General features: G+C 62.2%; 20 protein-coding genes, 1 tRNA gene and 2 pseudogenes. 12 read left to right on the top strand and 11 right to left on the bottom strand.

The window, feature by feature from the left end; all coding sequences use genetic code 11:
- Window positions 1-301: 301 nt before the first annotated feature.
- From ROG8370_RS20220 to ROG8370_RS13685, 7 genes and pseudogenes are all read right to left on the bottom strand, one after another.
- The gene (locus ROG8370_RS20220; protein ID WP_139838159.1) at window positions 302-490 is read right to left on the bottom strand and encodes a hypothetical protein; all 189 of its coding nucleotides are present in this window, start codon (window positions 488-490) and stop codon (window positions 302-304) included.
- A gap of 67 nt (window positions 491-557) precedes the next feature.
- Window positions 558-688, bottom strand: a pseudogene (locus tag ROG8370_RS21665) (sll1863 family stress response protein); the annotation flags it as partial.
- Window positions 689-1241: 553 nt separating this feature from the next.
- Window positions 1242-1604 (bottom strand): hypothetical protein, encoded by a 363-nt coding sequence (locus ROG8370_RS13705; protein ID WP_139838158.1) that lies wholly within the window; start codon window positions 1602-1604, stop codon window positions 1242-1244.
- A gap of 658 nt (window positions 1605-2262) precedes the next feature.
- Window positions 2263-2394: pseudogene (locus ROG8370_RS13700) on the bottom strand (helix-turn-helix domain-containing protein); the annotation flags it as partial.
- A gap of 81 nt (window positions 2395-2475) precedes the next feature.
- A complete protein-coding gene (locus tag ROG8370_RS13695; protein ID WP_085827748.1) occupies window positions 2476-2757 on the bottom strand; it encodes an ATP-binding protein in 282 nt (93 codons plus the stop codon).
- Window positions 2758-3272: 515 nt separating this feature from the next.
- Window positions 3273-3347, bottom strand: a tRNA-Gln gene (locus tag ROG8370_RS13690).
- Between the two features lie 132 nt (window positions 3348-3479).
- The gene (locus ROG8370_RS13685; protein ID WP_085827747.1) at window positions 3480-3974 is read right to left on the bottom strand and encodes an SH3 domain-containing protein; all 495 of its coding nucleotides are present in this window, start codon (window positions 3972-3974) and stop codon (window positions 3480-3482) included.
- A 112-nt stretch (window positions 3975-4086) separates the two neighbouring features.
- On the opposite strand from ROG8370_RS13685, the gene ROG8370_RS13680 reads away from it, so the two are divergent.
- The 3 genes from ROG8370_RS13680 (at window position 4087) to ggt (ending at window position 8059) form a co-directional block, all read left to right on the top strand.
- Entirely contained in the window at window positions 4087-5073 is a 987-nt protein-coding gene (locus ROG8370_RS13680) for a 2-hydroxyacid dehydrogenase (RefSeq protein WP_085827750.1), read from the top strand.
- Window positions 5074-5136: 63 nt separating this feature from the next.
- The gene (locus ROG8370_RS13675) at window positions 5137-6252 is read left to right on the top strand and encodes a THUMP domain-containing class I SAM-dependent RNA methyltransferase (protein ID WP_085827746.1); all 1116 of its coding nucleotides are present in this window, start codon (window positions 5137-5139) and stop codon (window positions 6250-6252) included.
- A 19-nt stretch (window positions 6253-6271) separates the two neighbouring features.
- Window positions 6272-8059: a gamma-glutamyltransferase gene (gene ggt / locus ROG8370_RS13670; RefSeq protein ID WP_085827745.1), complete on the top strand. Its 1788-nt coding sequence runs from the start codon at window positions 6272-6274 to the stop codon at window positions 8057-8059.
- A gap of 19 nt (window positions 8060-8078) precedes the next feature.
- On the opposite strand, the gene cueR is transcribed toward ggt, so the two are convergent.
- From cueR to ROG8370_RS13655, 3 genes are all read right to left on the bottom strand, one after another.
- Window positions 8079-8465, bottom strand: a complete 387-nt coding sequence (cueR, locus tag ROG8370_RS13665; protein WP_085827744.1) for a Cu(I)-responsive transcriptional regulator — start codon at window positions 8463-8465, stop codon at window positions 8079-8081.
- Window positions 8462-10924 (bottom strand): heavy metal translocating P-type ATPase, encoded by a 2463-nt coding sequence (locus ROG8370_RS13660; RefSeq protein WP_085827743.1) that lies wholly within the window; start codon window positions 10922-10924, stop codon window positions 8462-8464. The genes cueR and ROG8370_RS13660 overlap by 4 nt, the downstream gene beginning before the upstream one ends.
- 90 nt (window positions 10925-11014) lie before the next feature.
- A complete protein-coding gene (locus tag ROG8370_RS13655; protein ID WP_085827742.1) occupies window positions 11015-12877 on the bottom strand; it encodes a sigma 54-interacting transcriptional regulator in 1863 nt (620 codons plus the stop codon).
- A gap of 208 nt (window positions 12878-13085) precedes the next feature.
- Here ROG8370_RS13655 and ROG8370_RS13650 point away from each other — a divergent pair, with 208 nt between their 5' ends.
- From ROG8370_RS13650 to ROG8370_RS13615, 8 genes are all read left to right on the top strand, one after another.
- Window positions 13086-14462 (top strand): CmpA/NrtA family ABC transporter substrate-binding protein, encoded by a 1377-nt coding sequence (locus ROG8370_RS13650; RefSeq protein ID WP_085827741.1) that lies wholly within the window; start codon window positions 13086-13088, stop codon window positions 14460-14462.
- A 3-nt stretch (window positions 14463-14465) separates the two neighbouring features.
- Window positions 14466-15299, top strand: coding sequence for a nitrate ABC transporter permease (ntrB, locus tag ROG8370_RS13645; RefSeq protein ID WP_085827740.1), 834 nt, complete (start codon window positions 14466-14468; stop codon window positions 15297-15299).
- A gap of 11 nt (window positions 15300-15310) precedes the next feature.
- Entirely contained in the window at window positions 15311-16207 is an 897-nt protein-coding gene (locus tag ROG8370_RS13640) for an ABC transporter ATP-binding protein (protein WP_085827739.1), read from the top strand.
- Between the two features lie 25 nt (window positions 16208-16232).
- On the top strand, window positions 16233-16703 hold the full coding sequence (gene cynS / locus ROG8370_RS13635) for a cyanase (RefSeq protein WP_085827738.1): 471 nt from the start codon (window positions 16233-16235) through the stop codon (window positions 16701-16703).
- 157 nt (window positions 16704-16860) lie between these two features.
- Window positions 16861-18762: an efflux RND transporter periplasmic adaptor subunit gene (locus ROG8370_RS13630; RefSeq protein ID WP_139838157.1), complete on the top strand. Its 1902-nt coding sequence runs from the start codon at window positions 16861-16863 to the stop codon at window positions 18760-18762.
- A 1-nt stretch (window position 18763) separates the two neighbouring features.
- Window positions 18764-20917: a zinc metalloprotease gene (locus ROG8370_RS13625; RefSeq protein WP_085827736.1), complete on the top strand. Its 2154-nt coding sequence runs from the start codon at window positions 18764-18766 to the stop codon at window positions 20915-20917.
- A 2-nt stretch (window positions 20918-20919) separates the two neighbouring features.
- Window positions 20920-22635 carry a preprotein translocase subunit SecA gene (locus tag ROG8370_RS13620; protein ID WP_085827735.1) on the top strand — a complete coding sequence of 572 codons (1716 nt, stop codon included), beginning with the start codon at window positions 20920-20922 and terminating at the stop codon, window positions 22633-22635.
- Between the two features lie 146 nt (window positions 22636-22781).
- On the top strand, window positions 22782-46532 hold the full coding sequence (locus ROG8370_RS13615; protein WP_085827734.1) for an LEPR-XLL domain-containing protein: 23751 nt from the start codon (window positions 22782-22784) through the stop codon (window positions 46530-46532).
- Window positions 46533-46582: 50 nt separating this feature from the next.
- On the opposite strand, the gene ROG8370_RS13610 is transcribed toward ROG8370_RS13615, so the two are convergent.
- Entirely contained in the window at window positions 46583-47344 is a 762-nt protein-coding gene (locus ROG8370_RS13610; protein WP_170925246.1) for an efflux RND transporter periplasmic adaptor subunit, read from the bottom strand.
- 232 nt (window positions 47345-47576) lie between these two features.
- Between ROG8370_RS13610 and ROG8370_RS13605 the strand changes: the two genes are divergently transcribed.
- Window positions 47577-48374, top strand: coding sequence for a SapC family protein (locus tag ROG8370_RS13605; protein WP_085827732.1), 798 nt, complete (start codon window positions 47577-47579; stop codon window positions 48372-48374).
- The last annotated feature ends 355 nt before the right edge of the window (window positions 48375-48729 follow it).

Below are 48729 nucleotides of genomic sequence, written 5' to 3'. Positions count from 1 at the left end.
TCCGACCAAAAACGCTTCTTCTGACCCTTCTTGCCCGCCATATCCGCCCTCAAGATGTCCACTATCAATAGTGGACACTTATCAACACACTCTATGAAATGTCAGAGCAGCGAGGCCGGACGCTTACTCACGAATCCTGTCGCTTCTGCAAGATGCATCCCCGTGTCTGAGACCAGAGCAACCATCCAGGACATCATCATGAACCCTGCACTCAGACTGTATACGATGGATCGCTTCAATGGGGAGTGCCGCACGTGCGCCCAGAAGCGGCATGAGCGCGTGAGATAGATTGGGGTTGGCCTCAATAATGGGATGCAGGCGTACTCGCCTCTCTCTCGAGACGGGCCTTGCGAAGTCTTGCTGTTTTAACTTGGCTTTTTTCCGCTTCCCCTTCGAGGATTCCCTTCGCAGCGCGCGTGGTTTTGTCCAACGCGGTTTCAGCACGAGGCTTAAGAGTTTTGAACACGGTTGTCTTTGTCAGTGTCGTCATTACAGAGTCTCCTTAAAGTCGTCGTTGTTTTGGGGATGCGCTGCAGACTAATTAGAACCAACACTCCTCATCTGGACGTCGACATGGCGCTGTCGAAAGCATCTGAGATTCTGTCCCAGGCCTTGTCGAAGCTGGACTCGCGGAGTTCCTTTAACTTGGCCTCGGCCTCGTCGCGCTGATGCGCATCTCGTCTAATTGCTATCCGCGTCTGCATATCCTCGTGTCGTCATTTTTAGATGACGGGAATTTCGCCCTTAGCGAACCTTCACGACCCTCGCAGCGACCGGTAGCTTCGAGCCCATCCGAGGATCAGAACCAGTGAGCCGTCCGGAAACTCGACGCGTCTTCATGTTGCTCCGACTACTTCTTTTCGTCGATCAAGTTTGGATCTGTGACCGGCTTGGGGTTGCTTGAATCTTCCGAAGTCGGGCGAGATTGGGACCGCATTCCTTGTCCCCTTGCGCCACGTCGTCTGGACGCGCTCTTCGGTGCAGGTACTGCAAGAAATTCGGCGAGGTTGAACTTGGGCTTCATGGAAAACATGGTCATCGAATAATCCTTTTATGTGGCGCAAGTTTTAGCGCCTCTCTTTGGAATGTGGGGTCTGGCACCCAGTCATACAAACGGCCTTGGGTCAGATTGGCACCGACAAAACTGTTAAAAGACAATTCGCACAGTGCTGGGAGCCTTGAACCTCTGCAGAGTGCACGGTAACCAACGCCTACTTCGCGCGTGGTCACCGTTCTACCACTTAAAGCGCAGACAATTTCTGGGCACATTCCTTCGCTACGCCCGGCGTTGGCTTTTCGGCGCCAGAGAATGTCGCCCAGCCTGCTTTTTCAAGCGAACGGCTTCGCGTGTAGCTCGCTTCAGCCATTAGGGCGTCTAGGTTCATCTCTGCGTCTGAATCGGCCTGAAAATTCATAACACAGATCGGTGAGAGTGCGGCAACTACGGCAGCACTTGCCTCGGCCGCGCTCTGCTTGGCAGCGGTGCCGCCAAGCGTCCAGCCACCCCAGTTGAACCCGATTGTGATTGCGACAACCGCACCAAGGGCGAAGCCCTGCGATAGGCGTTTGAGTGACTCGCCTTGGATCGCTGCGGGAAATTCCATTTTATATTCCTTCCGTCCGATCTCTCGGCACATTGGGAGCGAAAGCTCCTCGGCGCCGTCATACCAGACTGTTTGTGGAAAAGCCGTGCCCGCCCGTATCAGCGCTGCACTGTTTCGCTTATGCACCAAAATCCAAGAAAAGTAAACCTCTGCGCAACCATCAAAAAATGGCTACCGGATCATTTTGCGGGAACGTTAGGATCTCAACCACAGTGACCTGAGCCCCCAAGCTTCCTCCATCTCGCGGAGAGTCTTTGATTGTCAGTCATGATTTATAGCGCTCCGAATGCGTCAATGAATTTCGGTAGGTGTCAGTAAGTTCGCAACGAATTGAATAGCCCAATTCCTCCTATCCCGCACAGCGGAAATTGGTGGTGAAATTAGCAAGCTTCCGCTCTTTGCCCTTCAAACCCAACGATATCTTGTCGCTGCGTTGTCGATCCGATCATTCACCGGCACGGAGTGTTCTTCGGGGTATCTCTGCAACGCGTTGACGTGGTTTTTCATGAAGTCTGAGAATTCGTCACCCGACCCGCCCGTAGCAGCGGCGCGGGATATGAAGAGACCGAGCAATTGCCGGTTCAATATGCGTATGCCTCTTTATTCAGGGGCCTGTCTGTATGCATGAAGGATATCGTGCATCACCGAAAAGTAAAAAGGCAGGCTCTTCGCGGAGATACTTTTTAATGGTGTTGCGAGACAAACCCGTACGTCGCGCAATCTCTCGTATTGGCATTTTGTCACGCAATGCCCAGCGTCGAATAACACTCAAAAATCCCATGTCGATCACTCCATGTCTCCCTGAACAAAACTGTCAGGGCAATGTGTTCACATGGGTCAATTCTCAGTGACAATTTATGGGGCTACCGGGTCAGTTCTCAATGACATTCAACATCCCTGGGCGCATTGCCTCAATGAGTGCTTCTTCAGTCATGCCTTCGCCGTCATCGAGGATACCTATTGCGGGCTCATCGCTCAGCGTTTCGGCAAGAAGCTGAATTGACTTGGCGCCCGCCGTGACGGAATTATCGATGATATCGGCCAGCGCAGTGTCGAGAGAATAGCCAATATCGCGCAAGCTTTCCACGAGGGAGGCGGCGTGAGGCGTCGCGTCTTCTGTGCGTTCGGCGTGCTCCGCATTATGCTTTTTCATAATCAAAATGGCCTGCTAAAAAAGTAGTAACATTCCATAAAAAAACACTTTTTCGAACGCGAGCACAACCCCAAGGTTGAACCGCACCAATTACATTGGAGATCAATAGCTTTTCTTCACGTGATCGCACTTCTTGCAAAGTCACGCTACGGGAAGAGCTGAATGAAGGAAATTGACGTTAGACGGTTGAGAGATCAGGGCTTTAGCGTCGTGCCCGGCTGCACATGCTAGCGACCTCAAGTGCTCCACAGTCGCGCCTCTAAGAGCGCCGGACTTTAAAAGACTAACCGAAGATGGCCAAAGTTCAACCGACCACTCTGGATGCGTCTTTGGTTTTTTGAGTGCGAGGCCCAATTTTGACGCCGTCACGGCCGGCACAATTGGCCTGGCGCGCATTCCGAGTCGTCTGCCGACCTTTGTGCCTGCAAAGTGCCGGATAAGAGGGCTGAATAAGTGTTCCGGAGTCAAAAATTTCGACCGGACTAAGCATTTGAATTTTTTGAAAAAATGGTTGATGGCTGGGGTGGTAGGATTCGAACCTACGATCTCCTGTACCAAAAACAGTTGCCCTACCGCTAGGCCACACCCCAATCGTGTCGCGGTAATTACTCTGGACCTTGGCGCGGTTCAAGAGCGGAAGGCAAAAAAAACGTGTTGAACTGTCGAATGTTGACTATCACTTTGATACTAAAAGAAAAACAACCTGAACAATCGGGTTGATCCTATTCAAACACCTCATCGGGGCCCACGCCCCAGAGCGCCGTTTTGGGGGCCCAGCCGTCATATCCGGCGGCGGAAATCTCGCACCAGTCCAATGCGCATTCCTCGAGTCGCGCAATCACGCCGCTTTCAAGCTGTGCGGCGACCATTGCGCCGGGCTCGGGCTTGGCGAGAATATCCAGCATATCCTGTTCGACAATCGCGGTGCGCACGCCCGACAAAAGCGTGTAATGCACCCAGCCCCCGGCGCCGTCCCGGTCGCGCACACGGCGCCAGTGGCCATGCTCTGCGGTGATCTCAAGCGGCATGTCGCGGCGCTTGAACACCCAGTCGATCCGATGGGTCAGGCTTGGACCGCGCCGCACGTTGCCCTCGGACGCCTTCATCGACACGAACCGCGGCAGCGGCAGGTTGGTGACGGGGCCACGCTCCTGGGCGGCCCCCGCCATTGGCAGCGACAGCACCAGCGCCGTGAGGGCGGCAATACCTGATTTCATGGTCTTTATCCGTTTTATGCTCGACAATGCGCACGGGGTTCTTGTGCCCCGCTCGTTCCTGCGTCACTCTGGCAGCAACGCGCTTGAATTGCAAAGCACAAGGAGGGTCTTGATGCCATCTACACGCCTGAGTGTTGTCGTAACGCGACGCTTGCCGGAACCTGTTGAAAAACGGATGAGCGAGCTTTTCGACCTTACGTTGCCCGAGCGCGACGAGCCGATGACGCGCGCCGACCTAATAAAGGCGGTGAAGGACGCGGATGTTCTGGTGCCGACGCTGAGCGACAAGATTGATGCAGGGGTGATTGCGCAGGCCGGCGATCGGCTCAAGCTGATTGCGAACTATGGCGCGGGGGTGGATCATATCGACGTTCACACCGCGCGCCAGCATGGCATTCTTGTGTCAAACACGCCCGGTGTTTCCGCCGATGATACGGCCGATATGACGCTCGCGCTTATCCTCTGCGTGACCCGGCGTTTGCCCGAGGGGCTTGCCCGGATGCAGGCCGGTAAATGGCAGGGCTGGTCGCCCAACGCCCTGCTTGGCGGGCGCGTTGCCGGGCGCCGTCTTGGCATTCTCGGCATGGGCCGGATCGGTCAGGCGGTGGCGCGGCGCGCGGCGGCCTTTGGCATGCAGATCCATTATCACAACCGCCGCCGTCTGCGCCCCGAGATCGAACAAGAGCTTGGCGCGACCTATTGGGAGAGCCTGGACCAGATGGTCGCGCGGATGGATGTGATCAGCGTGAATTGCCCGCATACGCCCTCGACCTTTCATTTGATGAACGCGCGCCGTCTCAAGCTGATGAAACCCGAAGCGGTGATCGTGAACACCAGCCGTGGCGAGGTGATCGACGAAAACGCCCTGACACGGATGTTGCGCGCGGGCGAAATTGCCGGCGCCGGGCTTGACGTTTATGAGCATGGCACAGAGATCAACCCGCGCCTGCGCGAGCTTGATAACGTCGTACTCTTGCCGCATATGGGCTCGGCCACGCTTGAGGGGCGCATCGAGATGGGCGAAAAGGTTCTGGTCAATATCAAGACCTTTGACGACGGTCACCGCCCGCCTGATCAGGTTGTGCCTGCCATGCTTTGACCGGATGCAGGGCGGCCCGCGTGAGCGCTCGCATCTTGCCGTGAATGGCCCTATGAGGGTGCGATGAGCACAGCCCAACCCTTTGAGATCTTTCTCGCCGCCCCGCCCGGACTCGAGGCCGCATTGGCCATTGAGGCCGCCGAAAAGGGCTTTGGCCCCACCACCGAGCATCCGGGGGGGCTTAGTTTTATGGGCGGTTGGCCTGATGTGCAGCGCGCCAATCTTGAATTGCGCGGCGCCGGGCGTGTGTTGGCGCGGATCGGATCGTTTCGCGCCTTTCACCTGGCACAGCTTGACAAGCGGTCGCGCAAATTCGACTGGGCGGCGTTTTTGCGCCCCGATGTCCCCCTGCGGGTCGAGGTGACCTGTCGCAAGTCGAAAATCTATCACGCGGGGGCCGCCAGCGAACGCATCAAGCGCGCGATTTCCGAGACCCTTGGTGCGCCGCTGGATGATACCGCGCCGCTGCGCCTTATGGCGCGGATCGAGGACGATCTTGTCACCTTCAGCCTTGATACCTCGGGCGAGCCGCTGCACCGGCGCGGCCATAAAGAGGCGGTGGGCAAGGCGCCGATGCGCGAAACGCTGGCCGCGATGTTTCTGCGCGACTGTGGCTATGACGGGAGCGAGCCGGTGGTCGATCCGATGTGTGGTTCCGGCACCTTTCCGATCGAGGCGGCCGAGATCGCGCTTGGGCTTTTGCCCGGACGCGCGCGCCATTTCGCGTTTCAGGACATGGCCGGATATGACGCGGAGGCTTGGGAGGCGATGCGCGCCGGTGGACCGCCGCGCGACACGCCGCTGCGCTTTTACGGGTTTGATCGCGATGCGGGCGCGGTGCGCATGGCCACGGCCAATGCCGCGCGCGCCGGGGTCGATCATATTACCGAGTTCACCTGTCAGCCGATCAGCGCGCTTTTGCCCCCAGAGGGGCCGCGAGGCCTTGTGATGGTGAACCCGCCCTATGGCGCGCGGATCGGCAATCGCAAGCTCTTGTTCGGACTTTACGGCGCCTTGGGCGAGGTATTGCGCACGCAGTTTCGCGGCTGGCGCGTCGGCATCGTGACAAGCGATGCGGGTCTTGCGCGCGCGACCGAGCTGCCGTTTCTGCCGGATGCGACCTCGGTGGCGCATGGCGGGATCAAGATCACGCTGCACCGCACGGGGGCGCTTCGCTAAACCGAAAATGGGGGCAATCATGCGCTTAAAGATGTTGGTGACGGGGATGGTTTTGGCGTTGGCCCTTGGGCCCGCGCAGGCGCAACAGGCCGCCGATGCGATTGCCCCGGAAGGGGCCGCCGCTGGCTTGGCACAGGTGACGCCCCGGCTGGCCGCCTCACGCGCGCTCAAAGATGCGGGCCTGCCGGTCGAGGCCGAAAACTGGATGATCGCCGCCGCCAATCCGCTTGCGGTGGATGCCGGCGCGCGGGTGCTTGCGACGGGTGGCACCGCCGCCGATGCCATGATCGCGGTGCAGGCGGTTCTGGGGCTGGTCGAGCCGCAAAGCTCTGGCCTTGGCGGCGGTGCGTTTCTGGTCTGGCACGACGGGGCGAGCGGCAAGATCACCACGCTTGATGGCCGCGAAACCGCGCCGCTGGCGGCGACGCCCAAGCTGTTTCTCGACGAGGCCGGTCAGCCGCTCAAATTCTTTGACGCGGTGGTTGGCGGGCGCTCTGTCGGCACACCGGGCACGCCGGCCCTGATGGCCGAGGCGCATCGCCGCTGGGGGCGCGCCGATTGGCCGGGGCTGTTTGACGAGGCGATAACGCTGGCCGACGGTGGCTTTGCGGTCAGCTCGCGCTTGGCCAGCCTGATCGCGGGCGACGCCGAGCGCCTGTCGCGGTTCGAGGATACGCGCGATTATTTCCTGCCCGGCGGCGCGGCGCTGCGCGCAGGGCAGACTCTGCGCAACCCCGAGTATGCCGACACGCTCCGGCTTTTGGCGACGACGGGGGCACGCGGCTTTTACTCCGGCGAAATGGCGCTTGATATTGCCGAGCGGGTGCAGCGCACGGGCAAAAGCTCAGGCGTGCTGGCGCCGATTGACCTTGCGATTTACCGGGTCAAGGAACGCCCGGCGGTCTGTGCGCCCTATCGCGGCTACGAGGTATGCGGCATGGGTCCGCCGTCCTCTGGCGCGGTGGCCGTTGGGCAGATTTTAGGCCTGCTAGAGGGCTATGACCTTGCCGCACTTGGCGCCGAGAACCCCGAGGCCTGGCGCCTTATCGGCGATGCCAGCCGTCTGGCCTTTGCCGACCGGGGCCGGTATCTCGCCGATAGCGATTTCGTGCCGGTGCCGGTCAAGGGCCTGCTGGCGGGCGGCTATCTCGCTGAGCGCGCCAAGCTGCTTGGCGGCGATGATGCGCTGCCCGAGGTGAGCCCCGGCACGCCCGAGTTTGATCACGCGCTCAACTGGGGCGATGATCAGTCGATCGAGCTTCCTTCGACCTCGCATATCTCGATCTATGACCGCTATGGCAACGCCCTGTCGATGACCACGACGATTGAAAACGGCTTTGGCTCGCGCCTGATGATGGGTGGGTTTCTGCTCAATAACGAGCTGACGGATTTTTCCTTTGCGACCCACGACAACGGGCGCCCCATCGCCAACCGGGTTGAACCGGGCAAGCGGCCGCGCTCTTCTATGGCGCCGACGATTCTGCGCAAGGATGGCAAGCCGGTGCTGATCATCGGAAGTCCGGGCGGCAGCCGGATCATCGGTTACGTGGCCAAGAGCATCATTGCCTGGGTCGATTGGGGCATGGACGTGCAAACCGCCATTGGCCTGCCGCATCTTGTGAACCGCTTTGGCAGTTATGACCTTGAGGCGGGCACATCGGCGGGCGCATTGGCCGCGCCGCTTGGCGAGATGGGATACGAAGTAGGATTGCGCGACCTGACTTCGGGCCTGCACGCGATTGAGGTGGGTGATACCCTGCTGGGTGGCGCCGATCCGCGCCGCGAGGGGCTGGCTTATGGCGAGTAACGCCTAGGGTCCACACTCGCTAGTCCTGCGCAAGGTCGCGCAGGATCGGGCAGTCTGGGCGATTGTCGCCGGCGCATTCACGCACCAGATGGCGCAGGGTGGCCTGCATGGATTGAAGCTGTTCGATCTTTTCGTCGATGCGGGCAAGATGCTCTTGCGCGAGGCGTTTGACATCGCCGCTATTGCGCTCCTGATCCTCGTACAGCGCCATCAAGGTGCGGCAATCCTCAATCGAAAACCCAAGCGTGCGGGCGCGCCCGAGAAAAGCAAGCTTGTGGGTATCGGCGTGTTGAAACACGCGGTATCCGTTGGTGTCGCGCGCCGGGCGGATAAGGCCGATATCCTCGTAATAGCGGATGGTCTTGGGCGGCAAACCGGTGCGCTTGGAAACGTCAGAGATATTCATGCCGCGCCGCCTTTCATCGCGGGCGCAACCCGGCGCAGGCGCAGCGCGTTCGACAGCACGAAGACCGAGCTAAGCGCCATCGCCCCCGCCGCCAGCATCGGAGAGAGCATCAGCCCGGTCAGCGGATAAAGCGCCCCCGCCGCCACCGGGATAAGCGCAGCGTTATAGGCAAACGCCCAAAACAGGTTTTGGCGGATATTGCGCAGGGTGCGACGCGACAGATCAAGCGCGTTGACCACGCCGACAAGGTCGCCCGACATCAACACCACATCGGCCGCTTCGATGGCGACATCGGTGCCGGTGCCGACGGCAATGCCGACATCGGCATGGGCCAGGGCCGGGGCGTCGTTGATCCCGTCGCCGACAAAGGCCAGCGTGCCGAACCGCTCGCGTAGCGCGGTCAGAGCTTTTACCTTGCCCTCGGGCAGAACCTCGGCCTCGACGTGATCAATGCCAAGATCGCGGGCGATTGCCTCGGCCGTGCCCTGGCTGTCGCCGGTGATCATCGCCACCTTGACGCCTTTGGCATGCAGCGCGTCAATCACCGCGCGGCTTGTGAGTTTGACCGCATCGGCGATGCCAAGAACGGCGGCAAGGCGGCCATCAACGGCGATGTAGATCGCGCTTTGCCCCTTATCGGCGAGAGCATTGGCGGCGGCATCAAGTGCGCTTGTGGCGATCCCCTCGCGCAGCATCAGGCGATGCGCGCCAATCAACAGGTCACGGCCCTCGACCTGCGCGGAAATGCCATGGCCGGGAATGGCCTTGAAGGCGCTTACCTTGGGAAGGGCAAGGTCGCGGCGCGCGGCCTCATCCTCGATCGCGCGGGCGATGGGATGTTCGGACTTGCCCTGCGCGGCGGCGGCAAGGCGCAGGACATCGTCGGGATCCACGCCGGAAGCGGTTTCAATCACGGTGATGCCGGGCGTGCCGATGGTCAGCGTGCCGGTCTTGTCAAAGGCCACCACGCGCACCTCATCAAGCCGCTGCAACGCCTCGCCCTTGCGAAACAGCACGCCGATTTCGGCGGCGCGCCCGGTGCCCACCATGATCGAGGTCGGCGTCGCCAGCCCCATCGCGCAGGGGCAGGCGATGATCAGCACCGAGACCCCCGCCACAAGCGCATGGGTCAGCGCGGGCGCGGGCCCGAAGATCAACCATGTGGCCACGGCGACAAGTGCCACGGCCATCACCACCGGCACGAAAATCCGCACGACCTTATCGGCGAGGGCCTGCACCGGAAGTTTTGCGCCCTGCGCCTGTTCCACCATCTCGATGATGCGGGCAAGCACTGTGTCGCTCCCGACCGCCGTGGCGCGATAGCTTAGCGCGCCGTCGCCGTTGATCGTACCGCCGACAAGCATGTCACCGATGGATTTGGCCACCGGGGCAGGTTCGCCGGTGATCATCGCCTCATCGACATAAGAGCGCCCGTCGATCACCTCGCCGTCAAGCGCGACGCGCTCGCCGGGGCGCAGGTGGATAAGATCGCCGACGGCGACCTGATCAAGCGGCAGCTCGGTGATCTTGCCCTTGCGCTCGACCCGTGCAGTCTCGGGTTGCAGCGCGATCAGCTTCTGGATCGCGGCCCCGGTGCGCCCCTTGGCGCGCGCCTCAAGCCAGCGACCCAAAAGGATCAGCGTAACGATCACGGCGGCGGCCTCGAAATAGACGGCGCGGCTGGCGTCGGGCAGAACGCCCGGTGCCAGAAGCGCCAGTGTCGAATAGGCCCAAGCCGCCGTGGCCCCAAGCGCGACAAGGCTGTTCATGTCCGGTGCGGCCTTGATCAGGGCAGGAATGCCAAGGCGAAAGAACTGTAGTCCCGGCCAGATCAGCACAAGCGTGGTAAGGATGAACTGCACGCCCCAGGATGCGGTCGTACCGATGGTGCCCGCAATCAGCCCGGCCATGCCGGGGATCACGTGGCTGCCCATTTCCAACACAAACACCGGCAGGGTCAGCGCGGCGGCAATCAGGGTCTGGCGGCGGGCGTGATCGGCCTCGGCGGCGCGGCGCGCGGCCTGATCGTCGGGCGCGCCGTCCTTGGGGCGGGCGGGATATCCGGCCTCGGTCACCGCGCGCGCCAGCTGGTTGGCGTCGGTGCTTCCGGCCAGATAGCGCACCTGCGCGGTTTCGTTCGCAAGGTTGACCGAGGCCGACACCACCGTCGGCATCGCCATAAGCGCGCGTTCGACGCGTCCGACGCAGGACGCGCAGGTCATGCCGGTGACGTTCAAGGTCACGGTTTCCTCTCGGGCGGGGTAGTTGGCGGCGCGCAGGGCCTCGGCGATGGCGGCGGCATCCGCGCCCTCAAGATGCATCTGCGCCCGCCCGGTGGCGAAGTTGACGGCCACATCGCTTACCCCGTCGACCCCCGATATCGCACGTTCGGCACGCCCGGCGCAGCCGGCGCAACTTAGGCCTTGAACGTCAATCCTGATCTCGGTGCCGGTGGTCATGAGGGTATCCTGCCTTTCTGGCTTTGAGGCATAGATAGGGGCTCCAGTCACTGGAAGGTCAAGAGGGTGCGCCAAAAATAGATTTGCGGCTTACGGTGCCTTCCACTCCTCCGGGGCGATGTTGAACTTGCGCAGCCGGGAATAAAGCGTCGTCGGCTGCACCCCCATCACCGCCGCCGCGCCATCGGGGCCGGCGACCTTGCCGCCGGTCTCGCGCAGGCAGGCAAGGATATTGCGGCGCACGGCCTGTTGCATCTCGGCCTCGGTCAGGATCGCGCTTTGGTCGGAGGCGGCAAGGCTGTGCCCCTCGCCAAGCTCGACAATGAGTTTGCCGCCCTTCGAGACAATCGCCGCGCGCTCGATCACGTTGCGCAACTCGCGCACATTGCCGGGCCAGCCATAGGCGGCAAGGCGGGTCATGACGCGCTCGGTGATGACCGGCTTGGGGCGGCCAAGCCGTTTGCAGGCCAGCGTCAGAAGATGCGAGGCCAGTTCGGGGATGTCCTCGGGGTGATCGCGCAGCGGGAGACAGGTGATCGGAAAAACGTTGAGATAAAGGAAAAGGTCTTCGCGCAAACGCCCGGCCGCGACCTCTTTTTCAAGGCTGGTGGCGGCGGCGGCGATGACGCGGATATCAAGGTCGCGCGTCCGGTTGTCGCCCACGCGCGTCACCCGGCGATCCTGCAGCGCGCTGAGCAGACGGCCCTGATGCTCAAGCGGCAATTCTCCGATATCGTCGAGGAAAAGCGTGCCGCCATGCGCCAGTTCAAGCTTGCCGGGCTTGTCGCGCAGCGCGCCGGGAAAGGCGCCGCGGATCTGGCCGAAAAGCTCTCCTTCAATCGCGTCGGCACCGACCGAGCCGCACTTGAAATGAATGAGCGGGCGGCGGCGGCGCGGGCTGTCCTTGTGGATGGCGGTGGCGACAAGCGCCTTGCCGGTGCCCGCCTCGCCCGAGATAAGAACGGTGGCGTCGGTCTCGGCCACAAGCTCGATCTTGGTGAGCAACTGGCGGATGGCTGGGGAGGAACCGATGATGTCGTGATGCGCGCGCTCGGAGGTGATCGCCTCTTGCAGATAGGCGTTTTCCTGTTCCAGGCGGTCGCGCAGGCGGGCGACCTGATCCATCGCCTCGCGCAGCTTGCGCTCGTTTTCCTTGCGCTCGGTGATGTCGCGAAAGATCACCACCGCCCCGGCCAGCACCTTTTGGTCGTAAATCGGCGTCGAGACATATTCGACGCGGATCGGTTTGCCATCCTTGCGCCAGAATACCTCGTCCTCGATCCGGTTGACCTGTTCAAAGCGAAACGACTGATAGATCGGGCAGTCATGCGAATGGTAAAGATCGCCGTTGAGGTGGTGATGGTGGATCACCGAATGGATGTCTTGGCCAAGCAGGTCGTCCGATGTCCAGCCCAGCATTTCCTGCGCCGCGCGGTTGAGGAATGTGGTCTTGCCCTCGGCATTGACGCCGTAAATCCCTTCGCCGGCCGCGTTCAGGATAAGCTGGTTCTGGCGCTCCAACTCGGCGAAAAACCCCTGTGCATGCCGCCATTCCAACAGGCCAGAACGGTGCAGGTCAGAGGTCTCGGTGATTTCGGCGTGCCGGTCCAGTTCGGTCAGATCAAGGATCGTCAGCAAAAGCGACGCGGGCGCGCCGTCGATCATCCGCCCGCGCAATTCGGCACTGATCGGCGTGCCGGTGGTGGTGTGAAGGGACAATTCGCGGCTCCAGGCCTCGGATCGGTGCGCGATTTCATCGACGAAGACGATGAACTGCGGCAGGGATTTGCCAAGGAGCGGTGAGAATGCCGCCTCGTGGTCCGGGGCGATCTCAAGCAGGCGCGCGGCGCGCGGATTGGCGGCCAGGATCCGGTCGCGGGCGAGGTCGATGATCACTGTCGCTTCGGGCAGGGCCGCAAGCAGGGAATCGGGGCTGAGGGATAAATCATGCATGAGGCCAGCAGACACTGCTGCGCTGCGGCGAGGCAATACGACATTTCGTAAATTACGAGATATCGTAAATATCGCTCCGGGGAAAATCCACTTCAAGTCTATGAAATATAATGAAATAAAAGGCCTGCACAAATAACAGGCAATGGCCTTTTTTAGAACCGTCGCAGGGGTGATCATGGCTCAACACTAGTTGACAAAAGGACAGATCATGACCATGAAAAGTTTGGGCAACCCGTTTTCCGCGACCTCCGACCTGCGCCATGGCGCCGCCTGTGGCTGTGACAGCTGCAAGGCGGGCAGTCACACCGACACCACCCCGGCGATGACATCCGATGACATGCTGGAACGCGCCGTCGAAAGCGCGATTGTACGCTCTGTGTTCGGACAAAGCGATATCGGGCGGCGCTCTTTCATGGGCATGCTTGGGGGTGGCACGGTGGCCGCCGCGCTTGCCTCGGTGTTTCCGCTGGAACAGGCCAAAGCGGCCATTCTTGATAATCTTGGGCCGCCCGAAAAGACCGATCTCAACATCGGCTTTGTGCCGATCACCTGTGCAACGCCGATCATCATGGCCCAACCGATGGGCTTTTACGAGCGTTACGGCCTCAACGCCAAGGTGATCAAGACCGCCGGTTGGGCGGTGGCGCGCGACAAGTCGCTCTCGGGTGAATATGATGCGAGCCACATGCTTACGCCGATGCCGCTTGCGATGTCGCTTGGGGCGGGCTCGGTGGCAGAGCCCTACATCATGCCCGCGGTTGAGAACATCAACGGTCAGGCGATTGTTCTGTCGAACGAGCATCTGGACAAGCGCGATCCGAAACAGTGGAAGGGTTTCACCTTCGGGGTGCCGTTTGAATATTCGATGCACAACTTTTTGCTGCGCTATTACGTGGCCGAGTTCGGGCTTGACCCGGATGTCGATATCCAGATCCGCGTCGTGCCCCCGCCCGAGATGGTGGCAAACCTGCGCGCGGGCAATCTTGATGGCTATCTCTCGCCCGATCCGTTCAATCAGCGCGCCGTTTGGGAAGGCATCGGTTTCCTGCACATCCTGACCAAGGATATCTGGGAGGGGCACCCCTGCTGTGCCTTTGCCGCGCCGCTTAGCTTTGCGACGGAATTGCCCAACACCTATGGCGCCTTGCTCAAGTCGATCATCGACGCGACGCAATATGCCTCGAAGGCCGAGAACCGCAAGGAAATCTCGGCGGCGATTGCGCCGACCAATTACCTCAACCAACCCGTCGCGGTGATCGAACAGGTGCTGACCGGGACCTACGCCGACGGTCTTGGCGAGGTGAAGCAGGTGCCCGACCGGATCGACTTTGATCCTTTCCCCTGGCATTCGATGGGCGTGTGGATTTTGACCCAGATGAAACGCTGGGGCTATATCGAGGGCGACGTCGATTACCGCGCCGTGGCCGAACAGGTTTACCTGGCCGCCGACGCCAAGAAAGTGATGAACGAGCTTGGCTATGATGCCCCCGACATCACCTATAAATCGCACACCATCATGGGCAAGACCTTTGATCCGGCCAAGCCGGAAGAGTACGTCAAAAGCTTTGCCATCGGAAAGGCCTGATCCATGGGCCGACTTTCCCTCAATCAACGCGCGATGCTTTTGTCGCTGGTGATGCTGGTGGTCGCCCTCCTGATATGGGAGGCGGCTATCCCCGCGCAAAAGGCGGTTGGCGAGCTTACCGAATACGAGCGCCTCACCGGGGGCGGCGCGCCCAAGGCCGGCGTGCCCCCGCCAAGCCAGGTGATCGCCAAGGCCTGGGCCGAATTGTCGAACCCCTTTTATGACGCGGGGCCGAACGACAAGGGCATCGGCATCCAGATCGGCTATTCGATCTCCCGGGTGCTGACCGGCTATGTCATGGCGGCCGTGATCGCGATCCCGCTTGGGTTTCTGATCGGCATGTCGCCGGTCGCCTATAAGGCGCTTAACCCGTTCATTCAGGTGTTGCGCCCGATTTCACCGCTGGCCTGGATGCCGCTTGCGCTGTTCATCATCCAGGATTCAGAGGCGAGCGCGATTTTCGTGATCTTCATCTGTTCGATCTGGCCGATGCTGATCAACACCGCCTTTGGCGTGGCCGGGGTGCGTTCGGATTGGGTCAATGTGGCGCGCACCCACGAGCTGGGTCATTTCAAGACCGCCTTCACGGTGATCCTGCCCGCCGCCGCGCCAACAATCGTGACCGGCATGCGGATTTCCATCGGCATCGCCTGGCTTGTGATCGTCGCGGCAGAGATGCTCGTGGGAGGGACCGGGATTGGCTATTACGTCTGGAACGAATGGAACAATCTTGACCTGACCTCGGTGATCTTTTCGATCCTCATGATCGGGGTTGTCGGCATGATGCTGGATGCGGCCTTTGGCGCGCTTCAGCGGGCCGTGGCCTACGCGGAATAAGGAGCATTTCTATGTCCAAACCCTATCTTTCCATCGAACACCTGACCCAGAGATTTCCCGACGGGCAGGGCGGCACCCTTACCGTGTTTGAGGATGCCACCTTCGGGATCGAGAAAGGCGAGTTTGTCTGCATCCTTGGTCACTCGGGCTGTGGCAAGTCCACCATCATGAACATCCTCGCGGGTCTGGCAGAGCCGACAAGCGGCGTGGTCAAGATGGATGGTTTCGAGGTCTCTGGCCCAAGCCTTGATCGCGGGGTGGTGTTTCAGAACTATTCGCTGCTGCCCTGGCTGAGCACGCTCAAGAATGTCAGCTTTGGCGTCGCGGCGCGCTATCCCAAATGGTCCAGGGCCAAGGTGCTTGAGCATTCGCGCGACTACCTCGCGATGGTCGGGCTTGAGGGCGACGTGATCCACCGCAAGCCTAGCCAATTGTCGGGTGGCATGCGCCAGAGGGTGTCGATTGCCCGCGCTTTCGCCAATCACCCCAAGCTTTTGCTGCTGGATGAACCGTTTGGCGCGCTTGATGCTCTGACGCGGGGCACCATTCAGGACGAGCTGCTCAAGATCTGGGGCGGGACCGAACAGACGGTGTTCATGATCACCCATGATATCGACGAGGCGATCCTTCTGGCCGACCGCATCCTGTTGATGAGCAACGGCCCCTATGCCCGCGTCGCGGAATCGGTCGAAATCACCATCCCGCGCCCGCGCAACCGTACCGAGATCATCGAGCACCCCAACTATTACGCGATCCGCAACCATCTGGTGCAGTTCCTTGGCCAACGCTCCAAGGCGCTTTCGGGCGAGCCGTCGGGCGGCGAGGCGCAACGCCCCGCGCCTGTGCGGATCGACAAGACCGCCGAGGTGGCCGGGGATGAACCACACCTGCGCGCCGTGAACCTTTGAACCCATGACAAGAGGAGAGAAAGAGATGAAAGACAGCTATGAAACCCCCGCTCTTCTGAGCAAGGAAGATGTCACGACGCAAATCCTGATCGCCAAGAAAAAGGCCGGGATGAAATGGGAAGAGATCGCCGAGGCCATCGGCATGTCGCCGATCTGGACGCATTCGGCCTGCATGGGGATGAACGCGATGCCCGCCGACAAGGCCACAGCGCTTGCCAAGGTGCTTGATCTCACGCCCGAGGCCGCCGATGTCCTGACGGAATATCCGACCAAGATCTGGGAACAGGCGGTGCCGACCGATCCCTGCATCTATCGGCTTTATGAAATCGTGGGGGTTTACGGCCCGACGATCAAGGCGATCATGCAGGAAGAGTTTGGCGACGGGATCATGTCGGCCATCGACTTTGACATGACGCTTACCCGCGTCGAGAGCCCCAAGGGCGACCGGGTAAAACTTGAAATGTCGGGCAAATTCCTTGGTTATAATAACTGGTGAATTGACGCAGACTGTGATTTTGTATGGGGGCTGTCTGATGGGGCGGCCCCTTTTTTATTATGTGCATTCCTGGTGACGATTTGGCCTGCGACAGGCGCGACTACCCCCCTATCAGAACAGCGTAACCCGGCGGATGATCGCCACAGGGAGACGCGCGATGGATGGAGACCCGACACAAGCCCGACCGGCGCCGCGCGATGGCGCCGCCGCCGCAAAGGGCGCCGTGGTCGATCAGGCACTTTGGTCGTATTTGCGCGAGGGGGGCGACACCTCGGATTTCGCCAAGGCGTGGCTTGCGCTGCAATGCCAGATAATCGACGGGGTCACGGCCGCCGCCCTGGTGATGCCCGATGCCGATGTCGGCGAGCGGTTCGTGCCGATGGCGATCTGGCCCGACGCGGGCGATCTTGATGACCATCTTGCGGCCACCACCGAACATGCAATGGCCGAAAAGCGCGGCGTTCTGCGCGAGGTACCCAGCGGTGGCGGCATGGTCTCGCTGGCCTATCCGTTTCTGCTTGAGGGGCGCGTGATCGGGGCGGTCACCCTGCGCATGCCCAACCGCGACAGCGCCGGGATGCGCCGGATCATGCGGCAATTGCAATGGGGCGCGGGCTGGATCGAGCTTTTGGATCGGCGCGGCGCGGTTCGCGATATCGCCGCCGAACGTGATCGCGGGCAGGCGGCGCTTGACGTGGTGGTGACCCTGCTCGAGGCCAAGGATCACAAATCCGCCGCCATGGCCGTGGCCACAAGCACCGCCGCCCTTCTGGATATGCAGCGGGTGAGTATTGGCCTTCTCAAGGGGCGCAAGCTCAGTGTTGTGGCGCTGTCGCATTCCGCCGAACTTGGCGCGCAATTGCATCTGGCGGGCGCGTTGCGCCGGGCGATGCTTGAATCGCTGGATCAGGGCGCGCCGATCCTGCGCAGCGCGGCGCGTGATGAAGAAGATGGCGAGCCCGCCTTCGTGTCGCGCGCGCATGGTGACTTGCTCAGTGCGCAGGGTGCGATGTCGGCCTTTACCCTGCCGCTGACCGATGCCGACGATCAGGTGATCGGTGCGATCCTTTTGGAACATCGTGATATCGGCGGCATTCCGGCGCCGGTGCGTGATCGCGCCCGCGCGATTGCCGCGCTTGTCGGGCCGATCCTGCATCAAAAGCGGCTCAATGACCGGTCCTGGCCGGTGCGGGCCCTGCTTTGGCTCGGCGGGCTGTTCGCGGCGGTGCTTGGCCCGGCGCGGCTTGGGCTCAAGCTTACCGTGCTGGCGCTTGCTGCTGCCGTCTACTTCTTTTCGACCGCCACCACCGCCTTTGAGGTGACCGCAGATGCGCGCCTTGAAGGACAGGTGCAGCGGATCATCTCGGCACCGTTTGACGGCTATCTTGTGGATCAGGCCGTGCGCCCCGGCGACCGGGTGGCCGAGGGGGCCATTCTTGCCCAGCTTGATGATCGCGACATTCGGCTGCAACTCTTGTCGACCGAGGCACAACTGCGTCAGCGGCTGGTCGAGATGAATGCCGCCGTTGCCGAAGGGCGGCGCACCGATCAGGCGCTTCTGGACGCCCAGATTGCCCAGGTCGAGGCCGAGCGTGATCTTTTGCGCGAACAGATCGGGCGCACGGTTTTGCGCGCGCCCTTTGCCGGGGTGATCGTTTCGGGCGACCGCACCCAGCAACTTGGCGCGGCGGTCAGCCGCGGTGAAGAGCTATTCGTGGTGGCGCCGCTTGATGATTACCGTCTGCGCCTTGCGGTGGCCGAGGGGGATATCGCCGAAATCGCCCCTGATCAGGTGGGGCAGGTGCGCTTTGCCGCGCGCCCGGATGACACCTTTGGCTTTACGGTCAACCGGATCATGTCGGTGGCCGAGGTCGACCAAGGCCTGAACCGCTTTGCCGTCGAGGGCGCGATTGCGCCGGACGGCGACCGTCAGGGCGTGCTTTTGCCCGGCATGGAAGGCGTCGCGCGGATCGGTGTCGACGAGCGCCTGTTGATCCGGGTCTGGACGCAGGACGCGCTTGACTGGCTGCGGCTTGCCCTCTGGCGCTGGATTCCCTGATATGGCAGCCCCCGGCGCAAACCCGTTTTCCTCGGTCTGGCCCAAGATCGCCCAGCTTCGCCCGGCGCTGCGTTCGCATGCCGAGATTTACCGCCAGCATTTTCGCGGCGGTCTGTGGTATCTGATCGAGGATCGCGCGGGCGGGCGGTTTTTCCGTTTCTCGCCCCAGGCTTATTCGATCATCGGCTTGATGGACGGGCACCGCACCATGGCCCAGATTTATGCCATCGCGCAGGATCGCCTTGGTGCCGATCTTCCGCCGCAGGACGAGATCATCCAGCTTTTGTCGCAACTTCATGCGGCCGGGGTTTTGACCACTGACACCCTGCCGGACCTTGAGGAAATAAGCGAGCGCGCACGCACCACCAAGCGGCGCAAGCTGATGCAGTCGTTTCGCAATCCGCTTGGCATTCGCATTCCTTTGCTGCCGATTGACGGGTTCATTTCCGCGATGATGCCGCTCGTGCGGCCACTGTTTAGCTGGGTCGGGTTGATCCTCTGGGCGGGGCTGGTGATTTCGGGGGTGGTGTCGGCCGGTATCCACTGGCAGGACCTGACCACCGACATCACCGACCGGGTTTTGTCGACGCAGGGCATTGCGCTCTTGCTGATCGCCTATCCGCTGGTCAAGGCGCTGCACGAGCTTGGGCATGGGTTTGCGGTGAAAAACTGGGGCGGGCAGGTGCGCGAGGTGGGCATCATGCTCTTGGTGTTCATGCCGGTGCCCTATGTCGATGCCTCGGCCGCCACCGGGTTTGCGTCGAAATGGCAGCGCATCGTCGTAAGCTCGGCGGGGATCATGGTCGAACTGGCGCTTGCCGCCACGGCGATGCTGTTCTGGTCCGAGATGGAGCCGGGGCCGGTGCGTGCGCTGTTGTTCAACATCATGCTGATCGGCGGGGTCTCGACCCTGTTGTTCAACGGCAATCCGCTGTTGCGCTTTGACGGGTATTACATCTTCACCGACCTGATTGAGGTGCCAAATCTTGGCCAGCGGTCGAACGCCTACCTGACCTATCTGGTGCGGCGCTATCTGTTTGGGCTGTCGCATATAAGCAGCCCGGTCACCGCCCCCGGCGAACGACGCTGGCTGGCGAGCTATGCCATTCTGGCGTTTCTTTACCGGATGATGATCATGATCGTGATCGCGCTTTTCGTGGCGGGAAAGTTCTTTTTCCTCGGCATTGCGCTTGCGATTTGGAGTGTGAGCCTCACGATCCTTTTGCCGATCTACAAAGCCATTCGCTATCTGCTCAGCTCGCCCGAGCTTGAGGCGCGGCGCGGGCGCGCGCTTTGGGGAAGTGCGGTGCTTTTGGCCCTGATCGCGGGGCCACTGCTGGTCTGGCCGGTGCCGGATGCGACGCTGGCGCAGGGGGTGATCTGGATGCCGGGCGAAACCCGCGTTGTGGCGCAAAGCGGCGGCTGGCTGCGCGGGCTGGACGAGCGGCCGCGTGACATCGGCGAAGCGGGCACGGTTCTGGCGGAATTGGAAAACCCGCTGATCGACATGCGCGAAAACGTGGTCCGGGCCGAAATGCGCGAGGCGCGGGTGCGCCTGTCGGCAAGTGGCGCGGGCGATCCGGTGCGCGCGCGCATCGAAGAGGCGCGGATGGATCTGGCGGCCGGCGAATTGGCGCGGATTGCCGAACGGCGCAGCGGGCTGACCGTGCATGCCGCCCATGACGGGCGGTTTGAACCGGTGCTCGGCGCCGATCTTGAGGGGCGCTATATTCCGCAGGGCGAGCTTCTGGGCTATCTGCTTCAGCCCAGGGGATGGGTCGTGCGCGCCGCCATTCCGCAGGCGCGGATCGACCGGGTCAACGGCGAAACAGAGGCGATCGACCTGCGGTTTTCAACCTCGATCGACCGCGTGCATCGCGCCCGTCTTATCGCGCAAACCCCGCGCGCCACCCATCAATTGCCAAGTGCCGCGCTCGGAAGCATGGGCGGTGGAACGATTGCCACTCACCCTGCCTCAAGCGGGATGCAGGCGCTTGAAAGCGTGTTTCTGGTCGATCTGATGGTTGACGAAGACATCGACGCGCGCTTTTTCGGCGAGCGGGTTTATGTGCGCTTTGATCATGGCCGCGCGCCGCTTGTGCAACAGGCCTGGCGGATCGGGCGACAGGTGTTTCTGGATCGGTTCGGGCTTTGAGCATGGCGGGCACACCGGATCGCGGGCGTCTTGCGGCGCACCCCGCCCCTGGCCGTCAAAGAAAGACCGAAGGGTCGCCGCTTGATCAATTCGGGGCCCGGCTTTGGGTCTGGCTCTGGCCGCTCTGGCGGCCGGTGGCGCACCTTGGGTTCTGGCTTGTGGCGCTGCGCGCGCGCGCCATGCGCGATCCCGGAACGCGCGGGGGCGAGGCGGCTTGTCTTGCGCGGGCGGTTATTGCGGCGCAGGGGCGGCCACGCCTCTCAGAGATGTGTCGCGCCCTTGCCATGGCGCGGGGCTGGGCCGTGGCCGAGGCTGATCCCGAGCGCCGCAAGCACTTGATTTTGCTGGCGGGATTGATCCTTGCGCAACGCCCGAGCGGGGTGCGGATTTGTCTGGCGCATGGCGGCGATATTGCCGACGAGGGCGCGCGTCTTGCGCCTGTTTTTGCGCGGCTCGGCGTGCCGCTGGCCGTGATCGAGGATGGCACGCCGCTTGACGAGCGCCAAAAACGGCTGGTCGCGCGCGCCACCCTGTGCAGTCTCAAAAGCCTCGGGTATGATTATTTACGCGATGCGATCCTGCTTGGTGAGGGAGCCTCGGGCTTGCGGCTCGCGACGCGGGATTTGCGGGGCAAGCCGCGTGCCGCCGAGGGCTGGCGGCGCAATCCGGCGATCTTGCTGGCCGATCTTGACCGCGCGCTTCTGGATGATGCGCGCCTGCCGATGACGGCGGGCGGTGCGCGTGATCAGCTTTTCACCGCGACCGAGGCGCGCGCCGCGCTTGGCCTGGCGCGCAGCCTTCAGGAGGGCGAGGATTTTCGCCTTGCCGCCCCCGGTCAGCCGCCGACCCTCTCGGCGCTTGGGCGCAAACGGCTTGCTGCGGCCCCGGCCAAGACGCCCGGCCTGTCGGATGATCCGACGCGCCGCGCCTATCTTGTGACGCTGGCGGTGATGGCGCTTCACGGGGTCAAGCGCGGGCGCGATTACATCGTGGATGAGACGGGGATCGTCACCATCGACCCGCAAACCGGAGAGCCAGCACCGGGGCGCAACTGGGGCAGTGGCGTGCAGCAGATGATCGAGGCGCTGGAGCGCGTGCCGATGACGCCGGTGCAACGTTCGCTGGCGCAGGTTTCGGTGCCCGGTGTGCTTGAGGGCGTGCCGTTGCTGGGCGGCGTGGCGAGCGACCTTGATCACGCAGGGCGCGAATTGCACCTGCGTTACGGTTTGCGGCCCTGGCCGACCCGCGCGCCAGTGGCGCCGGGGCCGGTGGTGTTTTGCCGTGATCGCGCCGCGCAAGACGCACGGATTGACGCGCTTGTGGCCGAGGGCGCGGTTGTGGTTTCCGACAGTTCCGAGCGCCCTGGTGCCCTCAGGGTCGAGACCGCCCTGGCGGGGCTTTCGCCTGTGCCCGACCGGATCGTTCTGGCCGATGTGGCCGAGACCGCGCGCCTGCCGCGTGCGCTGTCAGAGCGCAACGGCGGTTGCCCGGTCAGTCAAGTAATATGTCTTGAAGAATCACCTTTTGCGGGGCGTCTTGGGCCGCGTATTTTGAAAACCCTCTGGCCTGTGTCGCCGCTCCGACAGCTGCGTGCGCGGTTTCATCTCTTGGTCTACCAACAGAAAATGGCGCGCCATTTTGCCAAGCAACGTGCCGCGCAAGTCGATGTGGAGAAACGAAGAAAACGGATTCTTGCGTTTTCCGGGTGCACAGTCTGACTTTGCATGGCTTGGGCGAGCATTGTTTCCATGAAATAGCTTTATTTGATGGGAGATGAGTGTATTGTTAAAAGTAACGTTTTTGTTACTGCCTTTTTTAATGATTTATTTTGAGTGCGCTCACACAGCTTTTATGAGGTTGCCAAATGGCTTTTCCGTTCGGACCGAAGAACGAAATTTCTGATTTCACGCCAAAGCGGCGTTCACGGTCATATACGACAGCCATTCGAGAGATCTTGGCCCGCGCCTCTGAAAAACGAGAGCGGGCCCGAAACCCCAAGCGGAAATTTAACCTTGAGGCGATGGAGCCGCGGATCCTGCTTGCAGCAGATCCGATTTTTGCACATGTGATCGCCGAGGCCGGTGATTACACGCTTGATCTCAACTACGACGCCGACAACGATCTTTACCAGATCCGCTTGCTTGACGATGACACCGGCCTGACGATCGCCAGTTCCGAGCTTGATGGTGTCACCGATATCGACATCACCGGCAGCAGCGGCAACGACAAGCTGACGGTTGATTTCCTGTTCCGGCCAGACGTGCCCTTTACGATTGATTTTGATGGTGGCGATGGCGAGGATCAGCTGGTTCTTGACGGCGCGAAGTACAGCACCGTCACCTATGACCTTGGCGCCGATGGGTCGGGGACCATCACCCAGAGCCAAGCGGGCACAGATCACCTGCGTACCTTCGTTAATGTCGAGAATGTCACTGACCTTGGCAATGCCGATTTCCGGATCGTCAACGATGCGGTGGATGGCCGGGGCGGCACGGTTCGCCTGACCGATGACGGGGTCGAGGATAACGGCGTGTCGCGGGTCGAGATGGGCCCGGCGGGCGCGCTGACCACGCTGGATTTCTACAAACCCAGTGGCGGCGGCACCTATACCAGTGGCGAGCTGACCTTCAATCTTGGCAATGGCGACGATCATGTCGTTTACGAGGGCTTTGACAGCCAGCTGACCGATGCGGGCAACGATCTTGATTCAATCCGCCAGCCGGATGTGATCATCACGATTGACGGTGGCGACGGCGATGACCGGATCTTTGGCCCGGCCAAGGATGTGACATGGCGGATCACCGATGACGACCGCGGCTTTGTCGACGGCGCGTTCTTCCAGAACATCGAGACGCTGACCGGCTCTGACGGCAATGACGACACGTTTTATTTCGAGGTCACCAATGTTCTGACGGTTCCGGGCACTCTTTCTGATGCACCGGGAAGCTTCACAGGCCTGATCGAGGGCGGCGTCGGCGGCGAAGATACCATCGTTCAGCAGGGCGCGATCTTCTCGGCCCCGACAAGCGGATCTTCGGGCAGCGGCACGATCAATTTCGAGACCTTCAATTTCACCGGGATGGAGCCGACGATTACCGTGGGCGGTACGGTTGGTGCCGATGACCTGACGCTTCAGGCCGCTGCGGCGGCGGGGCGCTTCGAGTTGGTGACAACCGGCGGCGCGCAATATGGCGGCGGTGATTTCGCCGCCGGGGCGCCGCTTGTGATCAACCTTGGCTTTGGCGATGATACCTTCCGTCTTGGGGCCGGACTTGAGAACTGGGGCGGAAGCCTCACGGTGCGTGGCGATTTCGGCGCTGACCTGATCGAGATGTTCGAGAATATCTCGACCCAGGGCGGCAATATCATCATGGACGCCGAAGTGATCGTGGTCGGCAACGGCGCGGTGATCGACACCCGGAGTCCGATTCTCGGGGCGGCCAATCACGGCGATATCACCCTGACGGGCGGCGGTAGCTCGGTCAGCGGGTCGCGCTTTGCCGGGATATTCGCAGGGCAGAATCCGTTCTCTGACCCCGCGGAAGAGCTTGAAGGCGCAGGGATTTCCATCGGCGGCGGCGCGCAATTGCTTGCGGCGGATGCCAAGGGCACCGTGGGCGGCCCTGCGGGCGGCGCGATCAGCATCACGGTCGATGCCGGCTTTGCGCTTGATGCGCTTGCCTTTACGCCGGGCCTGAATGAAAAGGTCGCCGCCTCGATGATTGAGATCGGCGATGCGGTCATTCGTGCCGGTACGGTCGATATTTCCTCAAGCGCGAATTCGGGCAAGGCGGTCGAGATCGAGATTGATGTCGACGCGCTTTTGGGGCTGCCGGATGACGAGGCTAGCGATGGCGAAGTTCAGGATGGTGATATCCCGCTTTTGGTGGGCGGTATTCAGCTTTTGGCGTCGGAATTTGAAAGCGCCGTTCAGAACCAGTTTGACAACCTGCCGCTGCTTGGCCCCCTGACCAAGCTTATCCCGGTGCATTTCATGCGCTCGGCGGCGCTTGCCGAGGTCAACCTTTTGGCGGGTCTGTCGCTTTGGGCCGAGGACACGATTGATATCACCTCGGCGGCGACCTCGCTGCTTCGGTTTGAAAATCCGGGGCTCAACATCGGCTTTACCTTTGGTGAATCCGATGCAAGCGCCAAGACAAATGTCGGCACTGGCGTGACTCTTGATGCGGGCGGCGATATCTCTATCGGCTCGAATAGCGACAACACGCTTGATGTCTCGACGAGTATCGTGTCGGGCTTGACCGTTGCGAAGAAGACCAAGACCGCGTCGGACGCGCCGCGCGGCTTTAAGCGGGTCAAGGGACCGGCGCTTGCGATGACGCTTGGCGATGCCACCACCGAGGCGCTGACCGATGTGGCGGCGGGGTCGTCGATCACCGGGGTGAATGTCACCATCGACGGGACCACGACCACCGAACAGGCGGTCAACACCAAGTCGCGTATCGTTCAGCCGCAGGCCAATCAGGGCGAAGCGGTTGCGATCACGCTGGCCTTTCTTGACAATACCGCCACCGCGCAGGTCGCGGGCACGCTTGGCGGCACCGAGGATGTGACCGTTTCCGCAAGCGCGGTGAATAGCGAAACCCTTCTGGATGCCAAGGCCGCGACCAAGGCAAAACCCTCGATCACTGAACAAAGCCCGCAGCAGGTTGCGCAAGACCGCCTTAGCTCGAACGCCGGCGGCGCCGGTGGCAAATGGGGCGGTCCGGGGCAGTTCGGTCTTTCGGCGGCTGTGATCGTTTCCGAGAACACGCTTCAGGCCAACGCCTTCCTGCTTGACGGGGCGTTTGTGACGGCTGGTGATACGCTCACCGTTGAGGCCACCACCGAGGATAACTTCCGCACCGTCGCGATTGGTGGCTCTGGTGCGGGCGCCGCGATTAGCCTTGCGGGCGGCATCAACGTGTCGCAGTTCGACAATGACGCGGTTGCGCGGATTGACGGCGCGACTGTGGTTGCGGGCGCATTGGTGGTGGACGCAGAGGCGATTATCCCCAATCAGGTTGATTTCCTTAACGAAATTCCGGCGTTCTTTAATGCCATCGACGATCTTGGCACGGCGCTTGGCGCCATGCCCTCGATCTCGGGCGCGTTTGGCAACGTCGGCGATAATGTCGACCCACAAGACCCCGAGCGTGCGACGCTGGCGGCAAATCAGTCGATTTCCGCATTTCAGGAATACTATGACGAGTCGCTCGGGCCCGCTCTGACCGGGGTGTCTGATGCGGCGACGCCGTTCCTTGGCTATGCCAACCCGGCCGGTGGTTTGCCCGATAAGGTCGCGACAAGCTATGTCGCCGCAAGTGCGGCTGCGGGCAATTCCGATTCCGGCACCGACGGCAAGCTGGCGATTGCCGGTTCCGTCAATGTCGTGCTTATCCACAACACCGCCAAGGCCGGCATCGGCGACGGCGCACGGGTCACGGTCACCGCCGCCAACGGCGCGCGGGTTGAATCGCTGGCCAGCATCGAGACCGTCGATATCGTCGGTCCGCCCAATATCAAGGCGATGTTCACCGGCGCGACCAAAAGCGATGGCTCCTCGGTGGGCGGCTCGTTCAGCTATGTTGCCAAGACCAACGAGGCCGACGCCTTTATCGCCGATGGCGCACAGATAACCGTTGTGCATGACCTCGTGGTCGATGCCGAAACCCGGCAGTTCGTGATGAACCTGACCGATGCCGGCGGCAGTGCCGAGGATGTGAATTTTCAGGGCAGCATTTCGATCAACGACCACGTGAACACCGCGCGCGCCTTTATCGAGGATGGCGCATCGGTGGATGCGGGCAGCGTGACAGTGGATGCCGAGCATTCGGCAACCATGCTGAGCTTTGGCGTCGCCTTTGCCAAGGGCGGCAGCACCGGCGTCGGCGTCAGTGCGGCGGTCAATGACGTGACCAATGTCACCCTTGCGAAGATCGGCAATGTCGAGGACGGCACGATTCCGACCGATCCGGCGTTTAATGCCGGTGTGCGCAGCGCGGGCAATGTCACGGTTGAGGCCGATAGTCTTAATCTTGGGCTCGTGGTGGCCTTCGCCGCCGCGAAACCCGATAGTGCCTCAAGCACCCCGACCGATCCAGCCGATAACACCACCCCGCCGACGGTGGATCAAAACAGTGTCACGACGGGGGACAGCACCCTTGATGTGGCCGGTGTTGCCGGGCTTGGGATTTCGGGCGCGGTTGGCATCAACATCATCGACCAGACCACCGAGGCGCTGATCAGCGACACGACCGTCACTTCTGGTGGCAACGTGACGCTGCATGCGGGCACCTCGGGGCCGGTGATCGCGGTGTCTGTACCGCTTACGATCATTACCGGCACGCCTGGTGGCGGTGACACGGGTATTGCCGGCGCTGTTGGGGTTACGGTCTTTGACCGCACCACCCGCGCGGCCATCGAGAATGCAACCGTGACCATCAACGGCGGCGGCGACCTCACGGTCGAGGCCGAAACCCGCTCGGAGAGCGTTGGTTTTGCGGTTGGCGGCTCTGGCGGGTCGGCGAGCGATATCGCGATTGCGGGCTCGGTCAATGTGACCGTCGCCAATGACACCACAGAGGCCCTGATCGGCAGCGCCGCAATCGTGACCACCGGCGGCAATGTCGAGGTTCACGCCAACGACTTTGCGGTGAGTGTCAACGTGGCGGGTGCTGCGGCGGATGGCAACAAGACCGCCGTCGGCGCGGCCTTTGACATCGGTATTTTCACCGATTCCGTGAAGGCCGAGATTGACGGCACTGTGACCGCTGGCGGTGATGTCACTGTTAAAGCGGAGAATTTCAGCGTCATTGTGTCCCTCGCGGCGAGCATCGGCAAGGCTGATACCGGGCTTGGGCTTGCCGGGTCGGTTGGCTTTAATTTCGTCGATAGCGATGTGATTGCCGAAGTGGGGGGCACCGTGCGCGCCACCGGCAGCCTTGGGATTTTTGCCCAGGATGAATTGATCGTTGTTGGCGTCGCGGGCGGCTTTGCCAGCGGCACGACGGGTGTCGGCATCGCGCCGGGCGTGTTGGTGGTTGATCACAATACCCGCGCCAGCGTGACCGCAGGCGCCAATGTGGTGACCCTCGGGCAGGGCGCAGGCCTTGCTGTTCAGGGCGCAACCGAACACGGGTTGATCGTGAGCGCCGATACCGATGACAAGCTCTTCATGGTGTCCGTCGCCGGGTCCAAGGCCGATCAGGTCGCCGTGGCCGGCTCGGTCGCGACCACCACCGTCAATGGCACGACCGAGGCGTCGATTGCAGCCGGGGCGCGGGTCAATTCGGACCTCGACGATCCGCTCGTCGACGAGATTGCGCCCAATGCCGCCACCGCACAGGGCGTAACGGTCGATGCACGCGCAAGCACCCTTCAGATCAGCCTTGCAGGCGGGATCGCCAAGGGCAACACCGGCGCGCTTGGCGCGGCCTTTGGCATTCAGACCATGGATCGCGACGTGCTGGCCTTTATCGGCACCGGGGCGGTCGTTGAATCGCGCGCCGGGGTGTCGGTTGCGGCACTGTCGGACGATATCCTGATCAACTTTGCCGTTGGCGGGTCCTCCTCGTCGAGCTTCTCTGGCGCGGGATCGCTGTCGCTTGGCGTGCTGGACCGGACCACGAGTGCCTCGATTGACGGCACTGTGATCACCGCAGGAAGCGTGTCGGTCTATGCCGATAGCAATCTCTTTGGCGGCATGATCGCCGGCGCCGTGGCCCTCAGCAGCGGCGGCAGCGCCGTTGGTGCCGCAGCGGCCCCGCTTGTCACCATCAATCAGACCGAAGCCGAAATTCGCGGCAACGCCCGGATCACGGCCAATGCCGACACGGCATTGCTGCGCACTGTTGATGGCGAGACCCGCACCATGCGCGGGGTTGATGTCTTTGCCAATGACACCATCCTGTCGAACACCGCGGCGATTTCCGGTTCGTCCTCCAGCGGCGGTTTTTCCGGCGCCGGTAGTTTTTCGGGAAGCTTCCTGTTTGGCACCAACGAGGTGATCAACGGGGATAACCCGGTGCCCTCGCTTGACTATGAAAACGCATCCGCGACCGGTAATGCCTCGGTCACCGAGGCGCTGATCGCCGATGGCGCGGTGGTCACGACCCAAGGCAACGTTACCCTGCATGCCAACGCCTTTGCCGAGGCGGCCGCGATCACCGGCGCGGTTGCCGTGGCGAGCGGCGGGGCCGGAATCGGCCTTTCAGGCAGCGTTATCGCGCGCAAGAGTGTGGTGCAGGCCGTGATCGGCAACGCCAGCGTGACGGCAGATGCCATTCGCGGCGCCAGCACCCTGCCGGATGACGGCGGCACGCGCACGGTGCGCGGTGTTGATGTCTCTGCCGATAGTGACCTCGTGATTGTCGGCCTTACCGTGGCCGGCTCTGGCAGCAGCGGCTTTGCCGGCGCAGGGGCGATCTCGATTGTCGTCACCGACGATGAAACCCGCGCGGCGATTGGCGCCGGGGCGGTGGTTGATACCAATGGCAATGTCACGATCGGGTCGGACAGCGATCTTATCATGGTCTTCGGGGCCGGGTCTGTGGCGGTTGGCTCGTCCGGCGCGGTTGGCGCATCGGTCTCGGTTGCGCTGACCCTGTCGCGCACCCTGGCCGAGATCGAGGCCGGGGCGACCGTTACCGCGCGCGCCATTGGCGATGCGACGATCATTCCCGATGACGAAGGCACGCGCGCCATCAACGGCGTCGATGTCTATGCCGACAGCTTCTTTATCGTGACCGGCCTTACGATTGCCGGGTCTGGCGGCGGGTCCGGCATTGCCGGGTCGGGCACCATCAACACGATCGTGCAGACCGACACCACCACGGCCCGGATCGGGGCCCTTTCGGCGGCCGATGGCGGCGCTGCGGTGCCTGCGCTGACCACGGTCACGACCAACGGAACGGTCACGGTCGAAGCCGATAGCGACGCGGTGATCGTGCCGCTTGCGGGCGGCGTGGCGGGCGGCTCCGGGGCGGCCTTTGGGGCGACAATCGTGACCCTGACGCGGGTCGCGGATATCGACGCTCTGATCGGGCGCGGTACGACGGTGACGGCGACGGGCAACCAGGTGAACACCATCACCGATAGCGGCACGGCGCGCAATGTGCGCGGCGTTGACCTGGTGGCGACCTCTTCGCCGGTTCTGGTCTCTGCCGGGATCGCGGGCGCCGTTGGCGGTCAGGGGGCTGCTGCGGGCGTGATCGCGGTGGTCACCGACACCGAAACCGTGCGCGCACGGGTTGAGGGCGCAAACATCAACACCTCGGGCAACCTGAGCGTCTTTGCCGATACGCGCAGCGGGCGCGATGGTCTTAACGGTCGCGAACTTGGCGATGTTGTGATCGAGCCGGTCACCTCGGCGGTTCTTGTGGCCGGGGCCGGTGCGGTTGCCGGTGGCTCCTCGGTTGGCGTTGGTGCCACGATTGGCACCGTCGTTGCCGTGCACAAGGTCGAGGCCGAGATCATCGGCAATTCAAGCATCACCGCGACCGGCGCGCTTGGCAGCACGGATCGCGCGATAAGTGCCTCCTCGAGCCGCACCATCAGCGGTGTCGATGTTGTGGCGCAATCGGGCATCTTCGGCGCGGCGCTTACCGTGGCGGGCGGCGCCAGCGGCAGCGTCGGCCTTGCCGGTGCCTTTGCAAATACCACCATTGTTGAAGAAACCACCGCGCGGATCACCGGCGGCACGGTCAATACCGATGGCAACGTCACGGTTCTGGCCGATAGCGATGTGACGATGGAAAGCCTTGGCGGCGGTGTTGGCGGCGGCGGCGCCGTTGGCGCGGGCCTTGGCGCGGCGGCCTCGGTGCATGATGACACCACGACGGCGGCGATTGACGGCACGGCCACAATCAACGCCAAGGGCAACACCGGCAGCACCCTGATGCCCACCGGCGAAGAGCTTGGGACCGGCAACCATACCCTGAGCGCGGTGCGCGGCGTGGCCGTGTCTGCGGTGTCCGAAGAGGTTATCATCTCGGGCGCGATCGGCGTCGGGGCCGGTGGAACGACCGGGCTTGCCGGATCGGGCGCGGTTTCGGTGCAGACCGAGGTCACCAAGGCGTGGATCGGCGGCAATGTCACGATCAGCGACACCAATGCCAACAGCACGCAGGATCTTTATGTTCTGGCCCGTGACACCGGCACGGTCGTGTCCGGCGGCGGGTCGTTTGCCGGGTCTGGCACGGGCGGCGGCGCCGCTGGGGCCGGTGTGCAGGTCACGGTCAAGGAAACCCGCGCATGGATCGCGGGCGATGTGACAACCAAGGATGATATCGCGGTGCGCGCCCTCTCCGAGGACGAAGCGGTTGTTGTCGCGATCAGCGGCTCTGGCGGGGCGTTTGGATCGCTTGCCGGGGCGGCGTCGGTTCTGTCGATTGACAACACCACCGAGGCGGCCGTCAAGGGCACGGCCACTCTGACCGCGGGCGACAGTATTGCGATCAACGCGCTGGACAACACCAGCACCGACGTGATTGCCGGTGCGGCCTCTGGCGCGATTGCCTCGGGTGCGGGCTCTGGCGGTGTGAGCGTGATCAACAAGACCACGCAGACCCTGATCGAAGCGGGCGCGACCCTCACCGCCAATGGCGGCGGTAGCGGCGTGAAATCCCTCACCGGCGGCGTCGGCGTTGAGTACCTGGCCGAAGCCGGTGACAATGACGTCAGCGTCGGCACGTCGGGCGCCAGCAGCAGCACCGCCTCGGCGCAGGGCTTTGACAATCAGGGCTTTGACAGCGAACGCGTGGCCTCGGCGGATGCCACCAACCTTGGCGGGATTACCGTTCAGGCGGTGTCGACCGACCGGGTCGAGACCTTCTCGGTCAACGGGTCGGGCGGCGGGGCTGCGGTTGCCTTGGGTGGCACGGTCAACGTCATCAACAACATCACCGAATCCAAGGTTGGCGCGGGCGCACGCCTGACCACGATCGCGGCGGGCGATGATATCCGGGTTGCGGCCTCCTCCGACAGCTATGCGCTGAACGTGATGGCGGCGGTTGCCGTGGGTGGCGTGGCCGGTGCGCCGGGCGCAAGTGCCGCCGTCTTTGACAGCCGCACAGAGGCCCGGGTGACCGGGGCCGTCCTGCGCAGCGCGGGCGATGTGATCGTCGCGGCGGATGCCGTCGAGGATGCGCTTGCGGTGACCGTATCGGTCGCGGGCGGGGGCTCCGGCGGGGCCGGGATCTCGGCGAATGCGATCGTCATGAAATCCGACGTTATCGCGGCGATTGATGGCGCGGCTGACGTGATTGCCGACCACAATGTTGTGGTCGATGCCGATCACGACACTACCGCAGACGTCATTGCCGGCGCCGCAGGTGTTGGCATTGGCGGCGGCGGCGTGGGGGCCGGCGTCAACGTGGTGGTGATCGAGAAAACCACCGAGGCCTATATCGCCGGATCGGCGCAGGTCGATGCCCGCGCGGGCGGCGCGGCGGGCAGTGTTCTGAACGGCACGCTGACCGGTACGAATGATACATATGACGATGGCGATGCCCTTGGGCGTCAGTCTGCCGAGGGCGTTCTGGTTACGGCCGAAAGTGCCGAGGATCTGTTTGTCTTTGGTGCGGCGGCGGGTGTTGGCGCAGTCGGGATTGCCGGGGCGATTGGCGTCGTGGTGGTCGATAGCGATACCTCGGCCTATGTCGGCGGCACGGCGCAGGTGAACCAGCGTGAAAGCGGCGACGCGAGCCAGTCCGTGGTTGTCACGGCGGGCAACAAGCTTGATTTCTTTGCCGGTCACGGCGCGCTTGCCCTGTCGCTTGGCGGAAGTGCTGCTGGCGCCTTGGGCGTCGGGATTATCCGTTCGGATACAAGCGCTTATACGGCGGCGGGCACCCGCGTGAACGCGGGTGGCGATGTGATCGTCGGCGCGGCGGAACTGATGAATGTCGACCAGTTGGTGATTTCCGGCGGCGGCGGCGCGCTTGCACTTGCGGCCTCGGTTTCGGTTCTGTCGTTTGGCAATGACCTTAACAGCAGCCAGACGAGCGAGCTTTCGGTTGGCGGCCAGAACGCCATCACCGAATCCGATAGCGCCGCCTCGACCGGTTGGTCAAGCAGCGTTCTGGGTGGTTTTGCAAGCAGCGATGGCAGCGAGAATGTCGACGGCACCGGTCAGCCTTCGGCGACGGCACGCATCGCTTCGGCCACGCAGTCCGGCAATGCGACGGTTGCAAGCAACACCTCGGGCACTGTGGCCAGCGGCGCAACGGCGAGTGTCACCACCACCGGCACCGATGCCTTTGTCGCGGGCGTGGTAAATGCGGGCGATGACGTGTTCATCCGCGCCAATGAGCGGATCGACCTTGATACAGATGCCGGCGCCGTGTCGCTTGGCTTTGCCGCGGTCGGCGCAGGCATCACGGTCAACACCCTGTCGCGCGGCACCACCGCCAGCATCGACAGCACCGCCACCATTTCGGCGGGGCGCAGTACCACATTTGGCCAGGTCGATGTCCTTTCGGACATGCGGATCAACGCCAATAGCGTTTCGGTTCTCGGCACGGCCGGGCTTGCCGGCGCGCTTGGCGCGTCGGTCGTGGTTCACACCGATTCAACCGGTGCGCGGGCAGAAATCGACGGCAATGTCATCGACAGTGACCGCATCACGCTTTCGGCCAGCTCCGAGCGCGATATCGTGCTGGAAAGCACTCAGCTTGCGGTCGGCTCTTTCGTGGCCGGGGCCTCGGTCAGCCAGGTCGATGTCACCGGAACCACCGAAGCGCGCATCGGCACGCTGGCCGATATCGGCGGCGGGACAAATGGCGGCGTCGACAGTCTTGATATGGATGCGCGCAGCGATACGGTTGCCAGCGTCACCGGGCGCTCGCTTTCGGGCGGGCTTGCGGCGGGCGGCGTCAACGAAATGGGCGTTGATATCGGCGGGGCGACCCGTGCCGATATCAACAGTGCGAATATCAATGTCAGCGGCGCGATGACGGTCGATGCCAACAGCGTCGCCACCGGCACCGCAACCGTGCGCGGTCTGTCGCTTGGTCTTGTGACGCTTGGCCTGTCCAAGGCGGTTGTCACGATTGATCCGACGGTCTCGGCCAAAATCCGTGGCAACTCGGATATTGATGCCGGATCGGTTGTCGTGCGCGCACAAACCAACCACGAGGCCAACGCCAACGGCAATGCAAGCGCGGGGGCGCTTGGCTCTGTTTCCAGAATCGAGGCGCGTGCGACCATCGGCGGAAGTGTGACGGCCGAGATCGCAGGCGCGGGCCTGACGGTCGATGCGGGCAGTGTCACGGTTGACGCGGCCAGCATCGTCGATGCCGATGCAATCGTTTCCGGTATCAACGGCGGGGTCTTTGCGGTCGGCGAGGCGAAATCCGTCGCGACGGTGAGCCCCTCGATCACGGCTCGGATCGGCGGCGGTGCCACGGTGACGGCAACCGGCGGCGCGGTCACTGTTCTGGCGCGTCACAACGTGTTGGACGACGGTACGGTCGTCACGGAAAGCGGCGATTTCGGCATGGATGCCAGCGCAAGTTCGACCGCCTCGGCCGGGGCGCTGATCGGCGTGTCGGGCGCCAATGCCTCGGCGACATCGCGCGCGCAGCTTACTGCGGAGTTGACGACGGGCACGGTTATTGCCGGAAGTCTTGCGATCAGGACATTGGGCGATTCCGACGCCACATCCATCGCCACAAGCCGGATCGGTACACTGATCGGCGGCGGCACCACGACCAGCACGGCGACCGTTCAGGGCTTTGCCACGGCGCGTATCAACGGCGCGATTGTCACGACGACCGGCCTGACCAGTGTCAACGCCAATGACGCGGCCAATGCCCATGCCAGCGGCACCGCCGGTGCAGGCGGGCTTGCCGCCGGGGTTGGTGGCAATTCGACAAGCACGGTCAACCGGACCGTCACGGCGATCATTCAGGGCAGCAGCACCAATATCAACGCGGGCGATGTGCGCGTCGGGGCGATCGGCCTCATGGGCTCGCTTGCGACCACATCCGGTGTCTCTGGCGGTCTTCTCGCGGCGGGCGATTCAAAGGCCACGGCGACGACAACCTCGACCGTGCGGGCCGAAATCCGCGATGCGATCAATGTCGCGGCCAATGGCGCGTCGGGCGATGTGATCGTCGAGGCGTTCTTTAACGTCGCCGACAAGAACGGCGTCGGCGCCATCGGCAATGCGGCGCGCGCAACCGGCAACACCTCGGTTGGCGGCGCAGGCAGCATTTCGTCCACCGACATCAGGGCCACCTCAACGGCCAATGTCTGGGCCGGGTTCGGCCCAAGCGCGGTGGTCGATGCGACGGATGATATCGAGGCGACCTCGCGGGCGTTCAACGCGGCGGATGCAGTTGCCAACAACAACGCGGCCGGCCTTATTTCCGGCGGCGATGCCGAAGCGAGAACCACCACCACCACCAATGCCGACGCAGTTCTGGGAAGCGGATCGCGCCTGACGGCGGGCGATCTTGTGCGTCTCAAGGCCTTTGCCGCCGCTGAGGCGCGCAATACGGTCACCGGCGGCACCGAGGGTCTTTTGAGTGCGGGCTTTAGCTCGGGCACGGTCACCATGACCACCACAGCCGATGCCGACATGAACGGCAATTCCCGGATCACCGCGCGTGATGCAGAACTGCTGGCTGAAACCTTTGCAAACGCAATTGTCCGGGTGACAGGATCATCGGGCAAGGAGCTGGGCGATTCGCTCAAGGCGCTGTTCGAGGGCGATTTCGCCAATATCGGCATTCCGTCGATTGCCTCGGCTGGTGGCGCGTCGGCTGTGCTTACGATCAATTCGGAAGCCGATGTGGAGCTGTCCTCTGGCGCGGTGATCGACGCGTCTCGCGACGCCACGCTTTTGGCGAAAAACGCCGTGTTGCTTGACGCCAATGTCAGCATGACCACCGGCGGAGCGGTTGCCTCGTCTTCGACGGCCTTCGTGACCACCAACATGGATACCGATGCCGATGTAATTCTGCGCGACGGGTCTACGATCCTCGCGGGTAACACTGTCGATATCGACGCGCTGAACGAGGTTGCTGGCAAGCAAACCGCAAACTCCAGCACCAATGTGACCCTTGCCGGGGCCTTTTCGACTGCGGTGTCGCGGCTTAATATCGGGACCAATGGCGACAAGGCACAGGCCCGCATCCTTCAAGAGGGCACCTCTCGTATCGAGGGCGTGAACGAGATCAAAATGGATGCGGTTGGCCGCGCCACCCAGAACCCTGACGGCGCGTTTGGAAACGAGGTTGTCTCGCGGGCGATTTCGAACGCCGACACAACTGTTCTTGCGGTTGCAAATGCCGAGGCCATCGGCTTTGGCTATGGTCAGTCGATCATCGACATGGCCGATCCTGCGGTGATGGTATCGAAATCGGTTGATATCGACGGAAGCTCCAACCTTGCGATCACCGAGGTGGCCGAAGCCGACGCATCGGGCTTTATCACCAAGATCGTGGAGGTCGTGCGCGAAGTGGTGCGCAAGGTGACCAAGTGGTTGCCCTGGCCGCTGGACAAGATCGTCGAATGGGTGGTCGATACGGTCATTGACCTTGTGACCGTGTTCGAATTTGCCGATAGCAATGCCGAGGTCACCAGTGTCGGCGACGATGCCGATGATATCGTCAATCTGCGCGGCTCGATCTTCCTTGGCGAAGGTTCGGACAAGCTGTTGCGGGTTAATGCCGATGGCACGATTGCGGCTGAATCCAACGTCGGCGCAACGATCAGTTCGAACACCATTCTGGTTGATGACATCATCAACGATGCCGGCGGCAAGCTTGATATCCGCCTTGTGCGCGGGATCGTCAGTGGCGATGCCGATATTTTCCTGCCCAAGCTTTTGACCAGCGTCACGCTTGAGAACAACACCAGCCGCGATCTGCACATTCAGCGGGTCGAGATGATTTCGACCAATGGCGGAGAGCCGGATATCAACGTGGTCGATAGCCGTCCGGCGCCTGCCGATGTGAGCCCCGGCTTTAATATCCGCAATGCGGGTGGCGATTTCACCACCTTCACCGTGCGTAACAATTCGACCGCGCTGACGTCTGACGTGCTGTTCCTGCGTGACATCAGCAACGTCGCCGCGATCTATGATTTCCGCGCCCAGGGCGGCAATATCACCCAGGCGGCGGGCGTAGACCTTATCGCCGGGGATGCGGGCCAGATGTTTGCGACCGATCTGAATGGCGGCACTCTCGTGCCTGCGGTCAGTATCGTGACCGATCGCGGCTCAATCGGGGCGGCGAATAATCCGTTCCGTCTTGAGCTTGTCCGGGGCCGCGATTTTGCCGATGGCACGATTGCGCATGATCCGGTCAATTTCTTCGGCCGCGCCGGAGATGATCTTTACCTTGACCTTCAGGGCACCAATATCAGCTTCTTGGAGACCACGGCGGTTACCACGCCGGCCGATGGTGTTCAGCTTGATATGCAGGCGGGTGATCAGATTGATTTCGTTGGGAAAACAGGCAAGCTGACGCGGGTTTTGACCGCGCCGAATGGGCTTGGCTTTATCACCACGGCCACGAATTTTGCGGTCGAGGGGGTCTATGACATCCTGAACGCCACTTCGACCGGCGGCGATGTCGACCTTGAGGTGCTCGGGCCCTCGTCGATGGCGATTGGCTCGGTGTCGGCGGTGAATGGCACCGCGACGCTGATTTCGGGCGGCAATCTTGTCGACCGCAACAACACGGGCGCGGCGGATGTGACCGCGCGCAACGTGATTCTGACCTCGCGCAGCGGCGCCATCGGATCGGCGGCAAACCCGTTTGATATCGACAGCTCGAACAACGCCTTGGGCACGGTTACGGCCACGGCCCCCGGCGCGATTGTCCTTAACGAGACCTCCGGTGACATGCGCATCGCGCGGATCAGCTCTGGCGCCGGGGTCACCCTGAGCGGCGTGGCAAGCGTGGTGGATGCGTCGACCGACACCATCGCCGATATCATCGCCACCAACCTTACGATTTCGGCAGGTAACGGCGTCGTCGGCACCACCGCCAACAATCTTGACCTTGACGTGAACCGCATCGACAGCGTGCTGGCGCGTTCGGTTCACCTTAACGAGGTGAGCGGCAACATGGTGGCCGGATCGGTCACCGCCACGGCGGGCGATGTGCGCCTCAATGTGACGGCGGGCAACCTTCTGGTGGAAACCATCACCGCCAGCGGCAATACCTTCCTGACCACCCCGGTCGGCAGCGTGCTTGATGGCACCGCCGACGCAGGGGCGGGCATTTTCACCAATGGCCTCACCATCACGGCGTCGGGCAGCATCGGCACGGCCTCGGATGCGCTTGATGTTGATACCAGCCGCACAGCGGCCCCCGGCGCGGTTCTGGCGGCGGGCAATGGCATCACTCTGCGCGAGACGGCGGGCACGCTCGTTCTGGCTTCGGTCACGGCCAGCGGCGGCAATGTCGCGCTTGAGGCGATCGCAGGCGGTATTCAGCTTCAGGCCGGCGGCGTGATTGCGGCGCGCGCGGGCAACCTTGTGATGACCGCCAGCGGCGCGATTGATCTTGGCGTCAGCAGCAGAACCTCGGCCTCGGGCGCAATGACCCTTTCGGCGGGCACAAACGTGATCACCGGCGCAGACAGCATTGTCACAGCGGGCAGCACCCTGTTGATCACCGCTGCCGGTCTGATCACCGGCCAGTCCTCGACGATGTCGGCGGGCAACGCTCTGAGCGCCAATGTTTCGGGCAATATCGCCCTTGGTCGCCAGAGCCAGACCACCTCGACGGGCACGATGTCCCTGAGCGCAGGCAACGCGGTCACCACTGGTGACGACAGCACGCAAACGTCGGGCGCCGCCATGACCGTTTCGGCGGCAAGCCTGAGCACCGGCGTGATGTCGACGCTTGAGGCCGGGGGCACGCTGGCCGTGGCCACCAGCGGCGCGATCACCACCGGAACCGCAAGCCGGATGACCGCCAACGGCACGCTGTCGCTCGGCGCGGGCGGGGCGATTTCGACCGGGACCGACAGCGTGATCATCGGCGCGAGCAACATCGTGGTCTCGGGCGCGAGCCTGACCACGGGACCCCGCTCCTCCATTGCTGCTGGCACCACGCTGGCCGCGACCACCACGGATGGCACCACCCTTGGTGTCGCAAGCCGGATGACGGCGGGCAGCTCGATGAGCCTGACAGCGGGCGGCGCGGTCACCACTGGCAGCGACAGCGAGCAATCTGCTGGCACCAACCTGTCGGTCACGAGCGCGAGCCTGAGCACCGGTGTCAGCTCGACCATGCAGGCGCTTGGCGCTTTGAGCGCGACCACCACGGGCGCGATCACCCTTGGTGTCGATAGTGCCATGACGGCGGGCAGCACTCTTGGCCTGAACGCGGGCGGCTCGATCTCGGCCTTGCAGGGCGCGCGTGTTGCGGCGGTTGGCGCGGCCAATATCCAGGCGCGCGACAATATCACCTTTGCCACCGGAAGCGTGGCCGAGACGGGCAGCGATCTTACGATTGCCGCCGATGATGACCTGACACAGGACCTCGGGGCGCTGTTTGCGGCGGGCAACCTGATCACCCTGTCGATCGATCTTGGCGATGCGGATGCGCCGCGCGCGACGATGGCGCTGAACGGGGCGCTTGAGGCCCAGGCGATCGAAATGCTGGGTGGCGCGGATGATGATATCTTCCGCATCAACGTGACGGCGATTGATGGCAATACCAACCTGCGCGCGGGCGCGGGCGATGATGACATCTTTATCAACCGCCTGCCGTCGATGACGACGGTGCGCGGTGGTCTTCGCGACAGCTTCTCGATTGATGGCGAGGCCGGCACCGATGTGACCGAGATCGACCTGACCGGCATCAGCGATGTGGTGATCAACACCTTCGACAGCGGTGCGCCAGATGACGGGCTTGACCGGATGCTGATCCGCACCACCGCCGAGGATGACACGGTTCTGATCCGCAAGAACTTTATCGCCTTGCTGCAAAGCGATGGCGCGGGCGGCTTTGCCAACCCGCTTGAGCGGATCAATTACGACGAGACCATCAATGCCCGCGTCCGGATCGAAACCGGCGAGGGGAATGACACCTTTGCGATGGATGACAACAGCACGCTTTTGACGCTGGATGGCGGCATCGGCGACGATACCTTCCAGATCGGCCAGGTCTTTGGCTCAGAGCGTCAACCGGGCAATGTCGCGCCGGGTGACGAGATTGCGACCGTCACCACGACCTCTGGCTTCCTGAGCCGCGGCAATAGCGTGGCCACCGTGCTTTATGGCGGGCTCGGCAATGACATCTTCCGGGTCTATTCCAACCAGGCGGCTTTGCGCATGGAAGGCGAGGCGGGCAACGACAACTTCCTGCTGCGGGCCTTCCTGCTCACCGATAGCGACGGAAGTTCGCTTGCCGGAGAGTCGGAGCTGAATGCGGGGGATGGCGATGACGAAATCCGCTATAACGTCAACGCACCGGTCAATATCGACGGCGGCGCCGGGTTTGACCGCGTTGTTGCGGTCGGCACCGAGGCGAATGACAACTTCCTGATCACCAAGGCCGGCATTTTCGGCGCCGGTCTTTCGGTTACCCTGTCGGGTGTCGAAGAGGCGCTTGAAGTAGACGGGCTTGAGGGCGACGACAGCTTCTTTATCCTGTCGACCCGCGAGGGCGTTGTGACCACCGTGATCGGTGGTCTTGGCAGCGACACCTTCAACGTCGGCGGAAGCGTCCTTGTGCCGGTGATTGCCGCCACGGATGGCGGCCAGCCGGGTGTGATCAACCACTTCCTTGATGCCGATCCCGAGATCGATCCCGGGTTTTGGGACAAGGTGGGAGAGGGTATCGACCTTACGGTCAAGCCGGTCAATTCGGATGCGGTGTTCATTGACGAAACCGGCACCGGCACGCAGGTTTCCGAGGGCAGCGGCCTGATTGATACCTATACGATCCAGATGCCGGGCGTTCCGGTGTCGCTGACGTCGGCCGCCTATATCACCGTTTCGGCGGCGCAGGCCTCGACCGCGCAGCCCAACGGTGCACGCACGGTTCAGGTCTCGACCGACGGGGTGAATTTCTCGGATCAGCTTGTGCTCAGCTTTGACAGCACCAACTGGAATGCACAGCGCACGATCTATGTGAAAGCGCCGAACGATACCGCCGAAGAGGGGCCGACCACGGCGGTGATCGGGCATTCGATCATCTCAAACGATCCGGCGCTCAACGGCATCCGACTTCAGGATATCAAGGTCGAGGTCGAAGATAACGACCGCGCCGATATCATTGTCACCGAAACCGGCCCCGGCACCACGGTTGCCGAAGGTGGCAGCAGCGACACCTATTCGGTCCGCCTGTCCAAAGCGCCCAATGTGGGCGAGACGGTGACCGTGACACTGGATGCGAATGGCGAAGTCAGCTTTGATGACAACACGCTGGTGTTTGACAGCACGAATTGGAACGACGCACAGGTTGTGACGGTTTCGGCGGTCGATGACGTCGACGAAGAAAACCTAGACGATGTGACGATCACCCATTCCGCCAGCAGCAGCACCGGCGCGTTTGACGCCGAGGATGTGACAATCGTTGCCAGTGTTCTGGACAATGACACCGCCACCCTTGTGGTCAGCCAGAGCGACGGCAGCACCACGGTGAGTGCAGGAACCGATGGCACCGACAGCTATGACCTGACGCTAAGTCGTGCGCCGGTCGGAAGCGTGACCGTGACCATTGAAACCGACGGTCAGACACTCTTGTCGAGCGCCGATGCGCGCTTTGACGGCACTACAGTCACCTTTGATGCGACCAATTGGGATATCCCGGTGACCATCGACGTGGCGCTTGATCCCACGGCGCCGGTCGCTGATCCTGCCAACCCGATCAAGACCGTTGCCGCACAGCCGCATCTGGTGAATGCCATCAACGGCCCGCTGATCCTTGAAGGCAATGTCGGCCCCGAGGATCGCTCGCTTGTGTCGGCGATCATCCTGCCGACCGAGCTTGACATCCCGCTGACCCCGCCCGAAGTGCCCGAAGTCGGTACCGATGTGGACCGGGTGAATGTCTTTAACGACAGCTCTGACGCGCCGGACACGGGTGTTTTGACCGCTGGCAATCTGTCGGGTCTTGGCATGGGCGGCGAGCTGCCCCTCAACCAGGGCACCGAAGAGGCCGAGATGTTCGTGACCTATGCCGGTGGCATCACCTATACCAACATGGACATCTTCGAGGTCATGCTGGGCCGCAATAACGATACCTTTACGGTTGAAGGCACCGCCGAAGGCACGATCACCGCGATCCACGGTGGGGGTGGCGATGATACCATCACCGCGCTTGATCACTCCGGGCCGCTTGTTCTTTATGGCGATACCTCGGCCAGCGGCGAACGCTATAGCGCCGGGGCGGGATCGCTTTCGGACAATGCCTATCGCTTTGGCCCGGATGGCGATGATGTCATCGACGTGCGCGACACGACCAGCGCGGTTGTGATCGACGCCGGGGGCGGCAATGACACCGTCTATGGCGGGGCTGGCGGCGATCATATCGCCGGTGGCGCAGGCGATGACGTGATCCTCGGCTTTGGCGGACGTGACCATATCTATGGCGACAGCCGCTTCGAGGTCGATCTTGTGACCCGCGAAACTGAAACCGATGTCACGCAGGGTGCTGGCAACGACGACATTTCCGGTGGCGATGGTGCGGACATCATCTTTGGTGATCACGGCCGGATCCTTCAGCCCGGCCAACTCAAGGTGCTTGGCACCGGTGGCGTCACGCAGGTGATCTCGGCCAGCCCGAACGTGGGCGGTTCGGATACCATTGACGGCGGGCTTGGCGACGATCTTGTGATCGGTGGCGCCGCTGGTGACGTGATCGAGACCGGTGACGGCGACGATATGGTTGTTGGCGACAATGGCGAAATGGCCTTTGTCGACGGGCGGCCCTCTGTTCTGCGCACGCTGAGCGACGATATCGGCGGCGATGACATCATCGACGCCGGTGAGGGCGACAATGTCGTTCTTGGCGGCTTTGCCTCTGACAGCATCACCGCAGGCAGCGGCGCGGATGTTATCCTTGGCGATGGCGGCGTGGTTGACTGGTCGCTGGTAACGCCGCTTCCGACGCTGTCGCGCGTCGAAACCATCGCGCAAGAGCTTGGTGGCAATGACACGATTTATGCGGGCAATGGCGAGAATATCGTCCTTGCCGGTGTCGGCGCGGATCTGGTGGATACCGGAACCGGGGGTGACATCATCCTTGGCGACAATGGCGTGATCATCTTCAACGCCGGAGTCGTTGTCACGGTGCGCAGCACCGTGTCGACCATCGGTGCGGGTGACCTTATCCGCTCTGGCGCGGGCAATGACACGGTTCTTGGCGGCACCGCCAATGACACGATCGAGACCTCGACCGGCGAGGATATCGTCCTGGGCGACAGTGGCCAGCTTGATTACACCGACGGCGTTCTGCGCGTCGCAAGCACTCTCTTCGAGGGGCTTGGCGGTGGCGATGACACCATCAACAGCGGCGCAGGCGATGACGTTGTCATCGGCGGCGACGGCGGTGATGAGATCGCAACGGGCGAGGGCGCGGACATCGTGCTTGGCGATCAGGGCCGGATCACATGGGATGCGGATAATGCGCGCCCTGCGACCATCGAAACCCTGTTGTTCGATATCGGTGGCGTTGATCTTATCACCACGGGCAATGGCGAGGATATCGTCATTGCCGGGACGGCGGGCGATTCGGTTGATACCGGCGCCGGGGCGGATGTTGCCTTTGGCGATCACGCGCAGATCATCCTGAACCTCGGGGTTATTGCATCGGCCAGCTCGATTGCGGTGACGCAGGGCGGGAATGACCGCCTGACGCTTGGTGCGGATAATGACATCGCGATTGGTGGTTACGGCGATGACACGATCACCGGCGATGGCGGGATGGATATCCTGCTGGGCGACTCGGGCCTGTTCGATAGCTTTGCCCTTGATGGCGATACCTCCTCGCTTGATATCGTCACCTCGATTGCGCCCGAGAGCGGCGGTGCCGATGAGATTGACGGCGGTGACGACAATGACGCAATCATCGGTGGCGGTGCGCAGGATATCTTGATCGGCGGCAACGGCAACGATCTTGTGTTTGGCGATCACGGCAAGATCGAGCGTCTGAGCGGTGGTCGGATCGACCTGTCGCAACTGCCGCTGACCACGGCGGCGGATCTTCCGTTCTCCTTCCTGTCGATCTTCGCGCATGACGCGGCGCTTGGCGCAGGGGATCGGATCATCCTTGGCGCGGGCGACGATATCGCCGTCGGCGGCCAGGGTGGCGACAGCATTTCGGGCGGCACGGGCGGTGATGACATCATCGGCGGCCACAACGATTGCGGCGGTGCGGATGGCGATGACATCATCGACGCCGATGAGGGCGATGATGTCGTGGCGGGCGACAACGCGGAAATTCTGCGTCGCGCCGACACGCTTGATCAACGCCTGCGCAGCCTTGCGGGCGCCACGCTCTATGAGGTGGACCCGATCACCGGCGCGTTCCTGCCGGATTACCTGCCCAATGTCACCGCCGAATGGCAGCCGAGCCTGAGCGGTGTTCAGGGCCGTGACATCTCGCTGTTTGATCATTCCGAGGGCGCATCGCCCGAGACATGGGGCAATGACATCATTGCCGGTGGCGCGGATGATGACCGTCTGTTCGGTCAGCGCGGCGACGATACGGTTTACGGCGATGCCACGATCGACTTTGACGCCCCCGGTGGCCCGCTGGTCATTCAGGATGGCAGCGAGAGCGATGGCAACGATTACATCGAAGGCGGCGGTGACAATGATCTGTTGATCGGCGGCCTCGGTCAGGATGACCTGATCGGTGGGTCGTCGCTTCTGTTCCTCGGCAAGAGCTGTAACGACGAGGGTGGCGAACAGCTTATTGATGGCGATGACACTATCTATGGCGGCGACGGTCTTGATCTTGAGCGCAACAGCCTTGGCGACACCTCGGATCGCGGCCATGCCCGTGACGCGGATGTGATCCTTGGCGACAACGGCAACATCTTCCGGGTTGTCGCGGATGGCGCCGCGCTGAACTATCAGTGGGATACTTACGGTCCGGGCGGCACCGAACGCGTCGAAGTGCGCGCCATTGAATATGCGGCCTATACGCCGGGCGGGGACCCCAGCGATATCGGCGGCAATGACCTGATTGATGGCGAGGGTGGTGATGACATCATCCACGGCATGGGCGGCAAAGATGTCCTTTATGGCGGTGCGCAGAACGACGATGTGATCGGCGGCGCCGGGGATGACTGGATCTCGGGCGGCACCGGCAACGACGGGATTTTGGGCGATGACGGCAAGATCCTGACAAGCCGCAATGGCCTGACGGAAACCTTGATCGGGCTGAATACCGCCACAACGGAAGAGATCATCTCGACCCAGGCGAATGCGTTCCATGCCATTCTCAACCCGCTTGGCGAGTTGAAGAAAACCGCGGATCTCGAGCCTTGGAATCTTGGCGGAAGCGATCTGATCTATGGTGGTCTCGGCGATGATTCCATCCACGGCGGTGCTGGCAATGACGGGATTTCGGGCGCCGAGGCGCTGCCTGAATTCTATACCACGCCGAGTGAGTGGCGCCCCGAGACTGATCCGGTCACTGGCCGCCTGATCACACCCGACGGTTTTTATGACTTCAACAACGCCCTTGCCCGGATTGAGGGCCATGTCCTGAACTTTGACGCGACCGAGGGCGAGCTTTCGCCGCTGGCACGCGAATGGGCCAAGGGGGATGGCGATGACAAACTGTTCGGCGATATCGGCGATGACTGGATCGTCGGCGGCACAGGGCGTGATCACCTCTGGGGCGGTCTTGGCGGGGATATCCTGAACCTTGACGATGATCTTGGAACCAATGGCGGGGCCAATGATGCGCCCGATGCCGCCACGACGCCGGTTTCGGGATATGGCGACCTTGCCTTTGGCGGCGGTGGACGCGACATGCTTATCGCCAACACTTCGCATGACCGGATGGTCGACTGGGCGGGCGAATACAACAACTTCGTCGTCCCGTTCTCGCCCTTCGGCAACTGGACCGTGGTCAGATCGCCTGCGCCCTGGATTCAGGAGTTCCTGATTGCGGTGGCCGAAAGCGATGGCACGGATATGACGCGCCTTGGCGAAGGCGGCGATCCGGATCGTCTTGGCGAACCCTTCGGCGAGTTGGGGATGATCACCCAGCAGGATGATGGCTGGCAGGACAACACCGGCGCACCCGATGGCGGACAGCCGGGCAATACCAAGGGCGCACGTGATGGCCGCGGGATTGAACCGGCTCCGGCTCCGACCGATCCGTCAACTGTTGATCTGACTGCGGACGAGGCGCCGCTTGCGGCTGTGACGACCTTTGACGTGACGACCCTGTCAACTGATATCACTTCGGGAGACACAGGCTGGATCGTGGAGACACAGGAGAGCCTTGCCGAGACGTCACAGACTCAGCCTGAGGATGGCGCAGAGGTTGTCGAACTTCTGATCGTCCAGCCTGCGGCGAATGACAATACAGCAGAGGCGACCGTGGCTGACGATAGCGGCTTGGTCGATTGGGGTCTGGTGCCAGTCGCGGCTAGCGCGTCAAACGGCAATAAGAAGGAATAAAAAAGGGGCGTTAAGCCCCTTTTTTACGACCAGCGGATGCAGGCCTTAGGTTATAGCCGCGCGGTACAGCGCACACCGGCCGGCAGGCTCTGGCCCGGATTTGGCAGGCTCAGGCGTACCCCGAAGGTGCCCGAGGCCGCATCAAAGACACGGTCGACCACTTCGACCACGGCGGTGTGGGCAAGATCGGGTTGGGTTTCGAGGCGGATTTCGATCTCGGCGCCGATCTCGATCTGATTGGCCATGTCCTGGGGCACGAAAATCTCGACGTGCAGCGGGTCAAGGGTGGCGATGCTCATCACGGCGCCCTGTTCGTCGGCATATTCGCCCGCATCTGCATTGCGCGCCGTGACGATGCCGTTGACCGGGCTGATCACCGTGCGTTGATCCAACAGCGCGTTGATCCGGGTAAGCTCGATCGCGGCCAGATCCCGGTCGGCGATCACGCGGTCGCGTTCCTGGTAAAGGCCGATAAGTTCGGCCTCGACGCGATCAAGTTCGCGCATGGCGATCAATTCGCGTTCATAGAGGATCTTGACCCGCTCAAGCTGGCCTTCAAGCACCTTGATGCGGGCATCGACGCCGGTGATCTGGGTCTCGTCCGAGGCGCGGCGCGTGGCAAGGGCGACCTGCGCCTGAAGCGCGGTATCGGTCAGCTTTAGAAGGACATCGCCCTCTTTGACCACATCGCCGCGGCCGACATTGACCGATTTGACAAGGCCGGGCACCTCGACGGCGATTTCGACCACTTGGCTTGGCATGACCACGCAAGAGCGGATATCCAGCGCATGGGCGGGCGCGGTGCCCAACATAAGTAGACCTATAATCGACATTCTTTGCAACATGGGTTGCTTCCAATCCTTATTCTCGCCAAACTTTGCCCGGATAAAGCATCATGAACGGGATTTGGTGGTTAATTTCTTTACGATCGAATGGCTTGAGACGCACGATAGCGTGTTATGCTTTGCCCGGTCAGTCAATAGTATTCGCGGTATGCGAGGATTTTGAAAAACCCTTAATAACGGCCGTCTAAGGAGCAAGAACATGGAAACGCAACTACTATTCTACAAACGGGCCGTACCGGTTTCGAGCGAAGCACATAAGGATGTCTCGCTTCGGGTTGCCGGTGATTATACTTTCGCCAAAGAGGTGAACTCTGTGCCCCTCGTCGCGGCCGAGTTTCGCGCCGCAGCACCCGACAGCACGATCGTCTTTGCCGGTGAGGGCGAAGAGGTCATGCCGGTGGTCATCCTTGGCCTGCGCGACAAGGAAAACCTGTATGTCGATCCCGACGGGTCGTGGAACGGGCGTTACATCCCGGCCTTCATGCGCCGCTATCCGTTTGTCTTTGCCAGCTCTGAGGACGGTAAGAACTTTACCCTCTTCGTGGACGAAGAATATGACGGGGTGAACAAGGACGGCGAGGGCGAAAAGCTGTTCGATAGCCGTGGCGAGCGCACAAGCTATCTTGGCCAGGTTCTGGATTTCATGCGCGAGTATCAATCACAGTTCGCGCGCACCAAGGCCTTTTGCAAACGTCTGCACGAGCTTGGGCTTCTGGAGCCGATGCATGCACAATACACATTGCCGGATGGATCACCCGGTCGCCTGGCCGGATTCTCGGCGGTGAATCGCGAAAAGCTCAAAGAGCTGAGCGGCGAAACCCTTGAGCAGATGCTCAAGACCGACGAGCTTGAGTTGCTGTTCGTTCACCTGCAATCGCTCAACAACCTGCAGCCGCTCATGGAAAAGGTTGCCGCAACCGCGCCCAAAGCTGCCGATAAAGCCAAAGGCACGAACGGGGCCGCCAAAAGCAAAACGGCAAAGTCGGAAACGGCCTGACGACTCAGGCTCTCGGCACTGGGGGCAGGATAAAAGCGAGAAGGGGGCCACTGGCCCCTTTTTTCATCTTTGCAGTGCTTGAGTCGGGCGAATCTTGTTAAATATCTGTAATTACGGTCTTTATTGGACCCACGGATTGTGCAGAGCACGATCAGGCGGGCCAAATCCCACGCCGAACCCCCTTATTTCCAAGGAAAAACCGTGCAGATGCAGAAAAATTCATTTTTTGCCAAAAAAGGGGTTGCGGGTTTTCCCTACTAACCGTAGAACCCCCTTCACCGGCGGCGCAGTGATGCACACCGGGACGCCGGACGGACCAGACGGGCACTAGCCAAGACGGGAAGCGAGGCCAAGA

It is taken from the genome of Roseovarius gaetbuli, assembly GCF_900172365.1.
GTDB lineage: Bacteria > Pseudomonadota > Alphaproteobacteria > Rhodobacterales > Rhodobacteraceae > Roseovarius > Roseovarius gaetbuli.
This window is presented reverse-complemented; position numbering and strand designations above follow the sequence as displayed.

Excerpts from the sequence above, each read along its gene's own strand:
- ROG8370_RS13630 (WP_139838157.1), top strand. The coding sequence starts at position 16,861 with ATGGATGGAGACCCGACACAAGCCCGACCGGCGCCGCGCGATGGCGCC.
- ggt (WP_085827745.1), top strand. The coding sequence starts at position 6,272 with ATGCGCTTAAAGATGTTGGTGACGGGGATGGTTTTGGCGTTGGCCCTT.
- ROG8370_RS13705 (WP_139838158.1), bottom strand. The coding sequence starts at position 1,604 with ATGGAATTTCCCGCAGCGATCCAAGGCGAGTCACTCAAACGCCTATCG.
- ROG8370_RS13695 (WP_085827748.1), bottom strand. The coding sequence starts at position 2,757 with ATGAAAAAGCATAATGCGGAGCACGCCGAACGCACAGAAGACGCGACG.
- ROG8370_RS13625 (WP_085827736.1), top strand. The coding sequence starts at position 18,764 with ATGGCAGCCCCCGGCGCAAACCCGTTTTCCTCGGTCTGGCCCAAGATC.
- ntrB (WP_085827740.1), top strand. The coding sequence starts at position 14,466 with ATGGGCCGACTTTCCCTCAATCAACGCGCGATGCTTTTGTCGCTGGTG.
- ROG8370_RS13675 (WP_085827746.1), top strand. The coding sequence starts at position 5,137 with ATGAGCACAGCCCAACCCTTTGAGATCTTTCTCGCCGCCCCGCCCGGA.
- cynS (WP_085827738.1), top strand. The coding sequence starts at position 16,233 with ATGAAAGACAGCTATGAAACCCCCGCTCTTCTGAGCAAGGAAGATGTC.
- ROG8370_RS13655 (WP_085827742.1), bottom strand. The coding sequence starts at position 12,877 with ATGCATGATTTATCCCTCAGCCCCGATTCCCTGCTTGCGGCCCTGCCC.
- ROG8370_RS13650 (WP_085827741.1), top strand. The coding sequence starts at position 13,086 with ATGACCATGAAAAGTTTGGGCAACCCGTTTTCCGCGACCTCCGACCTG.
- ROG8370_RS13610 (WP_170925246.1), bottom strand. The coding sequence starts at position 47,344 with ATGTTGGGCACCGCGCCCGCCCATGCGCTGGATATCCGCTCTTGCGTG.
- ROG8370_RS13615 (WP_085827734.1), top strand. The coding sequence starts at position 22,782 with ATGGCTTTTCCGTTCGGACCGAAGAACGAAATTTCTGATTTCACGCCA.
- ROG8370_RS13640 (WP_085827739.1), top strand. The coding sequence starts at position 15,311 with ATGTCCAAACCCTATCTTTCCATCGAACACCTGACCCAGAGATTTCCC.
- ROG8370_RS13680 (WP_085827750.1), top strand. The coding sequence starts at position 4,087 with ATGCCATCTACACGCCTGAGTGTTGTCGTAACGCGACGCTTGCCGGAA.
- ROG8370_RS20220 (WP_139838159.1), bottom strand. The coding sequence starts at position 490 with ATGACGACACTGACAAAGACAACCGTGTTCAAAACTCTTAAGCCTCGT.
- ROG8370_RS13660 (WP_085827743.1), bottom strand. The coding sequence starts at position 10,924 with ATGACCACCGGCACCGAGATCAGGATTGACGTTCAAGGCCTAAGTTGC.
- cueR (WP_085827744.1), bottom strand. The coding sequence starts at position 8,465 with ATGAATATCTCTGACGTTTCCAAGCGCACCGGTTTGCCGCCCAAGACC.
- ROG8370_RS13605 (WP_085827732.1), top strand. The coding sequence starts at position 47,577 with ATGGAAACGCAACTACTATTCTACAAACGGGCCGTACCGGTTTCGAGC.
- ROG8370_RS13685 (WP_085827747.1), bottom strand. The coding sequence starts at position 3,974 with ATGAAATCAGGTATTGCCGCCCTCACGGCGCTGGTGCTGTCGCTGCCA.
- ROG8370_RS13620 (WP_085827735.1), top strand. The coding sequence starts at position 20,920 with ATGGCGGGCACACCGGATCGCGGGCGTCTTGCGGCGCACCCCGCCCCT.